Raw genomic sequence first — 56711 nt, 5'->3', positions numbered from 1 at the left:
TCGATTGAAAGTCGGCAGCAAGATTGCCCCAAGTGGTTTCGATGGGCTCAAGCTTGACGCCGAGCTGTGTCGCGATTTCCTCGAGAAACTCGTAGTAAAAGCCGCTCCACTTGCCAGTGGCTGGGTCCTTGATATAGCCAGGCTCTTCTCCGGTCATGACGGGAACTTTCAGAACGCCCGATGAGCGTATCTGATCGATCACAACGGAAGGGCCGTCGTCAGCATACGACGTCATGGGAGCAGTGAGCAAAGAAAGCCCCACAACTGCGGCGGTTATAATTGAACGAAGATTGAACGGTTTCATTTTCTATTCCCCTTTTTCTTGTTTGTTGGATAATCAGCTGCAGAGAAAACCGCCTGCGAGCGGGTCACCTGCTTCGAAGAAAATGTTCTGCTGCGAGGTAATGAAGGCGCTGCCTTCAATCTCGATCACAACTGCTTCACGACCGTTTGCCGTGGCAGTGCCAGCAAATCTGGCTTCGAACCTGTTGCCAAAAATATTCTTGGCGAAATATGTCTGGTCACGGCGGAGTGCGCCCGTGTGAAGAAGGTGCGTCAGCCTTGCCGATGTGCCGGTTCCGCAGGGCGAGCGGTCAAATTTATTCGATTCCAGAACAAGGAAGTGTGTTGCAGTGTCGGCACTCTCATCGGCATAGAACAGGACGCTCGGCGTCGCCGCATCCTGAAAGAGCGGCATATCCGATAGCGCAGTTTTCAGGGCGTTCTTGATTTTTGAGCCCGCAAGCATAAGCGTCGAGGCATTGGCCGGTGCGAGATCGTAGCCGAGGGCAGTGGCATCGACCAGGGCGTACCACATCCCTCCATAGACGATGTCCGTCGATAGGTCGCCGACACCGTCAACGCTGAATCTGAAGTTCTCGAGGCCAAGATATGTCGGAACGTTTTTTATGTTCACTTTTTGCAGCGAGCCGTCGATGCTCCAGGCAAGTCCGACTGTGACGACGCCTGCGGGAGTCTCGAGGGTAAAATTATCGCCGCTCTCTGCAGTCAACTGCCCTGTAAAAGCCAGCGTTTTTGCCAGCCCCATTGTCGCGTGTCCGCACATGTCGAGGTAGACATACGAGGAGATGAAAAAAGCGCCATAGTGGGCGACGGCGGATGGAACCGGCACGAGCCCGACCATTGCGGCATGACCTCTGGGTTCATGCAGGAGCCCTGAACGAAGCGCATCGAAGTTGGCTTGGAAGTAATCCCGCTTTTCGCGAACGGTGTCGCCTTTCAGTGCGGGAATGCCACTTAGTATCATCCTCGTCGGATGACCAGCAGTGTGTGAATCGATGACATTGAATGAGGAATTGAGCGCCGTTACCATGATGCCGCCTATTCCGCACCGAATGATCCGCGAATCCCTTCGCGCATTTTTTGCCAGATTTCGCGGATGAGATTCTCCGTGAGATCCTGGGCCTTGGCCGCGTCGCCGTCACGGATTGCATCGTAAATCCGCGCCGTGTCATCAAAGGAGAGCTGAAGGATATTCGGATTCTGCTGATACGCATGGAAGCGGTAGCGTAAAGCCTGCTTTTCCAATCCCCCGAGAAGGCGCGTAAGCGTCTTGTTGTCCGCTAGTGTGTAAGTCAGCAACGAGCCACGCACGTCAACGAGAAAAAACTGCTTTGCATCGTTACGCTTTATTGCGTCCGTAAGCTCATTCTGCAGGCCTGAAAACTCTCCTTTGCGCTCTGTGTCATTGGACAACGCGGCGTATTTGGCAGCAAGCCCTTCGAGTTCGATCCGGCAAGTATAGACCTCGTCGAAATCTTTGAGCGAAAGCGGCGCCACCCAAATCCCGCGACGGGCTTCGCGTATGACCAGACCATCCCGTTCTAGGAGGCGCAGCGCTTCACGTACGGGAGAACGGCTGACGCCGTAGCGCTCGGCGATCATTTCTTCCGTCAGACGCTCCCGCGATTTGAGACGCCCGTAGATGATTTCCTCTTCCAGAATCTCAGCGAGATTTTCGGGAATTGAAATCGACAATTTCTGGATGCGAACTAAATTCATGTCGACACCATAGTGTATACAATGTACGAGTCAAGTGGATATTCTCGGGTTGTGGCTCGCAATTAAGAGCGAGCGTCAATTTTAAAATCGAAAGGATCAACTGCAGATGTACGAAGAAAAGATCGAACTCTTGATTGATGGGGTGTGGTGTCAGGGGTCGACTGGCAAGTCCGAAGATCTGGTGAACCCGGCTACGGAAGAAGTCATTGCGAGTGTTCCCCATGCCTCTCAGCAGGACCTCGACAGAGCGCTTTCCGCTTCCTTGAAGGGCTTCAAGGTATGGAAAGCCATGACGGCCATGCAGCGATGGGCAATCATGGATAAAGCCGCATCATTGATTGAACAGCGCAAGGAAGCCATCGCCCGCATATTGACGATCGAGAATGGCAAGGCTCTTGCAGAATCGCTCGGCGAGGTCCAATTCGCCGCCGATGCTACCCGCTGGTACGGTGAAGAAGGCAAGCGCGCCTACGGGCGCATCGTGCCTGCTCGTATTCCCGGCGTGCGCCAGATGATCTTCAAAGAGCCCGTCGGACCTGTCGTAGCCTTTGCCGCATGGAATTTTCCTGCCAGCAATACAATTCGGAAAATTTCCGGAGCTCTCGGTGCAGGGTGTTCGATCATATTGAAGCCCGCCGAGGAGACGCCCGGAACCGCTGTTGCCCTCGCGCGGTGCTTTCAGGACGCAGGACTTCCCGCAGGGGTTCTCAATATCGTTTTCGGCGTTCCGGCCGACGTTTCATCCTATTTGATTGCATCGCCCATCCCGAAGAAAGTTTCGCTTACGGGTTCGACAGCCGTTGGCAAGCTCTTGCAAAAGCAGGCAGCAGACACACTGAAGCGCTGTACCATGGAACTCGGCGGACACGCGCCCGTCATTGTTTATGAAGACACGGACCTGGAAAAAACGCTCGACACAGTCGTGGCGTTCAAGTTTCGCAATGCGGGCCAGGTTTGCACCTCACCCACGCGCTTCTATGTCCAGGATTCCATTTATGAATGCTTCATTGAGGGCTTTGCGGCACGCACCGGCAAGATCAAAGTGGGCAATGGTCTTGAACATGGCGTTCAGATGGGCCCGATGATCGCACCACGTCGGCTTGATGCCATGGATGCGCTTGTAAGTAATGCCCGATCCGCCGGCGCGAAAGTCGTTACAGGTGGCGAACGCCTTGGCAATGAAGGTTACTTCTACGCCCCCACCCTTCTACGAGACGTGCCGGACAATGCGCGGATAATGTCGGAAGAACCATTCGGGCCGATAGCACCGACCACGACCTTTAACAATTTCGATGAAGTCATCGAACGTGCAAATTCGCTTCCCTATGGACTGGCTTCCTTTGTCTTCACTCGTAACGGCAGTCTGGCTCAAAAGACCGAGACTGAACTTGAAGCCGGCCTTGTTGGTGTCAATCACATGATGGTTTCAACACCCGAAACGCCGTTCGGTGGCGTCAATGAATCCGGTTATGGTTCGGAAAGCGGAACGGAAGGTCTCGACGCATTTCTGAGAACCAAATTCGTGACCGAGACGTAATCCAGCCGCTTGATTTCTACCCCACTCATGCCGCTGGAATAGTGAAGTCCTCCGCGGCGGTGGATATCAAGGTGCTTTTCCGCACTTCAAAAGCGCCACTGTCGTAGGGCGGTCTTGATTCAGTCGACTCAGATGCGGAGTCTCTGTTTTGCGTCCTATGGCGAAGAAATTGGCGCGGGCGCCACCACTTTTTTCTTACGCTCAAGAGCAGTTCGAGGCAATCGCCACCTGAAATATATCATGAGGTAGGGCACTCTCCAGCCAGTTTCAGAATTGGCAACACAACCAGCCGTCTTTGCTCTACTTAGGTCGGCGCTAACCCACCACATCGAAAAACATAATTTACAGCACTTTTCCGACCATCATATGGTCGTCATAACATTGGGGGCAAAAGCGCAGCCTGGATCTGAGCAGATGATAAGCGGAGCCAAGATATGACTGGTAAGACACAGATGGTGCTTGGGGGCTTGTTCGAAGCAAACGGCTATCATTCGGCGGCATGGCTGACAGCAGGAGCACAGGATAACGCCGCAATCGATATCGAGTATTTCCGCAACGTGGTTCAGACCGCCGAGCGCGGCAAGATGGATTTCTTTTTTCTGGCCGACACACCTGCAGCCCGAACCGATGATCTCGATTTTTGGAGCCGTTCCCCCCTTTATATGAACATGATGGAACCGATCACGCTTCTATCTGCCATTGCCGGCTCTACATCTCATATCGGACTTGGTGCGACGGCATCGACGAGCTTCTATGAGCCATACAATATCGCCCGGCTGTTCGCTTCACTGGACCACATCAGTCACGGTCGGGCAGCCTGGAATGTAGTTACCAGCGCCAACGACTATGCCGCACGCAATTTCGGCCTCGACCGCCTTCCGCCTCATGCCAAACGTTACGAGAAGGCGCGCGAATCTTTCCAGATCGTGCAAGCGCTGTGGGATACTTGGGAAGATGACGCCTTCATCTATGACAAGAAAAATGCGCGGATGTTCGATCCATCTAAGTTTCATGTGCTTGATCATGAAGGCGAGTTCTTCAAGGTCTATGGTGCTCTCAATATGGCGCGCGCACCACAGGGCAGACCGGTGATATTTCAGGCGGGTGCTTCGGCTGCCGGTAAGGAATTGGCTGCCGAAACCGCTGAAGTAGTGTTTGGTACGGGTGCCAACATTGAAGAAGCAACCTCTTTTTACGCCGACCTAAAGGGACGCATGGCAAAATTCGGCCGCCATGCGGATGAACTCAAAATATTATCAGGCGTCTCAATTGTTATTGGTGAAAGCGAAGAGCAGGCGCGCGAAAAATGGGCCGAATGGCAGGAGCTCGTGCCGATAGAAGTCAACCTGATGTATATGAAAACGGATCTCGAAACAGACCTCTCCGATCTTCCCTTGGACGAGCCTGTACCGGAAAATCGCGTTCCCAAATCCTCCAATTTCCATAAGGTCTACTTTGAGGAGATCGTCGGGCTGATCCAACAAGGATTGACACTGCGTCAGGTGTGCAAGCGTTACAACCGCAGCAAGGCCATCTTTTATGGTACTGGCAGACAGGTTGCCGATCAGATGGAGCATTGGGTGGGATCGGGCGCTAGTGATGGTTTCATGGCAGCGTTCCCCGTACTGCCGGAGAGTTTGACCGATTTCACTCAGAAGGTCATTCCCGAACTTCAGCGCCGCGGACTTTTCCGCACGGAATATTCCGGAAAAACCCTCCGGGAAAATCTCGGACTGCAACGTCCGGAAAATCGCTACGCAAGTGACCGTACGATCTCCGCGCGCCGCGCCTAAGTCAGCCATAATCCGGACAACGAACATATTGGGGATGTCTTCCCTATAAGATCATTGTGCGCCTTACCAGACGTGCTTAATCGTTCTATTGTTGCACTGCAACATATACGGAACACCGCCTTGCTTCATGTTTATAAAGAACCTGAGGTGAGGGGCTTTCCGGTGTAGCATTCGTATGGACAATTTTTATTTGGCTCGAGTCACCTCAGGAAACATGCGCTACACGATCAGACAGATTGAATATTTTATCGCCACAGCTGAAACCGGAAGTATCACTCTCGCTTCCGAACGACTCAGCATCTCCCAGCCATCGATTTCCACCGCGATCACCCATCTCGAGCAGGAGCTTGAAACCCAGCTCTTCGTACGGCATCACGCCAAGGGCCTGTCACTGACCCCTGCCGGGCGTACCCTTCTTGTCGAAGCAAAGCTTCTCGTCCAGCAGGCCGAGTATATGTACACGCTTGCCTCCGAGGTGAATGACAAGATCCGTGGACAATTGTCGCTTGGCTGTCTCGTGACGCTCGCATCTATGATCATGCCGGAGCTATCTCATTCCTTCACATCTGCTTTTCCCGCCACAAAAATCGCTCAGACTGTAAGCAATCATGAAGAATTGCTGGAGAAACTGGAACGTGTCGAGCTCGATACGGCCATCACTTACAATCTCTCGGTACCCGACGGCTTCGATTTCCTGCCGCTAGCCAGCCTGCCCCCGCATGTCCTTGTTGGGGAGGCAAGTCCCCTCGCCCGCCATTCCTCGATCAGCCTGACGGAACTGGTCAACGAGCCACTGATACTCCTGGATCTTCCCATAAGCCGGGAATATTTCCTTGATTTGTTTACGGCACTCGGCCTCAAACCGATGATCACTACGCGCTCACCGCATCAGGATGTCATCCGCACCATGGTTGCCAATGGTTACGGCTATACACTGATGAATGTACGACCCCGTTCAGACATGGCCATGGACGGACGCCGCGTCGTGCGCGTGCCTCTCTCGGGCGATCACAAGCCGATGGTGATCGGAGTCGTTTCGCTGAAGCAAAGCCGAAAATCCCGTCTCGTGGAAATGTTCGAGCGGCACTGTCAATCCTTCATCTCCGACGCCTATATACCTGGGATGGTGGCGCCGGTGATGGGGCGCCGCAAGATAACAAAATAGGGCTGCCAAGTTTTTTGCTAAGTCCAGTTTCGGTATTTTCTAATTTCGGAGCGACATGGCCGGTGAGATAATCTTACACCGCTCCATCCATAGTCTGATCTCGCAGGAAAATCGTGCAAACACTGGAAGTTCTTGATCGGCTCGTGGCATTCCCGACGGTCAGCGCCGACACAAACCTACCCCTTATCAACTTTATTCGATCATATTTGACCGGGTGTGGCTTCGAATGTCGCTTGCTTGCGGATGAGACTGGCAGAAAGGCAAGCCTATTTGCAACGATTGGTCCAAACACGGGAAATGGCATCATCCTGTCAGGCCACACGGACGTGGTTCCGGTGTCCGGACAGGATTGGTCGACGAACCCGTTTGCCCTGGTTCAGGATAACGACCGTGTGTTCGGGCGGGGAACGACAGATATGAAAGGTTTCCTCGCTGCAGCGCTGGCTGCAGCGGCAAAGGTGCGCCAGGCTTCGCTTTCCCGGCCACTTCATCTCGCTTTTTCCTATGACGAGGAGATCGGTTGCGTCGGTATCCGACCTTTGCTTGAAGATCTTGCGGGCAGAAAGTTCAAGGCTGCCTTGTGTATCGTAGGCGAACCGACGTCGATGCAGGTCGTCACGGGCCACAAAGGGAAGGTGAGCGCACGCGCCCATTGCCAAGGTGTGGGTGGTCATTCCTCGATGGCACCGAACTACCTCAATGCTATCCATCTGGCTTGTGATTTTGTCGGAAAGATGCGTGCTCGACAGTGGGACCTTGAAGAGTCGGGCGTGCGGGACAGTAACTATGATATTCCCTATACAACCATCCACGCCGGCATAATCAGCGGCGGCAAAACACTCAATATCGTGGCCGACAAGGCGTTTGTGGATTTCGAGATACGCAATGTCGCGCAGGACGATCCGGGCCGGATCCTTGACCAATTGCGAGAGGATGCCCAAACCACAGTAGATATCATGCAACCTTCGTTTCCCGCGGCGCATATTGAAATCGAAGTTCTGAATTCTTATCCTGGTCTCCTTGTCCAGGAAACCGATCCGGTGGTCTCGTCGGTGGCTCGGCTCGCGAAAGCTGGGGCGACTGCCAAGGTTTCCTTCGGAACTGAGGCTGGACTTTTTGCATCCATGCTTGAAATTCCGACTGTTGTCCTGGGTCCAGGCTCAATGGCTCAAGGGCATACCCCAAACGAATTCATCATGCTGGAACAACTTGCAAAATGCGATGCCATGATGGATCGCCTGATCGCAAGTCTCTGCGAAACCTGACGACACAAGGGGCACATTCACCTCAGATGCTCGACCCCTGTTTCCTTAGGGTCGAACTAAGCAGAGCTCTTGAATTTCATATTTTACAACGACCGGACGGAACTGATGTAGTCCTGCAGGACCAAGCCTAGAAGAGGGATGACATGGACCAGATTGCAAGAACACCAGACGAACAGCAGCTCCGGATCGATCTGGCCGCATTGTTTCGGATTGTCGCCAAGCTTGGCCTGCATGAAGCAGTGGCCAATCATTTCAGTGCAGCCGTTTCCGGCGACGGCAAGAAATTCCTGCTGAACCCCAAATGGCGCCATTTCTCGAGAATTAAGGCAAGCGATTTGCTCCTGCTCGACGCTGACGATGCGGATGCCAAATCCCGACCGGACATCGATCCGACCGCTTGGTCAATTCACGGCCAGATCCACAGGTTGATGCCGCAGGCGCGCGTTGCGATGCACCTGCACCCGCCTTTCACGACAACGATTGCGTCCCTCAAGGATCCAGAGATCAAGCCGATCGACCAGAACACTGCACGCTACTTTAACCGGATGGCCGTCGACACGATGTACGGCGGCATGGCGGATACCGAGGCTGAGGGCGCGCGCATCGCTGGTTTGTTAGGCAACCGGTCTCGGTTGATGATGGGCAATCACGGGGTTATGGTCGTCGCAAGCACGGTCGGTGAAGCGTTTGACGATATGTACACGATCGAACGCGCCTGTCAGATCCTTGTTCAGGCATATTCAACGGGCCAACCTCTCAACGTTCTGGACGACGATATCGCGGAGAGAACAGCTCAGGATTGGGAGGGTATTTCGGATTTCTCAATCGCCCATTTTGAGGAAATGAAACTAATCCTCGACAGCGAAGACCCTTCCTACAGAGACTGAGCTATTCAACCCGATACATCCATTTCCCGCTCCGCGACTGCGCATCGTCGCGGAGCGTTGTTTTTATGTTTGTCGGTTGAAAGACGATGGCGACAGCATGCACTGAATTGGAATCAACTAACCAAAGGCCCGGAAACTATTATTTTCCAAGGTCGGCAAGAACCGCAATAGTCCTGGCAATTGCTTCGGAGCGAAGCGACGAACATGACCAAGGATATGAGATGATCAGAACCGGTGAGGAATATAGGGCATCTATTCAGGATGGCCGCGAGGTCTACGTGAATGGTGAGCGCGTCAAGGACGTGACGTCCCATCCGATGTTCAAACCGCTGGTCGATATCCGGGCCCGGATCTATGACATGCAGCATGACGAGCAGACCCGTCATGTAATGGCCTATGAGGAAGACGGCGAATGGAATGCGGTTGCCAACAAGCTGCCGCTGACACAGGGCGATTGGTGGGACAAGCGACGCGCAACCGACACTGTTCTCGAGGATATCGGAGGTATCGTCACCCGCGTCGGCGACGAGACTGTTGGCGAAATGTGGTCACTGTTCGATGGTCAGGATCTGCTCAATGAGGTGGACCCTCAGTTCTCCGCCAATATCCGGACCCATATCGCCAAGGTACTCAGGGCCGACCCTTTCCATGTGTCGGCAAATACCGACCCAAAAGGCGACCGTTCGAAGCCGCCGCAGGAGCAAGACCCCGATATGCTCTTGCACGTCGTCAAGGAGGTCGATGCGGGGATTATCGTTCGTGGCGCGAAATATGAAACGGCTGCCGCCTATGCCAATCAGGCTTTCACCAAGCCGACAATCGCCAATTGGGGCAATGCCGCCTATTCGGATTACGCAGTTGGCTTTATTTGCGAACTTGGCTCGCCCGGTCTCAAGTATATTTGCCGCACCGGATTTGCGGGACGCGCACCCGCCGACGACTATCCGCTCTCCAACAAATTTGACGAAGTTGATACGCTGGTCATTTTCGACGACGTTCTGATCCCGTGGGAGAACGTGCTCTTCTATCGACACACCAAGGCCGCAGCTTTCATCCGCGCGACACTGCATCGCTATTCGGCTTTCGCCTTCGTTCAGCGAAATCTCAAGCTCGCGGACATGATGATAGGCGCCGCTCTATTCAATGCGCGTCAGACAGGACTCGATAAGCAGCAGGCTGTTCAGGAAAAGCTGTCCACGCTCGCCGTCTACCGCGAAGGGATCAACGCGCACCTGACGGCAGCGATATCACTTCCCGAGCGCAGCCCTGGTGGCTTGATGATGCCCAACCAGTCGCTGCTCTACACGGGCCGCGTTCTAGCCTGCTCCCAGCTCCATGAGATGATGCACATCACACGTGAATTGTGCGGCGGACAGATCTGCGTCACACCGGACAAGGCGTCGTTCGATGCACCGGAAACCGCACCATGGCTCAACAAATTCTATTCAGTGAATGAGAACTGGGTAGCGGACGACCGCCGCAGGCTGCTCGCTTTTGCGCGCGACATGCTGAACTCCGATTATGCCGGCCATCGCCTGACATTCCAGCTCTTTGCCCAATCCCCGCCTTTCGCCCATCTCGCAGCCGTTCATCGCAATTTCGATTGGGACGGCCCGCTCGATTTCGTCAGGAAGGCGGCAGGGCTGTCGGACAGGGTCCTTGGCAAAACCGACCACGCCTCCGGAGACAAAGCAGTCAGCCAGTGGTTCAGCAAGGATGCCGCCGTCCGTACAGCTGCGGAATAACCCTTCGATTTCGACCCCATCTTCAGGAGTTCAATCATGGAAAACGCATCGTTAGCTGCTCTGGACATCCGCAGCGCATTCCTTAACGGTATGACCCTGACGGCCTGCACCGTCAATATCGTCACCACGGATGGAGCGGCCGGTCGATTCGGTGCAACCGTATCATCCATGTCGTCGGTGTCGGCGGATGGCGAGCGCCCGACGCTTTTGATCTGCATGCATCACAAGGTTTCGGCGGCACCCGCCATCATTGAGAATCGTTACTTCTGCGTCAATGTTCTCAGAGATAGGCAGGCAATGATTTCCGACAGCTTTGCCGGACGCGTGGCACTGCCCAACGGTGACAAATTTGCCAGCACGCGCTGGAAAATCAGCAACAATGGCCAACCGCGGATAGAAGATGCTTTGGTCACCTTTGATTGCCGGCTTCAGAGCAGCCTGCAGGTTGGTACGCATTTCGTTTTCATCGGCGAGGTCATGGATGTCGAGGCTGCAGAAAGCGGCTCACCACTCATCTACTCCAACCGAGCGTATGGCACCCTTGGACGTCTGCCCGAAAGCGGATCTCCCGTAACAGCAAATCATCGTGTTTAGGAAAATCCCCTATGGTCGTTCATAAGAGAATCCGTTCGTTCAATACCAAGGATACCTATCCCGAACAGCAGCTCGACAATGATTTGTGCCAAACGGTGGTGGCGCGCGGAACCATGGTGTTCGTGAGGGGGCAGATCGGACAGAATCTCGATACCTCCGAAAGTGTCGCGATCGGTGATGCCGCCGGACAGGCCGAGCAGGCGATGTCCAACATCAAGATGCTGCTGGACGAAGCGGGCTCGAAACTCGAGCATATCGCCAAGATCACGATCTACATCATCGATCCTCGTTACCGCGAGGCGGTCTACAGAGTCGTCGGCAGATGGCTTAAAGGCGTCTTTCCAGTCTCGACCGGTATCGTTGTTTCCGCTCTTGCGCGGCCTGAATGGGTCGTCGAGATCGACGCCATCGCCGTTATTCCCGACGAGGTCAAGCGATGACTTTCTCGATTGCAGCGAGATGTCCCCACAGCGGAATGTTAGGAATTGCGATATCGTCGTCTTCGCCGGCCGTTGCCGCGCGTTGTGCCCATGCGAAGGCCGGCATCGGCGTTGTGGCAAGCCAGAACGTGACGGATCCAGCTCTCGGGCAGAGAGGGCTTGCACTAATGGAACGCGGGTTATCGGCTCGTGCAGCGCTGGCCGATTTGCTCTCTGGCTATCCAACGGCAGAATGGCGCCAGCTCGCCATCGTTGATCGCCACGGGAAAACGGCGGTCTTTTCCGGCGAGCGGACGCTTGGTGTCCACGCCGCCGTCGAGGGAGATAATGCAGTTGCTGCCGGCAATCTTCTTGCCTCCAAGCTTGTCCCCCAAAGGATGCTGGAGGCACTTCAGGCGTCATCGGGACATCTTGGTGACCGCCTGCTTGCCGCAATGGCTGCCGGGCTCGCCGCAGGAGGCGAAGCAGGACCAGTTCATTCCGCGGGTCTTTATCTGGTCCAGGATGTGTCTTGGCCCGTTGCAGATCTACGCGTTGACTGGACGGACGGATGTCCGATCGAAGAGCTCTCCGCACTTTGGGGAATCTACAAGCCGCAGATTGAAGATTACGTCCGGCGTGCGATCGATCCAACGGCAGCACCCAGCTATGGTGTGCCGGGCGACGAATGAGAGACTGCAGGCGTTTATAGCCGCCCCAACAGTTCCCATCATCCTGATGAAGAACAATTCTCTGTAATGACTTGATACGGCCGGGGGACTGGCATGACGCTTGCTTACGTATTTGTGCACACCGTGTTTCGGCGGCTGATTGGACAACCTTGATGCAAACGAAAATGTCCCTCCGCCGAATTGCTTAATTTATGGTCGCCGCCTCATGATTAGGCATCATCTAACCATTGGGCTCGAATTTGATAATTTACTAAGGGCGGCACAAGGGGCTTACTGACCGCAGCGATAGTTCTCGGATCGGTGCGCAGCTAGACGAGAGGGCATCAGATGCAAGCAATGCGGTCCGGAGACAGATAGATAATGCACATGCCTGGCAACATTGTCGCTACATCTTCTGCTACCGGGAAATCAGGTGCAGAAATCAAATTGCATGCCCAAGGCCTATCTAAAAGCTATGGCACCTCTGTGGCGCTGCACCCAATCGAATTAAAGATTCGATCGGGGGAGTTGCTGACCCTGCTTGGCCCGTCCGGCTCGGGAAAGACCACCCTCCTCCAGCTCATTTGTGGCCTTGTTGAGCCGACGAATGGACGCCTTGTCATCGATGGCAAAGATCACACCGAAACAACCGCTAACAAGCGAGATATCGGTGTAGTGTTCCAGAACTATGCGCTCTTTCCGCATCTGACGGTGCAGGAAAACGTCGCATTTCCACTGCAAATGCGGAAACTTGATGCCGCACTCATCCGAACCAAGGTGCAGAACGCACTTGCCATGGTCGGTCTCGTGGAGTTCGAGAAACGGTTTCCGCTTGAACTGTCCGGTGGCCAGCAGCAACGCGTCGCCTTGGCCCGATGTCTGGTTTATGAACCCTCGATCATCTTGATGGACGAGTCCCTGTCCGCTCTGGATCGCAAGTTACGCGAAACCATGCAGATCGAGATCAAGCGGATCCACCGCGAGACGAAATCAACGATCGTGTTCGTGACACATGACCAGGAGGAGGCGCTCGCGCTTTCGGACCGTATCTGCCTGATGAATGCCGGCCGGATCGAGCAGCTCGGAACGCCTGAGGAGATCTATGAGCGGCCGGCCAGTACATTTGCTGCAGAGTTCATCGGGATCACCAATCTCTTGCGCGGACATGTTGAGGGCATGACACTGGTCACTGCTGAGGGGGTCCTGCCTCTACCGCCCAGCTGTCGGGCAAGCAACGGTGAACGTGGCGCTCTCATCATACGCCCAGAACAGATGAGCCTCGTGGCGGCGGGCAACTGCTTTCTCTCCGGTTGTGTCACGGAATCGATCTATGCGGGATCTGAGACCCGGGTCCTGATTGCGCTTCGTAGCGGGGCTGTCTTCACCGTTCGGCGGCAGGCCGGTCAGCAGTTACTTCAACTTGGAAGCGAAGTCGGCCTGAATTGGGAACCGCGACAATCGCAATATCTCAAGAGCTAGCAGCGCCCACCGGCTAGTCCGGACTGAATGGGAACAATCAACGACAAAATCAATAGACCACAAGAAAAGGGGAATAGCTTCATGTCAAAAACGATCAAGATAACGCGGCGCAACGTTCTGCAGGCAGGTGTTGCTGTTGGCGCTCTCGCCGTCCCGGCAATCTTCACCCGCGGTGCCTTCGCGGCGGAGCAGATCACTGTATCTGATGTCGGCGGCGCGCCTGGAGAGGCCATCAAGAAAGCCTTCTACGAACCCTTTGAGAAGGAGACCGGGATCAAGGTGGTGGGAGTTGCCCACGATCCGGACCCGGTCACTCAATTCAAGCTGCTGGTTGATACAAAATCCTACATATGGGACGTATCGATGGTCACACCTGACCATGTCGTTCGGCTGACGAACGAAAAGAACTATCTCGCGCCACTCGGCATATCCGAAGCCGACGGCAAGGATATCCTTCCGGGCATGCTGACATCGAACTGGCTTGGGTTTTCTGTCTTCGCAATCGCGATGGCCTATCGCACGGATAAGTTCGACGGCAAGGACCCGCAAAGCTGGCCGGATTTCTGGGATGTCGAAAAATTCCCCGGCCGTCGTGCGCTCTACAAGGACCCTTGGGGTCTTCTTGAAGTCGCGCTGCTTGCTGATGGCGTCAAGCCCGCAGATATCTATCCGATCGATGTGGACCGCGCATTTGCCTCGCTTGAAAAGATCCGCGAACATGTGAATGTCTGGTGGACAAGCGGTGCCCAGAATACACAGATCCTCCAGAACGGCGAAGTTGACATGTCAGACACCTGGTCTGCACGTGCTTATGCGGCTATTGCCGGCGGCGCACCGTTGAAGATTCTCTTCCAAGGCTGCTACAGCGTCGACGGCTGGTCCATCCCCGAGGGCACACCTCGTCTCGCACTGGCGCAGCAGTTTGTAAAATTCTGCATGCAGCCAGAGCACCAGGCCGCGTATTCCACCATAGTTGCCAATGGGCCTTCCAACAGCAAAGCCTTCAACTTCCTCTCTGCAGAGCGCGCCGCGGTTCTGCCGACTGCACCCGACAACATCAAGAGCCTCTTCGAAATGAACACCGCTTGGTGGGGCAAGAATTATGACGCGATGGCTGAAAGGATGCAGGAATTCCTCCTGCAGTAGTCCCCGAATAGTCGGGCCGGAAGATCTGAACCCACGCTTCCCGCGGCACCAATCGACATGCGATCAGCCGGGTGGCACGAGTTACCGCCCGGCACCGCGTCCGAAAAGTGAGTGAACAACAAATGGCAGACCTCGCGATAGCGGCCCCAGCGTCAAATCATACGTCGCGGAGAGGCAGTGCATTCTGGCTGGTGGTACCCGGAATTGTCTTTCTGCTCGCATTTTTCCTTCTGCCCACTTTGCAGATGATGTCTATCAGCTTCGTTGAGAGAGCAACCGGCGACTTTGGAGTATCAGCCTATGTGAAGCTTTTCGGGTCGAAGGTTTATTCCCGCGTCTTGGGAACAACGTTCATGATCGCCTTCCAGGTGACGGTACTCTGCCTGCTCTTGGGATATCCCCTCGCCTACTGGCTTTCGCAGCAGCCGGCACGCCGCCAGCGGATAGCGCTGATGTTCATCCTGCTTCCCTTCTGGACAAGTCCGCTGGTCCTCAATTTCTCATGGCTGGTTCTGCTTGGCCGCAATGGTGTCGTCGCACTGGTCATGTCGAACCTCGGCTTACCTGGCGGCGATGATCTGCTCTTCAGCCGCACTACGGTTCTCTTCGCCATGATTCATACGATGCTGCCATTGACCGTCGTCACCATGCTGCCGGTAATGAACACCGTCGACAAGCGCCTCACCATGGCAGCCATGACGCTTGGCGCCAGCGCGCCACAGGCATTCTGGCAAATCTATCTGCCCCTGTGCATGCGTGGCGTTGCCACGGCCGGTCTACTGGTGTTCATCTCCGCCCTCGGCTTCTTCATCACGCCGGCCCTGGTTGGCGGCCGGCAGGAAACGATGATCAGCCAGTTGATCATCACGCAGATACAGCAGTTGCAGAACTGGCAGCTTGGAAGTGCGCTGGCGGTCGTGCTTATTGCCGCTGCACTACTCACCATTTTTCTTTATGATCGTATCTTTGGTCTTTCAACGATGTCCGGTGGACAAACGGCCGGATCGGCCGAGGGCAAATTGAGACTTTTCGGTATCGCTTTGACCAAGAGGGTCGGTGGGTTCTTCTCCAGGGTAGGAGAAGTATATGGCCGGACTATACGGGGATTGCCAGCAAGGAAGCTGCTTTCCGCCTATTGCACGCTGGTTATCGCCATCCTGCTCTTCCCGATCATCGCCTTTATCCCGATGGCGTTCACAGAAGGCTCATTCCTGTCTTTTCCGCCAAAAGGTCTTGGCATCCGCTGGTTCGAGGCCTACGCAGCCTCGCCGCTCTGGGTGTCAGCGACACTACGGTCGTTCGCGATCGGCATCGTCGCAGCAGCATTGACGCTGGTTATCGCCTCTTTTGCCGCTTTCGCGCTTGCCAAATCCAGCAGCAGACTTGCCGGCTTCGCTTTTCTGCTTTTCATGGCGCCGATGGTAGTCCCGCCCATCGTAATTGCAATTTCACTCTTTTATCTTTTTGCACAGCTGCAACTGATCGCGACGGATATCTCGATTGTCATTGGCCACACTGTTATTGCCATGCCAATCGTATTTGTTATTCTTTTGGCTACCTTCAAGGGTCATGACTGGCGATTGGATCAGGTCGCGTCGACGCTCGGGGCCAATCGGTTCCAGGTGGTGCGCCGTGTTACACTTCCGCTGGTACGGAGCGGTGTTGTCGTTGGATTTGTCACCGGTTTCCTGCAATCTTTTCAGGAACTCACAGTCGCGATCTTTCTGGGTGGTGGCCTGAAGACGACCCTTCCAAAGCAAATGTGGGATGACATTACACTGCAAGTGAACCCTACCCTCGCGGCCGCAGCGGTGGTCGTGCTTCTGATCGTTATCATCATGTTTGTCATCATCGAATGCATGCAGCCGCGCCGCACATGAGACCAGCTCCGTGTCGGAAATATTGGGTCTGGCCTGATCGGTCATTCACGCCCTGAGCCAGACGCGTTCGTCTACCCCGGTGGTCGCTACCATTCTGCGGGAGATCACACGCTCCGAACCATCCCGCCGTCGACACGCAAGGTCGTGCCGGTGATGTAACTGGCTCGCTCGCTGGCAAGAAACGCAACGGCATCTGCGAACTCCTCCGGTCTTCCGTACCGCCCGATTGGTATCGCTGCGCGGGACGACTCGGCGATCGCATCCTGCGTCGTTCCGGTTCTGTCCGCCGCCGCCTTGTCAAGCTGGTCAACCCGAGAGGTATGGATTCGGCCGGGGATGACGGAATTGACGGTAACCCCGTCTGATGCAACCTCGGCAGCCAGTGTTTTTGCCCAGCCAATAATCGAGAGACGGAGTGTGTTCGAGATGCCAAGATTCGCGATCGGCTGAACGACCCCGGATGAGACAATGTTGATGATACGCCCCCACGTTCTATCGCGCATGCCCGGCAGGATCGCGGTCGTGACGCGAAACGGGGCATTGACCATGGTATCGAATTGCTTGCGCCAGACATCGGCTGTAACTCCAGCAACCGGTCCGGGCGGTGGTCCGCCTCCGTTGTTGACAAGGATGTCGACCCTGTAATCAGTGATCCACGTCAACCACCTGTCGAGAGCATCAGAATCCGAAAAATCGACAACCTCGGTTCTCACCTCTTCACTGGTTTGAGCCCGGACGATTGCGGCAGCTGCCTCAAGGCGCTCGCCAGATCGCCCAACGAGAATGACCGACGCCCCCTCACCCGCGAGATTGCGTGCGACAGCGAGGCCCAGCCCCTGGCTGGAGCCGAGCACAAGCGCCGTGCGGCCCTTGATATTGAGATCCATGTCAAGATTTCCTTGTCTTCATTCCGTTCGTGGTTTGTGTTCTCGCGCTGCCACAAGAAATGCCGTCAACAGCGCGTGGGGCTTGCGATCGCTTGAACTCAGCTCTGGATGACCCTGCATACCGATGAAAAACGGGTGGTCGCGATCCTCGATCGCATCGACGATCGCCCCGCCGAAGCCCTCGGCTGACACCTGCATCCCCGCCAGCCGGAGGGCCGGAAGCAACTGCGGATCGAGCCGGAAGCGGTGGTTGTAACGAACCGGAGTTGTCATCGGCAGAATGAGCGACAGCTGCGTTCCGTCAACAACCCGTGTCATCCACTCCCCGGTTCTGTGGTCCGGAAGGGATTCGCCGTCTGGGCCACTTTGTCCCTCCAGCGGGACAAACGTCTTGATCGCCGCGTCGGGGTCGGCCTCAGCGAGGTTGGCGGTTCCCCTGCCAAAGGCGCGCCATGCGATCGCGGTCGCCATGGTCTGCATTCCAAGACAAAGACCGACTGTAGGTAGGCCGGAGGCGAGACTTGCAGCGGCGGCCTCGATCTGACCGGGAACGTTCTTCATCGCCGCCCCGCCGGGCAAAAGGATGCCGGAAAGGGTTTGCAATTCCGCACAATCGTTAGGCCCGGCAAGCGACATCGGATCGACGAACCGGATATCAAGATCCACCGAGAGTGCGTCGGCCGCATCGGCAAGACTGGCCAGGGCAGCGGGATAGACATCGCGGTGATCGCTCTCAGAGCCAATCAGTCCAATCTGCAGCGATGTCTGGCCGCCAACGGAGGAGCGATCGAAGGCCGTAATGCGCCCGAACGAATCCCGCCATGCGACTGGCAACCCCGTCCCGCGCTCGCGCAGAGCATTCCCGTCCCTTTCGATATGGATAGCCTCGACTCTGATTCCGGAATCGGCAGCCGATCGTGTGAGCAGACGGACAAGCACTGGAGTGTCGACAAATCGCGGATGAACTGGAACAACCACCTCTGCCTGCTTGGCGGCCGCCACGATGTCGTCGACGGTGGCCGCAGACGAAACGGGTTGCCCGTTCAGGCGTTCGAACCAGCAAAGACCGCTGGCCGCCAGCCCGCCTGCTGCGACAACGTGCTGGACCGCGTCGGCATGCTGACCGGTATCGAAACGTGCCGGCAGATGCATCATTCGGCACTGCCTCGCGGATGCCACAGCTGCGGCGGCGGCCCCGTAGAGAGCGGGCTCCGCAATATTGTGCTCGACCAGGAGAAGACCCATTCATCACTCCGAACCAGAATCGTCTTTGCTACATCAATATGAGCAATTACGAGATCTTCATGACCCCACTACACCATAAATTCCGCCAACGTTTGGTGATTTATAATTGCACAATATATATCAATTGATACAATGTAAAGAACGACGCAACACAGGAATTTGTCAATGCACCCACTGCTTGCCCCTCGAATGAGTCTCGTCGGCTCGTCGCCAACCGCGGAGATCTCCAATAAGGTACGTGCGCTTGCCGCCGCTGGACACAGCGTCATCAATCTCGGCGAAGGCGAACTCGATTTTGCAACGCCGGCTGCTGTCTGCGAGGCAGGCATCGCGGCAATCCGCAACGGTAACACGAAATATACCGCGGTAGCCGGTACGAGGGAACTTCGGGCAGCAATATGTAGAAAATTCACAACTGAAAACGGCCTGTCCTACGGGCCGTCGGAAGTCATTGCCGGAGCCGGAGCCAAGCAGCTCATCTTCAACGCTTTTCTCGCTACGCTCTCTGATGGCGATGAGGTTATCGTGCCAGCGCCCTATTGGGTCTCGTATCCCGACATGATCCGGCTCGCCGGCGGCGAACCTGTAGTCGTTTCCTGCCCAAGGGAAGACGGGTGGAAACTGACAGCGCAGGCGCTGCAGAACGCTCTCACGGAGCGGACCCGCTGGGTTGTTCTCAACTCTCCCAACAACCCGACCGGAGCGGTCTACAGTCCGGCAGAAATGAAAGCTCTGACGGATGTACTGCTACCTCATGATACCGTCCTCATTCTCGCCGACGACATTTACGAACACGTCCGGTACGACTGCGATTTCGCGACTCCAGCAGCCGTGGAGCCACAGCTGAGGCCACGCGTTCTAACGGTCAACGGATTGTCGAAAGGTTACTCGATGACGGGGTGGCGTGTCGGCTATGCCGGAGGCCCGGAATGGCTGATCGATGCCATGCAGATACTTCAATCCCAAAGTACGTCCAACCCAAGTTCGATCAGCCAGCAGGCGGCCATCGCGGCACTCGACGGTGGCACCAGCTTCATGACCGAATGGATGAAGGTACTGCGGGAACGCCGCGACATCGTCCTTGATTCGCTTCAGGGCCTGACTTGCCTTGATGCGGACGTTCCCGAAGGCGCGTTTTATGTCTTTGCCGATTGTTCGGGCCTCATCGGGAAATACCGCCCGGATGGCCGGATGATTTCCAGTGACCTGGATTTTGCGGCCTATCTGATCGAGGAAGTTCATGTGGGTGTGGTCCACGGCTCAGCCTTCGGCGCGCCCGGACACATTCGCATTGCCTACGCAATCGACACCGAAACATTGCGCACTGCCTGCGATCGTATTGTGGGGGCCTGCGGTAAACTTCGCGACCGCAGGGTCGCGTGAGCCAAGCACGCAGCAATAAAAAAGCGCCCCGCATGCGAATGCCGGGCGTTTTTCGTATGCGTTAGAAGAAAACGAACTTAGGCGGCGAGCGTCACCTTTGTCCGGGTATCACCGGCAAGGCTATCGAGAACAGCGGAAATCTCATTATGGACAGCTTCGTCGAGGTCCCGTAGCGGCTGCCTGACGGAGCCACCATCGAACCCGCGAAGGTTCATTGCAGCCTTCGTTGTCTGCGGCTGGCCGTGCTTGCGCGCGAGCGCACGGAATGGATACCAGAGCTGATGAAGGTCACGGGCCGCCGCAGCGTCGCCTTTCTCCAGTGCGCGGTACGTCGCGAGAATAAGTTCCGGCAATGCGCAGCTGTTCGTGGAGCTGATGCCATCAAACCCAGCCATAACCGGTCCGAGAAAAGCGAGATCCGAGGCGCAGAAAAGCCGAAGGCGACCACCAAGCCGATTGGCAATCTGATCTATCGCGGTCGGGTTCAAGTCACCCTGTTTGATACCGGCGACATTGCCGATGTCGGCGAGTTGTTCGAGCAGGGTTGGCGACAGGGTGATGCCGATGCCTGGTGCGTTGTAGACGAGAATACCCGTCTTCGACAGGGGCGCCATATCGCGGAAGAATGAGACGATCTGCCCGTCCGTGACTTCCGAAACGTAAGGCGGGGTCACCATAGGCAGGCCGCCGAGATCACCGGCGAGTTTCGTCAGATCGCGCACAACCCGGACATCGGAGTGGGCGCTGCACAGCATCACAGGGACGCGGTCGCCAACGACATCCATGACATGGCGGAAAACATCGGCCCGTTCCTCCGTCGACATCGCCGGAAACTCACCATACGTCCCACCAATGAGAACGCCGTCGAACCCCAGCCCGATGACTCGCTCGATGCTGCGGGAAAGCCCCGCGCGGTCGATCGCCCCGTCCTTGCTGAAGGGCGTAACGGTGATGTTGAAAATGCCCTTGAGCCGGGCCCGCGTTTCGCTGATGTCTTTCATTTTTCTTTCCCTTTCGTGTTCAGTGATCTGCAACTTCAAGCAGTTCGCGGCCGATGCTGCCGAGAGCGCGATATCCGGTTTCAGTGACGACGATGGTTTCGCTGACACCGACTGTGAAGCGCCCGTAGATGCGAAGCGCCGGAGGAAGGTGAAATGTCATTCCCGGCTGCAACTCGGTCTTCACGCCAGCGTTGAGGCTGAGGATGGCACCCTCGCCCCAGTCAGGTGCAAACGAGATTCCGACACTGTAGCCAAGGCGCTTGCGGAAATTGTCGGTATAGCCGGCCGCGTCGATCACCTTCTGGCAGGCGATATGCGGACCCTCGCACGGTACGCCCGGGCGAATAGCATCGAGTGCAACCTGCAGCGCCTCCTGGCAAGTCTTCATCATGTCGGCGGCTTCCTTTGGAGGAGAGCCGATCCAGGCGGAGCGCATGAGGGCAGCGTGATACCGGTCATGGCAAGCCGCCATCTCGAGGAAGGCGGGATCGCCCGCTTCGATCTCGCGCCGGCGCCATGTACCATGGGGGACTCCCGTGCGCGGGCCGACGGAAACGAGCGGCTCCATACCGAGATATTCAGAACCGGCACTGATTGCCGCCCCCATCATTGCCGCGACGAGATCGTTTTCGCTGGCTCCTATCCGGACTGCGGCAAGCCCCGCCCGCATTCCCTTATCGACATAGCTGGCGGCACGCTCGAGCTTTTCGACCTCGAGAGAAGACTTGACGGCGCGAAGGCTCTCGATCAACCCGGCACCGTCATGAATCGCTCCCAATCGGGCCTGCAGCGCTTCGTAGACGGCTATCGGAAGGAACCAGCCACGCTTATCGATCGCGACCCGCTTTGAGGCAAGACCGCGTTTTTCGATGACCGCCACCAGGAACGAGACGGGCTCGTCGCCATCCTGATAAACCTCCGCATCCGGAATGAAAGTGTTGGCGATGAAATTGAAATATTCGAGTTGGCGGATGACGAAGACCGGATCTCCGGCGGCAGGAAGCACCAGCGCCTGAAACGTGTAGTATCCGGGGGTCTGTTGACCTGTCAGATAGAAGATGTTCTCCGGACCCGTGACAACGAGCGCGTCGATACCTGCAGCGGCAAGGTTTTCGCGCGCCCGCGCCTGCCGGCGCTCATATTCCTCCTTGGGAAAGGCAGATTCCTGTCCCTGCACAACACCGCTGGATATGTTCATGCTGAAAACTCCCTGATGAGACGCGTCTTTGATGCTTCGAATGTCAATCCCAAGCCCGGCGCGGCACTACTGCCCACCCGGCCTTGCGCGTAGATGAGACCGCTCGCCGGATCGTTCTCCAGGCCGTCTGCGCCATAGAGTTCGGCAAAATGCGGACCAACGGCGCAGGCAAGATGCAAGGCAGCAGCCGTCGCTATGCCCCCTTCGTTCATCTGACCGATCATGAACGGAATGCCGGCCGCACGCAGCCGATCCGCAGCCGCCCGCGTGGGGGCTATCCCGCCCAGCTTTACAAGCTTGAGATGGGCCCAAAGTCTGCCTTTCGACCTGATTACGGTGTCAACATCAGCCTGGCCTGCAACGCTCTCGTCCAGCATCAGAGGGATGGGGCTCGTCTCGGCGAGCCTGTTCAGCACATCCCAGTCCCCGGCGGCCACCGGCTGCTCGACATAGGCCAGTTCGAATCCCGCCAGCGCTGACAGATTTTCCACAGCCTCGTCAGCGCTCCACGCTCCATTCGCATCGATCGCAAGCTTGATGTCCCCGCCGAACCGCTCGCGGAGTGCAACCAGCCGCGCAACGTCATCGTCAAATCCGGCAGAGCCGACACGCACCTTCAGATCGCGGAACCCGCGCGACACGTAGCTCTCTGCCTGCGACAGGAAGCGCCCGGCTGAAGAAATGAAGAGCGTCTGGTTGGTGGGATATGAGACCGATCGGATGCAATCAGCGCCGAGCCATGCCGCAAGCGGAATACGGTCCCGCCTTGCCAAGAAATCGTGGAGCGCGATATCAACAAGCATCCGCACCGGTGCACTCACGCCATCGGTCATCGCGAGGTCTGTTAGAAGGCGTTCGGCATCCTTCGTCCAGTCAACACACTCCAACAGCCCTACTGCCTCACACTCGACAGTTTCGGCCGCCATTCCGTTCAGGTAGGCGATGTTGATGCGAACCTCGCCCACCGCCGTGATTTCCTTGTCCTGCAATCGCAGGTGTAGGGTGTCCAAGCCGTCAACAGGACCCGACGAGGCCGTGTGAAGCATAAGACCGCCGCCGTAGCGAAGCGAGGTGCGATAAAGTGAGGCGCGCATCATCTAAGCCGAGAGCATTGACTTCGCGACGTCACGATAGATGAGGGCCGCCGTGACGAATTCATCAACCGGCACGAATTCATCCGGCTTGTGAGCGACAGATAGAGTGCCGGGCCCTATCACCGTTCCCTGTGCACCGAGTTCCCGGAAGTGGACGAGATCGCAGCCTCCCTGAAACCCGAACGGGCCTGGCGTCGAGATCCCATGGGCCCTGCACGCGGCGAGGCTTGCCTGCACTATTGTGGCATCGCCTGCCGTTTCGGTCGCGCTGCCAGTGGTCGCCCTGTATTCGACGATCTCGGCGCGCAAGCCAAATCGCCGATTGGCCGCCAGCAGCAGATCGGCGATCTCCTTTTTTACAGCCTCTTCGTCCTCGCCCGGGACCATCCGGCGGTCAAGCAGCAGATCGCAAGCGCCCGGCAGCACATTGTCTGCATGGCCGCCCCAAATGCGGGTTACTGTGAGACTGGCCTCCCCGACCAGTGGATGAGCGCGGAGACGCACTACTTTATCGTGGTGGGTCTCGATCATTCCGAGGAGCTGGGCCGCCCGGTAAATAGCGTTCTCTCCAAGATGAGGTGTGCCCGAATGAGCGGACACGCCGTACACGCGGACAACCGGGCGCAAACTTCCCTTGTGGGCGGAGAATGTCGTGTTTGACGTCGGCTCGCCGACAACAGTGAAGTCAATCTTCGGCTTGCCCGCTGCATAGAATTTTGCTCCCTCACTCGCGATCTCCTCGTCACCGACGAAGACGCCGAGCAGCGTGCCGGACCAGGACTGACGCTCGGAAGCCAGCATCCGCAGGGCTTCCACCATCGCGATCAGGGGTCCCTTGCAATCGCATGCGCCGCGGCCGAAGAGCTTGCCATCGGCCTCGCGAAGCTGGAAAGGGTCGGAACTCCACCCCTCTCCTGCCGGCACGGTATCCATGTGGGTATTAAAGGCGAAGACTGGGCCAAGACCGTTTTCAAGCCGCGCCTCGACGTTGAAACGGCCGGGTTTGTATTCCGTCAGCGAAACATCAAAGCCAGCCGCCACGAGGAGGTTCTGGACGTAGACCGCGGCATCGGCTTCCCGGCCTGGCGGGTTTTCCGTGCGGATACTGATGATTTCGGCGAGTTCGCGCTTCATGCGCGCGGTGTCGGGCATCTGGGACATGTATATTCTTCCGGTTAGTGCAGTATCTGATCGAGAAACCGCCGCGCGCGCTCGTTCACGGTGCCGCCGAAAAACTCTTCGCTGGACGCGTTCTCGATGACTTCGCCGTTCTCCATGAAGACGATTTGATCGGCAGCGCGTTTGGCAAAACCCATTTCATGTGTGACAACAATGCTCGTCATGCCCTCGCTGCTGAGTTCCGCCATTACGTCCAGAACTTCTCGGATCATTTCCGGGTCGAGGGCGGAGGTTGGCTCGTCGTAGAGCATGAGCTTGGGCTTCATGGCGAGCGCGCGGGCAATTGCAATGCGTTGCTGCTGGCCACCCGACAGCTCGTCAGGAAAGAAATCCGCTTTTTCGGGAATGTGGACCTTGCGCAGCAGATCGGTCGCGATGTCGTGGGCGTCCGCCCGGCTGATACCCGACACCTTCATCGGCGCAAGCATGATATTCTCGACTGCCGACAAATGCTGGAACAGTTCGAAATTTTGGAAAACCATCCCGATATGGCGGCGAATTTCAGTAGCGTTGCGCAAATCAGAGGTAATATCTGCGCCATCGAAGAAGATATTACCGCTATCCGGTGGCTCAAGAAGATTGACGCAGCGCAGGAGCGTGGACTTCCCGGATCCCGAAGGCCCGATTATGACGACGGTTTCCCGGCTCTTTACGTCGAGGCTGCATGCCTTGAGCACCGCGTAGTGCCCGAAGCTCTTATGGACGCCCATCAATTCGAGGAGTGGCGGCTGAACAGACGTTGTCATGGCTTTCTCCTTCACCGGGATTCGGTTTGCTGGGTGATGAGCGTCAGCCGATCAAGAAGGGGGACCGACTTTTGGCTTCGACGGGCTCGCTTGGGGTCAAGTGATCGTTCGAGGAAGTATTGAAACACCATGAACAGAGTGGTCAGCGCCAGATAGTAGATACCCGCCGCAGTCAATGCTTCGAAATAGCGGAAATTCGAGCTCGCCGTCTGGTTGGCAACGAGCAGCAGTTCCTCGACCGCGACGACAGAAACGAGAGCGCTCGTCTTCAGCATGCCGATCATCTGATTGCCAATTGGTGGAAGGATGATACGTGCAGCCTGCGGGATCACGATATAGCGCATGACGGCAGCCCGCGTCATACCGAGCGCCAGACCGGCTGTCCGCTGGCCTTTCTTCACGGCCTGTAACCCGGAGCGAATGATTTCGGCCATGTAGGCGCCTTCATTCAGCGACAGCGCGATGACGGCACTGACGAAAGCCGAAAGCCGGATTCCGAAGGTGGGCAGAACATTGTAAATGAATATGATCTGGAACAGGACGGGCGTGCCGCGGAAGAGCCAGAGATAGACCAGCGTCGACCCCTGCAGAAAGCGGAAGCGCGATTCCTGCAGGAGCGCCACGACGAGACCGACGATAATTCCGAATAGAAGCGATGTCGCTGTAATCAGGAGCGTAAGCATCGCACCGTGAAAGAAAGCGGGCGAAACCAGGTAGTCGAAGACGAGTTCGAGTGACATCCCGCTCTCCTTCTCTAATGCATGTCAGTTGAAGATCGATACGGAGGCCGGAAGTTTCCATTTTTCGATCAGTTGCTTGTACGTTCCGTCAGCAACGATCTCCTCGAGCGCCGCCTTTATTGCGCCCTGTACCGCTGTATCGCCCTTGCGTGTTGCCATGCCGATGCTGGTATCCGATTCGAACTCGGCTCCGACCGTTTCATAAACGCCCGGCACCTCGGTTTGCAGGACAACGGCACCGGGTGTGGAGTCGAAGGTGGCATCCGCCCGACCCTGCCGCAACGTCAGCGCGGAATCCTGCGCGGTCGGGAATGTCAGGACCTTGACGCCGTCGAGGCCCTTTGCCTTGCAGCGCTCATCGTCGGCGCGAGCCTGGTTCTCCTGAATCCCGCCGAGCGTCACCGAAATCGTCTTGCCACAGAGAGAGTCATCCCGCCCTGTTATTTTTGCCGGATTGCCCGCCTGAACAATGACCTGATTGCCGATTTTGAGATACGGAATGAAGTCGACCTGCTCGGCGCGCTTGGCATTCATATACATCGCCGAGTTGATGAGATCGATCCGGCCGCCGCTGAGCGCGGGTATCAGACCTTTGAACTCCATGTTCATCGCCTTGGCCTGGCCATTGAGTTTCTTGGCCAGCGCCTGGATCATATCGATGTCAAAACCCGTAAGCTGTCCGCCCTTCTGAAATTCGAACGGCGCAAAGGTAGCAGCAACGCCATATGTCAATGATCCATCCTCGACCAAACCGGTTGCAGGCAGTTCCGCAGCAGCCACGGGCGTGGCGGCGCACAACGTCAAGGCAAATGCAGCAATCGTTGTCTTGTTCATTAGCTTCCCTCATTTTTCTGCGTGACTAATATTGCACTTTATGTTACTAACAATACAATTCATTCAGGAGCTGTCAAGTCGGAAGTGCGTAAAATTGCGCATTCAATGGCTTTGCCTAATATTTGGGCAAGAATGTGCCTTTTTGCCTCAAAATGAGCATTTCCGCTTGATCATGTCAGGTTGTCGGGCGGAAATAACACATTTTTCCTATGCCAACTGGGACGGTCGACACGCGATCCGCTTGTGAATTCTATCAATACAATTGTATAAGCTCGGCACTACTCGTACTAAGTGGACCCTGAAATGGCGAACAATGCGCGTCAGAGCCGATATCGGCTCGCCAATCAAATTCTTGATGTTGCGCGCGAAGCGCGCTTCGAACCTGGCCATCACCTGCGCGAACAGCAGCTTGGTGACCTGCTCGGCGTCTCCAGGACACCGATACGGTCCGCACTCACCTTACTTGCCGAGCGTGGCGCGGTTGAGGCAATCAAGAATCAGGGATTTTTCCTCAAAGCCCCGCCCGAAGAGCTTCACCGGTTGGAAGTCGAAATTCCGTCTACGGCCGATCAAGATCTCTATACCCGCATAGTAGAAGACCGGCTTTCTGGCCAGCTCAACGAAACGATCACACAGACTGAAATCAGCCGCCGCTATGGTGTCGACAGGATTCTCTTGCAGCGTACGATTGCGCATCTAGTCAACGACGGGTTGATCGCCAGGAACAGCGGCCGGGGTTGGATCTTTCTTCCTACCCTTGATACGCAGGTGGCTCTGCGTAACAGCTATGACTTCCGTAAGACGATCGAGCCGGCAGGGATTTTGCTTAAAACGTTTCGCTTCGATGCTGCGGCCCTCGAACGATCGCGTCTTCAGCATCTTTACCTTGAAGCGCATCCTGATATCACGACCGTAGATCCCCGCCAGCTTTTTGAAACAGATGCGCAATTTCACGAAATGGTTGCTGAATTCAGCGGGAACATCTTCTTTCTGCAGGCGATACAGCAACAGAACCGGTTGCGCCGCCTATTGGAGTTTGGCGGGTACACCAACCGTCGACGCGTTCGGGATTGGTGCCACGAGCATGTCACCATTCTTGACGCAATATCCGTCGGCGACCAACAGAAAGCTGCCCTGTTGATGACGAGCCACCTTACAACTGCGTTGACAGCAGCACCACGCTATCAAACGGCATAGATAGCCGATGGGGTTCTACCCAGCCATAGCAGAAAGGCACCTGCGATTGCGGAAACGGCCTCGAAGGCTGGAGCGTATGCTTGCAGCAGAGACTCGAGTAGTCATACCATCCCGAGCGCATTCATATACAATTCAAGGATCGCTTCTTCTTCCTTGCGCTCGTTGGCGTCCTTCTTGCGCAGACGGACAATCGTGCGGATGATCTTGGTGTCGTAACCGCGGCCCTTGGCTTCGGCCATCACTTCCTTGATATCGTCCTGGAGCGTTGTCTTTTCCTCTTCCAGACGCTCGATGCGCTCGATGAACTGCCGAAGCTCTGCCGCAGCCACACCTTCGACGCCACCCTGTGCTGCCAAATCATCCATGCTCATCTCTCGCTCCGTAAAAGTTCATCTTGCGACTCAAGACCGGTCGCGCGAGGGGTTCCGATGCCCGACCAGTGCATGATGAGTCAAGACAATTGAGTCGGATCCGTCTGGTTATGCGTGGTTCGACAAGCTCACCATGAGGGAGGTCGTGTCAAAGCGGGACCGGGATTCTGCACCGTTGACGATGGGTATTGCAATCGCTACCACCCTCATGGTGAGCTTGTCGAACCACGCACAGCCCCCTCAATGTGCGGGCTTGTTCGTCTCAAAAGCTGCTTTCTGTGCATCGCTGGCCTCGCGCTGATGCTTGGCCTGCCATTCCGCATAGGGTTCGCCATAGATGATTTCGCGCGATTCATCCTTGGAAAGCTCTTCGCCAGACGCTTCAGCCGCTTCGCGGTACCAGTTCGACAGGCAGTTGCGGCAGAACCCCGCCAGATTCATCAGGTCGATATTCTGCACATCGCTGCGGGTTCGCAAATGCTCCACAAGCCGGCGAAAAACGGCGGCTTCGAGCGCAATGCGCTGGTCGTCAGTAAGATTGCTCATTTAAACGTCCTCGATCGGGTCTGGTTCGGGGCCAGATGCCTGGCTCCATACATATTGGAGTAGCGATTCATTGCGTCAAGAACAGCTGCTTGTGCTGATTGCCGTGGCGGAACCGGCAACGGGAAATTAGCAATCAACGAAGGTCTTTCAAACCGAACAAGGGTTGTTTTTTGTCTTTCACAGCATTGCTCTCACCACAGGCATCATTCTTTTGTCTTAGTGTTGCAGGAACTCTACGTGGTTGCGTTGACAATGCACAAGAAACTGCCGAAAAGGGTGACCACGATGTACGGAGGCAATATTGCGCAAGTGGTCTATATTCCACGCTGAACTGCATCAGCGGACGCGATTGGGCGGCTTTCTAAAGCAATTCCAGCAAAAGTGTGCAGCGGTTTTGCGTCCGGAATTGCGTAACAACAAACGGCTGGTGCAGTTCGGTATTTCGAAGAAAAACGGAAATGCTCTAGCGGCTTTTTTATTCATTTTCATTGCGGGCAGTTTTTTTGCGCCTGAGAAAGCCCATGCCGATTTTCGCGTCTGCAACACAACGCAAAATCTCGTCGGCGTCGCGCTCGGTTACCGGGCCAAATCCGGCTGGGTCACCGAGGGCTGGTGGCACGTCAATGCGTCCTCCTGCACAACGCTTGTGGTCGGACCGCTGACTTCGCGCTATTATTATCTCTACGCCGAAGACGCGCAGAGTGGCGGGCGCTGGGATGGCAGGGTGAACATGTGCGTCGCCGAAAACCAATTCAAGATTACCGGTATCAATGACTGTTTCGCGCGCGGCTTCCAGCGCTCCGGATTCCAGGAATACGATACCGGCGAGCAGACAAGCTGGATGGTCCAGCTTACGGAAGAAAATCCCCCCTCCTCTCCAATCGTAACGGATACCCCCGCTCCATGAGACGCCGCCGCAAGGTCAAAATTTTAGCCACACTGGGTCCCGCTTCCTCCGACGAAGCCATGATCCGCAAGCTGTTCGAAGCCGGCGCGGACGTGTTCCGCATCAACATGAGCCATGCCAGCCATGACCTGATGCGGGAACTTGTGCGCCGCCTGCGCAATGTCGAAAAGGAAGTGGGACGGCCGATCGGCATTCTCGCCGACCTGCAGGGGCCGAAGCTGCGCGTTGGCAAGTTCAAGGACGGCAAGGCCGACCTTGTTGCAGGGCAGACCTTCACGCTCGACGACAATGACACGCCGGGCGACAATACCCGCGTATTCCTGCCCCATCCGGAAATTCTCGAAGCTGTTGAGCCGGGTCACCGCCTTTTGATCGACGATGGCAAGCTCGCGCTGGTGGCGGAAGCTTCCGATGGCAAGCACATTCGCTGCCGTGTCGTTTCCGGAACGAAGATTTCCGACAAGAAGGGCGTCAGCCTGCCTGATACGACGCTCGGCGTCAGCGCCCTCACCGAAAAGGACCGGCGCGACCTCGATGCCGTCCTGCAGGAGGAAGTCGACTGGGTTGCCCTGTCGTTTATCCAGCGGCCGGAGGATCTTGCCGAAGTACGCAAGATCTCGCGCGGCCGCGTTGCCTTGCTGTCGAAGATCGAAAAGCCGCAGGCCGTCACCCGCCTCGAAGAGATCATCGAGCTCTCTGACGCGCTCATGGTTGCCCGCGGCGATCTCGGTGTTGAAATGCCGCTGGAGACGGTTCCCGGTATCCAGAAGCAGATCATCCGTGCCTGCCGCAGAGCAGGTAAGCCAGTCGTCGTCGCCACGCAGATGCTTGAGTCCATGATCACGGCAGCCGTTCCGACGAGAGCCGAGGTTTCGGACGTTGCGACAGCCGTATTCGAAGGCGCCGATGCAGTCATGCTTTCGGCCGAGTCCGCCGCTGGCGCCTATCCGGTCGAAGCCGTATCGACCATGGCGCGCATCGCCGAGGAGGTCGAGCGCGATCCGAACTACCCGGGCATCATTCACGCCCAGCGTCCCGAGCCGAACGCGACGGGCGCCGATGCGATTTCACTGGCGGCGCGCCAGATCGCAGAAACGCTCAACCTCTCGGCCATCGTTACCTACACCGCATCCGGCACGACCGGACTGCGCGCGGCACGCGAGCGGCCGCTCTTGCCGATCATCGCGCTTTCTCCGGTTGTCGAAACGGCGCGCAAGCTCTCTCTCGTCTGGGGATTGCACTGCGTTGTAACTGAGGATGCCAGCGACCTCGACGACATGGTCGATCGCGCCTGTCACATCGCCTACCAGGAAGAGTTCGGCAATCCAGGGGATCGCATCATCATCTCGGCCGGCGTGCCACTGCGTACGCCCGGTTCGACCAATATGTTGCGCATCGCCTACATCGGATCAGATGGGCTGACGGGTATCTGAGCTCCTCGCTCCGTCATCCTCGGGCTTGACCCGAGGACCCATTGGAACCTTCAAAATAGAAGCGCTGGGTTCTTGTTTCTTCAAAAGTGCGGGTCCTCGGGTCAAGCCCGAGGATGACGGAGAGGTGGAGGATGGTCATTGCGTTCGGGCCAAAAACCGGAACGCAATGACCGGATTCCTACATAAGAACCACCGATTCCGATGCAAGAATCATCGATTCTGGCGCACGTTTTTCTACTTATGCAGGAAAATTGGTTGTGGCGACGTGCGTTACGTCCGCTGGCCAGTCAATTCGTCGGCCAGTTCACCCGCCTGCTTCTGCGCCTCGCGCATCATCGGATAGACCGTCAGAACGCGCTCGAAAGCCTGTAAGGCGGCTTCCTTGCGGCCGGTATCCTTGAGGATCGCCGCCATGCCGGCCATTGCCCCGAAATGCCGCGGTTCAAGTGCCAGTGTCTTCTGGATATCCGCCATCGAACGCCCGTAGTCGTTCACCAGAAAATTGAGGGTTGCGCGTCTGTTCCAGCCTTCGGCATAGTCCGGCTTCATAACGACGACCTGGTCGAGAAAATCCAGCGCGACCGAATACTTCTTTTCTTCCATGGCCTTAGCGGCCCAGCCCATCATCAGGTCAATAGTGGGACTACCGGAATTCTGCCATTGCGCCTGTATCAATGAGGCGATGCGCGCCGCCTTGACTTCGTTGCTTTCGCGCTTCAACGAGGCAAACAGATCATCCAATCTTGCTGCGCGCTTTTCAGCCAGTGTCTGGTTGGGCAAGGCGGCCTGTTGCGGCGGCGGGAGTGGATCCTGCGCGGTGGCAATTGCCGGCAAGCCAAGTAAAAAAATAGCTGAAAATACAACAACGTTCCGCATGATACGAATGGTAATCCGTATCAGCGAAACGTCAAATGCAAATAACCGTGAGACGGGTAATATCAGCCCTGGCGCGCTTTGAAACGCGGAGCAGTCTTGTTGATGATATAGATGCGGCCCTTGCGACGGACCAGCTGATTATCACGATGACGGCCCTTCAGGGCTTTAAGGGAGTTCTTGATCTTCATTTCAGCACCGGTATCTTTCGCCCGAAACCGGGCACCAATAAAAAGCGCGCCTAAAAAGCGCGCCGTAAACACGTTGCGGGGAAATAGCCAAGGATTACCTGTATTGTCAACACCCGGCTCACGATTCATGGCATGATTCATCGGGGAATCACGCATTTATTTATCGCTAGAGGCGTTTCGTGATCCGCGTCACATGGCCCATCTTGCGGCCAGGACGTGCTTCCGCCTTGCCATAGAGTTGCAGGACAGCGCCGGTTTCCTTGAGGATTTCCGGAACTTTTGCGATATCGTCACCGATCAGGTTCTCCATGACACAATCGGAATGCCGCCTCGTATCACCGAGCGGCAGACCCGTGATTGCCCTGATATGCTGTTCGAATTGCGATACGGCGCAGGCCGCTTCAGTCCAGTGACCGGAATTGTGCACGCGCGGGGCAAACTCATTCGCCAGTACAGTCCCATTGGCAAGCACGAAGAATTCCATGCCGGCAACGCCCACATACTTCAAGCCTTCCAACAGCTTACGGGCTGCATCGGCGGCAAGGCCCGCAACGGTCGATGACACAGAGACCGGCACCGTCGAGGTCGCAAGAATTCCATTCTTGTGGACGTTCTCGGTGATGTCATAAGTCTTTATATTGCCAGCCTCATCCCGCGCCGCGATGACGGAAATTTCACAGACAAAATCGACCAGCGCTTCCAGTATGGAGGGAACGCTGCCAATGGCAGCGAATCCTTTTTTGGCGTCCTCACCTTTTTTACCGGAAAACTTGACCTGTCCCTTGCCGTCATAGCCGAAACGACGTGACTTGAGGATGCCTTTGCCGCCGAAGGCCAACAGAGCCGCTTCAAGATCGCCCTCGTTCTCGACACTGAGCCATTGTGTCGTCTGGATCCCCGCATTGTTAAGGAAGCGTTTTTCGCTGACGCGGTCCTGCGAGACTTTCAAGGCGAGGGGCGATGGAAACACAGGTTTGATTTCACTGAGTATTTCGGCCGAATCGACAGGAACATTTTCAAATTCATAGGTGATGACGTCGCTAAGTTCGGCAAGCTGTTCAAGCGCATTCGGATCGTCATAGGCCGCAACGATATGGTCGTTTGCGACTTGCGCCGCCGGACAATTCTCCTGCGGTTCGAGAATGATCGTTTTGTACCCGAGCCGAGCCGCTGCCATTGCAAGCATACGACCAAGCTGACCGCCACCGATAATACCGATCGTTGATCCTGGAGAAATCATGCTTACGCCTCGTCAGAAGGTCTCAACGCGACCTTGTCGCTTTGTGCCTTGCGGAAATCGTCCAGCCGCTTTGCCAGCGCGGCATCGTTCAGGCTAAGAACCGCAGCGGCCAGCAGAGCGGCATTGACCGCGCCGGCCCGGCCGATCGCCAATGTGCCAACAGGGATGCCGGCTGGCATCTGCACGATCGACAGGAGTGAATCCTGCCCGGAAAGCGCCTTGGATTCCACCGGCACGCCAAACACGGGCAACGCCGTCATCGATGCGGCCATCCCCGGCAAGTGAGCAGCCCCTCCTGCGCCCGCGATAATCACCTTGAAACCGGCGTCTCGCGCGCCTTTGGCGAAGCTTACGAGCCTGTCAGGCGTTCTGTGCGCGGAAACAATGCGGTCATCGTGAGAGATGCCGAGACTGTCGAGCGTTTCGGCAGTGTGACGCATGGTTGCCCAATCCGACTGGCTTCCCATGATGATTGCAACATCGGCGCGTTTGTCAGCCATTGAGCATCCTGTAAATCTGTCGGGAGGAATTAACGGAAAAGACGGACCGCCGCAAGCTGGCGACGGAACTGCAAAACAAGGTTTAAGGTCAGGCGATAATGTCGGGAGTGATCTTGTCTTCAAGCTCGATGAGCTTGTCTTTGATGATGAGCTTCTTCTTCTTCATTCGCTGGATACGAAGCTGGTCGCAGCCAACCTGGATCATTGCTTGTATGGCGGCATCGAAATCCAGATGCTCCTGTTTTAATCTTGCGACTGCCAATCGAATGTCAGCCTGATCCTGGTCGGACATGCAGTGATTCCCGGTATTTCGCTGTAAAAAGAATCGCGTCTCTGGTTGTGGACAACCTGTCCTCGCCAGCACGTCGCCATATCATATTTCAAGGAACAAGAAAATCCTACGAAACAAATTCGACAATTGCTTAAAGTGATGGCACAGTGTCACGGCTCTGTCATAAACTTGCTGCCTGGCAAGCAGAGCATGCATACGTGACGAAACCAACCAAGGGAGAAGCCGGATGGCCATTGAGTCTCATCTTGAAACGCTTGAACGTAAGCATGGAGCGCTCGAAAAGGAAATTTCCGACGCGCTGTTAAGTCCCGCCTCCGACGACCTGACGATCAGTAATATGAAACGACGCAAGCTGGTGCTCAAAGAGCAGATTGAAAGACTGAAAGCAGCCGTCACTCACCACTAACGACCCGGAAGGGCCGCAGAATTCCAGTCGATAGCTTGAAGAAGCGTTGTACTGGCAGCCAGAAAAAACCCGGTTCCCGCATAGGCGGTGAGCCGGGTTTTTGCTTTTCAGCGGATTACTCGTTCCAGAACTGGTCGAGCCACAGGTTCAGATGAAAGAACCCGTTGTCATCGACAGCATAGATCCGCCGCGTGCCTTCGGCTTTGACTGATACCAGCCGCGCGTCTAGCAGCGCCTTGAGGTGTTGTGAGACGGCGGGACGGGAAATCGGCAGGCCTGTCGCCAGTTCGTTCACAGTTTTTGGTCCGCGTCTGAGCTCCTCGAGCAGATAGCGGCGGTTTGGATCAGAAATTGCTGCAAAGGCATCCGTTTCGACCATCCAGAATAGTCATTTTAAACCAGCGGCAATGTCAACGGATTTCGTACCGGACCGAACTATTCGGGCAGCGTCTCGGCACGCGGATCCAGCCTCACCCCTTCGGGCGTTACGCGTTCGGAATGAACCGTCTGGAAGTTGTCGCGCAGTTCGATCGGCACGGGTGCGCGCATTCGTGACCTTATAATCGCGTGAGCCATGATCGAAATATGCGCCAGCGCCGTGATGGCAAATAGACCCTCAGGCGCAACGCTTTCCATGGCCCAGGCGCCGAGTATCGGCCCAATCATGGTGCCAAAACCATAGAGCAGCAACAGTCCGCTTGTGACCTTGATGAAGCTTTGCTGATCCGAAAAATCATTCGCATGGGCAACAGCCACCGGGTAGAGCGTATAGGCGAGGCCGCCATAGATCGCGGTCATGATCAGAATGGTCGTGGCATGCCTGGGTGCAATCAGGAAGATCAACAGGCCGATCAGCGCCGCAGCACCGCCGACGAAAGCCAGCACGTACCGCCTGTCGGTGCGATCCGACATGCGGCCAACCGGGATCTGCATCAGCGCACCGCCCATGACCGATGCGCTCATCATCAGAGCGATCTCAGTGGTCGATATGCCAGTCGCCGCGCCATAAACGGCGCCGAGTGTTCCGAACGCACCATTGGCAATGCCGATCAGAATACAGCCGAGGAACGCCACCGGGGAATTGCGATAAAGTGCCTTCAAATCGAGCTGCACTTCGGTCAGTGGCTTCGGGCTGCTGGCCGTGGAAATTGCGGTCGGGATAAGTGCCAGGCAAAAGAGAATGCCGGACATCATGAAGAATGTGCCCGTATGCACGTCGCCGAAGCCGATCATCATCTGCCCGACAGTGATCGAACCAAAATTCACCACCATATACAGCCCGAAAATTTGCCCGCGATTGGCATTGGTCGCGCGCTCGTTCAACCAGCTCTCGATCACCATGTAGGAACCTGCCATGGCAAAGCCGGTCAAAGCGCGAAGGACGATCCAGGCGGTCGAATCGACGAGAATTCCCGTAAGCAGCGCCACAATCGCGGCGATCGATGCAAAGGCGCTGAAGGCCCGGACGTGCCCGACACGGCGCACAAGCCGCGGCGCAAGCAGACAGGAAGCGATGAAACCACCCGCCCAGGCTGTTCCCAAAAGACCGAGAGACGTCGTTGAAAAACCTTCCGCGCCGCCGCGCAAAGGCAACAGCAATCCGTGGAGACCGGATGCCATAACGAGGAAGGAGGTGCCGCAGAGGAGCGCGAAGACCTGAATGAACGAACGGAACACGGCAAACCCTTCAAGCGAATGGGGAATGGAGCCAGCCTGGAGCAGGCTGGTGATGACTTCGTCTCAATCAGCAATGCGGAGATTTTAGGTCACCCGCAAAACTTAGAGCGGAGAACGTCCAAATGGAATCGTTCTGCTGGAGGGAATTTGGTTCAAGGTCGAGGGGTTTGGCGAGGCCGATGCCTTTCCATCGGACGAAGCCAAAGTCCGATGGATTTGAGCCAAATTCACCCGGCCCTTCGGGTTTCCGGCTGGCGGACACCCACTTTGTCAGGCGGCTTCGTCCGATGGATAAACATCGGCCTCGCCACCTTCCGCGTGGATTGTCTCGCCATCTGTGAAACAGAACTGGTTCCATTTGAATGTTCTCCGCTCTAGTCGGCTCAGCGGAACAGCGCCTCGGCAGCGACCTTGCTATCACCCTTGCGTGACCGCTCTTCCTCAAGACGTGTGGTCTCGGAACGCAGCAGAACAATCCGCTCGTCAAGTTCGGCAACCGATAACAGCGACAAGTCCTGCCCGATGTCGTGAACAATCTTGCGCCTTGGTTCTTCGTCGAAAAGTGACATTATTTCCTCCACTTGTCGTCCTAGTGTTCGAGGATACAGCCCAACTGCTTGGAATTGCAAACCATTCCGGCGAATCAATCCAGAGGGAGATCAACCATGGCCGAAACAATTCCGACGACGATGACGGCGATCGAAATCACCGCGCCGGGCGGTCCCCTGGTCCTCAAGCCGGGCGAGCGCGTCGTTCCGGAGCCGAAAGCCGGCGAGCTTCTCGTCAAGGTACGCGCAGCCGGCGTCAACCGGCCCGATGTGCTGCAACGGCAAGGTCACTATCCCCCGCCGGCCGGCGCGTCCGATATTCCTGGTCTGGAAATCGCCGGCGATGTCGTCGCGGTTGGCGAAGGCGTCACTCGTTTTCGCATGGGCGAGCGAGTAACGGCGCTCGTTGCCGGCGGGGGTTATGCCCAATATTGTGTGGTACATGAAACCAACGCATTGCCGATCCCTGCGGGCTACGGCTTCATTGAGGCCGCAGCAATTCCGGAAACCTATTTCACCGTCTGGCACAACGTGTTCGAGCGCGGCGGCTTGCAGAGCGGCGAAACCTTCCTCGTGCATGGCGGATCGTCCGGAATAGGTACCACGGCAATCCAGCTGGCCAAGGCATTTGGCGTCACGGTAATCACCACTGCAGGTTCGGATGAGAAATGCGAAGCCTGTCAGAAGCTCGGTGCTGACCGGGCTATCAATTATCGCAATGAAGACTTCGTCGAGGCGGTCAAGGAGGCGACTGGCGGCAAGGGTGTCAACCTCACTCTCGATATGGTGGGTGGCGATTATACGGAGCGCAATTATGAGGCCGCAGCGCTCGATGGCCGTATTGTGCAGATTGCCTTCCTGAACGGCGCCAAAGTCACAACGGACATATCGAAACTGATGGTAAAGCGTCTGACCCATACCGGGTCCACTCTTCGCAATCGTCCGGTCGAGTTCAAGGCGGGGATCGCACGCGAACTCGAGCTCAAAGTATGGCCCCTGCTGGTGGAGCGCCGTGTAGCGCCGGTGATCGACATGGTCTACCCGCTGCATGAGGCCTGGCGAGCCCATGAACGCATCGAAGACGGTCACCATATCGGCAAGATCGTGCTCGATGTTGATTGAAAAGAAGACGTCCACCCTCCTGTTCGGGAGGATGGACGCGAAAGCCCGGTAAAAGCGGCTCAGTTTGTTGCCTGAACCTTACCGATATTGAAGAACATGGTTTCGCCGGACGAACCGTCGACACCATCATTGTCGGTCACCGCATAACCATTGCCGTCGGAGTCGACGGTAAAGCCTTCAAGCTTCTCGGCGACATAGCCATTGCTGGCCTTGAGATCACCCATGAAGTCATGGGCCAGCGTCTTCTCGACCACTGGAAGCTTTTCGCCGATCTTGGCAGGCTTCAGCCCGTCAAGCGCCACGCGATACAAGCGCTTGTTGACGGCGTTTGCACCGACCTGATTGTCGCGTTCGATGATGTAAAGCTGGCCATCATGCGCAGTGATTTCGGACAGCCCCACCCAACCCTTTTCAGTCTTGTCGAGCGGATAGGAAACTGCGCTCCATTCCTTCTTCTTGATGTCATAGCGCAGGAGCTTGACGAAACCCTTTTCGTCGTCCTTCCATTCGCGCTGGATCGGCATCCAGAGCACAGCGTCATCGCCTTCGCCAACACGGGTGATGCCTTCGAGACCGTAGCGGATCTGGTTTGGCAGCAGGTCGTCCGGCAGCGCGATTTCTTTCTTGATTTCGCCCTTGTCGTTCACATTGAGGATCGCATGCGGGACAAGCTTCGCCTGATCGCCCTCGTTGGCAAGCCAGAAACCGCCGTCGCCATCGGTAGTGATACCTTCAAGATCGAGCTTCTGGGCTGCCTGGCCGCCACGTTTGACCACCAATGCGTTAGTGATTTTTGCCGGCGTCTGCTTGGCATCGATCGTATAAATTGTCGGCGCGGAATAATAAATCGAATCCGATACGGCATAGAGCTTGCCGGATTCCTTCAGGTCACCGACGAGACCAGATAGCGCGCCCCAGCCGACAGGCGTCCCATCATCTTTCGTTGACGAGACGATGAGCGGATAATTGGGCTTCTGATCCTTGAGCTCATAGATCATGACATGCGACCGGGCACCGCCATCTTCGACGAGGTCCGTTTCATTCGCCGTAATCAGAAGATTACGCGACGGGATCGCAAGAACGCCTTCCGGTCCAATGCCTGAGGGCAGAAGCTGAACGAATTCCGGATCAGCGCCCGTATCCTTGTAAACACCGACCATGGATCCGCGTTCGCTGGCAACGAAGAGATATGGAGTATCGCCAAACTTGGCGAATTCGGCTCCTTCGAGCTCAACACCCTTTTTGTTGCGCTTGTCCGGATAATGTCCAGCTTCCGCAATCTTGTATTCGAGCGACGGGCCGGACTCGTAGGCCACCTTGCCGTCCTTCGTGAAGATGGTGAAACTGCGCGAACCACCTTTGTAGTCGCCTTCATTGGCGACAACGAAGCGATCATTGTCGAGCCACTTGACGGTGTCCGGCTCGCGCAGCACACCCTTCATGCTGCCATCGAACTTGAAAGCTCCATCGTTCTTCACATCGATCTTGTCCAGATCGACGGTACCTGCGGAGAAATGGCTGACGATCTTACCGGTCGCGGCATCGACAACAGCGATATGATTGTTCTCCTGCAGGGTCACCGCAATCTGATTCTGACTGTTGATCGAAACGAATTCCGGTTCCGCGTCCGACGGTGCAATCTCTGAAAGGCCGGTCAAGTCCACCGTTTTCATCGTTACGCAATCCGGGGCGCCGTCTTTCAGCGAGAATATCTTGAGGTTGCCCGAGGGCATCTGCGGTATTTCGCCGTCATTCAATTCTTCGTCGCGCTCGTTCTCGATGACCACGGCGGCAAAAGTCTTGTCGGGGGAGATCGCTACCGAATCCGGCTGTCCGCCGAGGTCGCAGGTCGCGTTGACCTTGCGTGTGGCAATATCAATGACATCGAGTCGTCCCGATGGATTGGTTTTGCTTTCGGACGTATTGACAGCGGCCAGAACGTTTCCGCCAACGGTCGCAACCGACGTCGGCTCGCCCTCGACCTTGATGATTCCGCCCGCCAGCGGCTTGGCCGGATCGGTGATGTCAACGAAGCCGATGGCACCATAGGGGCTGTCGGAATAGATCAGCGTCTTGCCATCTTCCGATGCAGTGATGATTTCCGACGATGTCGGCTTCGACTTGTCCGCATCCTTCGGCAGATTGTCGGCGACAGGGAAACTTGCAATACGGTTGAAAACCGGTTCAGCAGCGGCTGGAAGGGCAACGGATGCTGCGAGGGCAGTCCAGAGCCCAATATAGAGCGATTTGCGCGACATGTTTTTGTAAACCTCCTGTTTTTGTTGGAGGATGGTTCGCCTAGCCGCATTGCAATGGAATGACGGTTTCGTGACAGTTTGATGAAACGCCCGGTTGTACCCGGTTGTGATCGAAACCGATTCTTGCTCATCGAACAAAATAACGCTATATAGGCGCCGAATTCCCGGAAATTGTGGTTGAACCCACGTCCCGCGCCCCCGGAGCGGACGAACGAGAGGACTATATCTATGGCCACCCAGCTTCTAATGCCAAAGGCAACGGCCGTCTGGCTTGTCGACAATACTGCGCTGTCCTTCGATCAGATCGCTGCATTCTGCAAGCTGCATCCGCTCGAAGTGAAGGCGATTGCCGATGGCGAATCCGCCCAGGGCATCAAGGGCCTTGATCCGTTGATCACTGGCCAGTTGTCGCGCGAGGAAATTGCCAAGGGCGAGGCTGATGCTAACTACAAGCTGAAAATTCTGGAGCCGAAGGTTCGCGTTCCGGAAACCAAGCGCAAGGGTCCGCGGTATACACCGCTATCGAAGCGCCAGGATCGCCCGAATGCCATTCTCTGGCTGGTTCGCAACCACCCGGAATTGAAGGATGCGCAGATCTCGCGCCTGATCGGCACGACGAAATCCACCATCGAACAGATCCGCAACCGTACGCACTGGAATTCAAACAACCTTCAGCCGATGGATCCGGTCACCCTCGGCCTGTCCTCGCAGATTGATCTGGACATCGAGGTGGAGCGCTCGTCCCGCGGCCGGCCGGTACAGCAGCCCGGCGAAGGCGGCGATACGCTGCTCCCCGCATCGGCAACCGAAAACCTCGACATTCAGCCAACGGTCCGCGAAGAGGACCAGGAGCTCGACGCCGACAAGGTATTCGCCAAGCTGTCGTCCCTCAAGGGCCATCAGGAAAACGAAGACGAAGAATAGACTTTACAAAAACCGAAAAAAAGCCCGGCAATGCCGGGCTTTTTTATGACGCACGAGCCTTGTTGTCCGGCGTCTCGCTCAGCTCTACACGCCGGTAGAAATCCGCCAGGGTTTTGCCGCGCTCCTGGCGGAAAATCCGGTCGATCTTCTCGACCTTGGCGATCCGGTCAATGCGGAACGTACGAAAATCATTGCGCAGCTCGCACCAGCTGATCAATGTCCACACTTTGCCCCAGAACCATAACCCGAGCGGCCGGATGTCACGGGCACTCTCATTACCGTCGAGATCAGTGTAAGTGATCGATAGAATGCGGCACTGTTCCGCAGCGTTTTCCGCAAGATCAATGAGTGCCCGGTCATTGTCACTGATGTTATAACTGGTCGAGTGAACATGGGTATTCGTAATGCGCGGGCGCTCTTCTTTGGGCAGAACGGCGCCGATCTTGATGATGGCTTCTTCCGCAGCGCGGGCCATGGATGCACCACCCCAAGCCGTAATCAGCCGCGCACCGGCGACAAGCGCCACAACTTCATCGCGCGTAAACATCAGTGGCGGCAGATCGAAACCCTCGCGCAGGATGTAGCCGACGCCGGCCTCACCATCAATCGGCACGCCGGTCGATTGCAGGTCAGCGATATCACGATAGATCGTGCGCTCGGAAACCTCGAGCTTTTCGGCAAGCTGACGCGCGGTTACCAGGCGCCCGCCACGCAGCTTCTGCACAATCTGGAAAAGGCGGTCAGCCCTGCGCATTGTCGGTCCTATACTCTCTGGCGATGAATTCGCGCATCTCCGCAACCTGTCCGGCCTTTTCGGGGTAGAGAGCTTCGAGGAAATTGGTCGTGAATGTACCGGGTGCAGACCCTGGAGCACTGACAATGTGCGCGTCCCGCACCGCATGGGGAACGTCCTGGTAGAGTGAAGATCCCGGGTAGTCGCTTATCTTTGACTGTATCCAGCCGGCGCCATTGCTCGTATGTTTTCGCCCTTCAAAAAGCCCGGCGCGAGCCAAAGCCAACGTCCCGCCGCAAATGCCGCCAACGATACCGCCGCGGGCCAGTGTGGCGCTCAATAAGGGCGCAATGTCAGGAGCATCCTCGCTCGGCCAGGTCTCGGCGCCGATGACTGCAACCGCATCGAGGTCGGCATTTTCCTCAGGCGCGACGCCGCGATCCGGCATCAGTCTGAGGCCGCCAATGGATTTGACCGGACCGGTCGACGGCGACAGCGCTACGGTACGTGCGCCAAACCAGTCGACCGCCGATCCCGAAAGCAATCCAAATTCCCAATCGGCGAATTTATCGACGAAAACGAACCCGATCGTCTTTTTCTGCTCCATATCTTTCGCTCCCATTTTTGCCGATTATCTCAGCATTCTAGTCCGAAATAACCCGATTTGCTGACTTTTCTCGGCCGGCGAGCCTTCGGCCATCCAAGCTGCCATGGAGCGAGGTCGGAGCTGGCACTTTCCGTGCCAGCCTCATTTTCTTTCATGGAGCCTCGACGTGCGAGGCGTTCGGCATAGGCATCCGGCCAGCCGATATCCTTCAGGATGTGCTCGGGAAGCGTACTGATATGACGCTCCGTACGCATTTCTTCACGGTACGCTGTGAAATCCGAAAGCAGACGCCTTACTGTGCGGGCAATGCCAAAATCAACGTAAGTCATATCCCTGTCTCCTTTTGACTACGGAGACACTATCGCACACCCCTACTGACAACCTTCTGTCAGGAGGGTGTCATGAGTAGGGATTAATTTTTGACACCGATCCCGCGCGCATTGAGCACCAACTTGATCTCGTCGAGGATCGCGGGATCATCGATCGTGGCCGGCATGTTCCACGGCTCCTGATCGGCAATCTTCTGCATCGTGCCCCGCAAAATCTTGCCGGAGCGCGTTTTGGGCAGCCGCTTTGCCGTCAGTGCCGTCTTGAAAGCCGCTATCGGACCGATCTTCTCGCGAATCAACGCGACGCAATCCTGTTCGATCTCGGTCTCGTCCCGCGTCACACCCGATTTGAGCACGATGAAGCCGCAAGGCACCTGCCCTTTCAAATGATCGGCAATGCCGATCACAGCACATTCGGCGACGTCCGGGTGGCTTGAAAGCACCTCCTCCATCGCGCCGGTGGAGAGGCGATGGCCGGCGACATTGATGATGTCGTCGGTGCGGCTCATGATGTAGACATAACCGTCTTCATCGATGATGCCGGCATCGGCAGTCTTGTAGTAACCCGGAAATTCGGTGGTGTAAGCCTCGCGAAAACGCTGGTCGGCATTCCATAGTGTCGGCAGGCATGCGGGCGGCAACGGCAGCTTGACGACGATATTGCCGAGTTCGCCTCGTTTCACCGGATGTCCCGCATCGTCCAACACCTGTACATCGTAGCCCGGCATCGGCACTGTCGGCGAACCGTATTTGACCGTTAACATACCAAGCCCAGCCGGATTGGCCGCCATAGGCCAACCACTCTCTGTCTGCCACCAATGATCGATCACCGGGACGCCGAGTTTTTCCTCCGCCCATTTGATCGTGTCGGTGTCGGCACGCTCCCCGGCAAGGAACAGGTATTTCAGCGACGAGATATCATGCTTGCCGATGAACTCGCCTCTTGGATCTTCCTTCTTGATGGCCCGAAACGCCGTCGGTGCCGTGAACAGCACCCTGACCTTGTGCTCGGAGACAACGCACCAGAATGTACCCGCATCCGGCGTTCCAACCGGCTTGCCCTCATAGACGATGCTCGTCGCACCGATGAACAGAGGCGCATAGGCAATATAGGAATGGCCCACGGCCCAGCCTATGTCCGAAGCCGCCCAGAACACATCGCCCGGCCTTGTGTCATAGATCGCGCCCATGGACCAGGCAAGCGCCACCAGATGCCCGCCATTGTCGCGCACGACGCCCTTGGGCTGGCCAGTCGTACCGGAAGTGTACAAAATATACAGCGGGTCCGTCGCCTTCAGCGTGGCGCACGGCACTTCACGTCCCGCCGCAGCGGCAACCGCCTCCGCATAGTCGAAATCACGCCCATCGACCATCTCGTGCGGCTGCTGGGGACGAACGAGGATCAGGCAGGCGCTGACCTTGTGCTTGGCCTGTTCGATCGCCTTGTCGAGCATGGGCTTGTAGGCGACGACCCGCCCAGGTTCGAGGCCACACGAGGTCGCAATGATCATAACCGGCCTGGCGTCATCGATGCGCGTGGCAAGCTCGTGCGCGGCAAAGCCACCAAAGACCACGGAATGCACGGCCCCGATGCGAGCGCAGGCAAGCATTGCCGTGACCGCCTCCGGCACCATGGCCATGTAAATGATCACGCGGTCGCCCTTTTTGACGCCCTTGTCTGTCAGAACTGCTGCCAGCGCATTGATATCGCTCAAAAGCTCCGCATAGGTGATCTTGCGCTGGGTCCCGGTTACCGCGCTGTCGTGGATGAGGGCAAGCTGATCGCCGCGCCCCTGCGCCACATGGCGATCAACGGCGTTGTAGCAAGTGTTGCACTCAGCCCCCACATACCAGCGGCCATAGGGGCCTCCGTCGGGATCGAAGACCTTTTCCCATGGCCGGATCCAATCGATCGCTACGGCGGCATGAGCCCAGAATGCCTCCGGGTCGGCCTGCCATTCCTGATAGATTTCATGATATCGCGATGTCATCCGTATCCTCCCGGCTCAGAGCATCCCTAATGTGCCACGCAGAGTCAAAGGTGGAATTGACAATCGCACATTGATCGACCACTGCTCGGCTTACCGATCATCCGCGCAGGTAGAATGCCTTCATGACCAAAATCCTGCCTCTGGTGCTGATCCTGATGATGGCGTTGCACATCATCAAGCCACTGGGCTGGCCGGGATTGAAAAAACGCGGTGATTTCTGGAAGATAGCCGCCGGTGCCATTCTTGCGATGTTCGCGCTCGTTCTGCTCGGGCATGCGGGCTATTAGGTATTCGCTGGATCGCTTTCCGCTTCTGCCAGGTTGAGAATATAAGGCACGAGATGTTTTGCCCAGGCATCATATCCAAGCGCCGAGGCATGGAAGCCGTCGCTGGAAAAGCCTTCCGGTCCCTCTATCGGCAGACGCGTCGCAGGTATTGCCATGCGCTCGCGGCATAGCCGCTCACCCAGTCTGTTGATTGCACTCGCCCTTGCTTCAAGGATCCGCCCGAGCAGCGGCGGCATGGCGGGCACATCGCGAAAGTCGATGACCTTCGACCAGACGATATGGGCTTCCGGCCACTTCGCCTTCAGCGCGTAGAGCAGCCCGCCAAACTCGCGCTTGAAGCGCGGCAGTGAATGGAAGTTCTTGGCGTCGTTGGTGCCGGTCGTCAGCACGATATGGGTCCACATACCGCGCTCTAGATTAGGCACGACGTGATCGCGCAATTGGCCGGACGTCGCCGAATTGAAGCCCGCGGTGCGCCAGATGATCTTGCGCCCGGTCCGCCCCTGCAGATGCACCGCAAGCCGCACGCAAAGGCCCTGCCATGCATCCGTGACGCCAACACCGGCAGCGGAAGAATCGCCAATCACCAGCAGCCTGATTGCCGGGTCCTTGCCGGCTATCTCACCTATGGGCAGGTTGCTTGGCGGCAGCATACGCTCTGTTTTCCGCCGCACGCTCGTGCCCTGCCACGCGTAAACAGGGTAGAGCAGCCAGCTGAGCAGCGGATGGAAGGGCGAAGGTTTCATTAGCAGGCAAATACCTCCCGTGCCATTTATGCATTCGCCTGAATGCATAAATGCTACAATAACACATTGGATTTCCACGCATAAATGTTTCCGTTACAAATCCCGGCGGGCAAATGGTGCGCAAAAAACCCGGGCTGATTGTCCAGCCCGGGCTCCATCAGATACGTTTTTGGATAAAAAACGCTTAAGCTGCTTTCTCGAGGTCTTTTTTCCAGCCGCCCATTGCGGCAAGACTGTTCATCTTCGCGCGGTGGGTAAAGGCTCTCTGGCCCGCTGCAACGTTCTCGGGTTTTCCATTCCAGGCGCTCAAGGCAGCCGCCTGCAGTGCACGGCCATAAGAGAACGAGAGCTTCCATGGCAGCGTGTAATTGGCATTCATCGCCGAAAGATGCGCAGTGGCTTCCTCGTCATTCTGGCCACCAGAAAGGAACGTGATGCCTGGAACTGCCGCCGGGACGGTTGATCTCAACAGCCGCACGGTTTGTTCGGCTACCTGCTCGACCGAAGCCTTGCGGGCATTCTTGCCGTCGATGACCATGTTGGGCTTGAGAATCATGCCTTCCAGCACAACGCGCGCATCATAGAGTTCATCGAAAACCGTCTTCAGAACCCATTCCGTGACTTCGTAGCAGCGTTCGATGGAATGCGTCGCAGGCTTGCCGTCCATCAGCACTTCCGGCTCGACGATCGGCACGATACCGGCCTCCTGGCACAGCGCGGCATAGCGTGCCAGCGCCTGCGCGTTCTGCTTGACAGCACCCCAGGTCGGGATACCGTCGGCAATACCGATCACGCCGCGCCATTTGGCAAAGCGCGCACCAAGCTTGTAATATTCGCCAAGCCGTTCGCGCAGTCCGTCGAGACCTTCAGTGATCGTCTCATCGGTGAAACCGGCAAGTGGCTTTGCACCCGCATCGACCTTGATGCCGGGAATGCAGCCATCAGCTTGGAGAAGTTTGACGAACGGCGTGCCATCCTTGGCACTTTGCCGAATGGTCTCGTCGTAAAGAATGACCCCGGAGATGTAATCCTTCATCGCTTCATCGGAGCGAAACAGCATTTCGCGATAGTCCCGCCGGCTATCGGCGGTCGATTCAAGTCCGATCGTGTCGAACCGCTTCTTGATTGTTCCTGTACTTTCATCAGCAGCAAGCAGACCCTTGCCGCCGGCAACCATTGCAATCGCGATATCTTCCAGGCGTTCGCTCATCAGTTATATCACTCCATTTTCCCACAGCGTGGGCCATAGCAGAAGCAAATGACAAACGGAACTATACACCAACTTATTGAAACGATTGAAATTTTTTCAACCGATTTAGAGAGATAACATTTTCTGTTGTTCGTTAACTGTAGCGGGCGACTTGTCCTCGATAGGGATAAATATCTATCGTTTCTTCAAAGCATCTACGCCGGGGAGAGGCTTGCCCTCCATCCATTCAAGAAATGCTCCTCCTGCAGTCGAAACATAGCTGAAATCGTCTGCAACACCAGCATGATTGAGAGCAGCGACGGTATCGCCTCCGCCGGCGACCGACACGAGGTGGCCCGCCTTCGTCCGCGCGGCCACATGACGCGCAGCGGCAACCGTGGCATGATCGAACGGATGCAATTCGAAGGCCCCGAGCGGCCCATTCCACACCAGTGTGGAAGCATCGTCGATGGCGCCCTTGATGCGCTCGATCGATTGCGGGCCGACATCGAGAATCATGCCGTCATCTGGAATGGCATCAAGACCGTAAGCATGGAACGGTGCGCTAGCCTCAAAATGCCAGGCAACGATGGCATCCACAGGCAGGATGATGGTGCAATTGGCGGCATTCGCCTTGGCCATGATTTCCCGCGCGGTCGCGGCAAGATCGTGCTCGCACAGGGATTTCCCCACATTCACGCCCTGCGCGGCGAGAAACGTATTGGCCATGCCGCCACCAATAACCAGCGCATCGACCTTTTGAACGAGGTTGCCGAGAAGGTCGAGCTTGGAAGACACCTTGGCGCCGCCGACAATGGCGACGACCGGGCGTTTTGGATTGCCCAAGCCCTTCTCCAGCGCCTGAAGTTCTGCCTCCATCGTGCGTCCCGCATAGGCGGGGAGCACGCGCGCAAGCCCCTCGGTTGACGCATGGGCACGGTGAGCAGCCGAGAATGCGTCATTCACGTAGACATCGCCAAGCGCGGCCAGCGCTTCCACATAAGCCTGATCGTTCTTTTCCTCGCCCTTGTGGAAGCGGGTGTTTTCCAGAAGCAGAATGTCGCCATTTTTCAGTCTGGCAACCGCTTCCGCAGCCTTGTCGCCAACACTGTCTTCGGCAAATTGAACGCTGTGACCTATAACCTTCGATACCGCCTGCGCTATCGGCTTCAGCGAGAATTCCGGTGTCGGACCATCCTTCGGGCGGCCGAAATGGGCGAGCAGAATGACTTTCGCACCCTTTTTCGACAGTTCAAGAATGGTCGGCGCAACCCGCTCAATGCGGGTAGCATCGGTTACTTCGCCATGTGCTACGGGAACATTCAGATCAACGCGCACGAGCACGCGTTTTCCAGAGACATCAGCATCATCTAGCGTCTTGAAAACAGTCATGGTTTTATCCTCGTCGCAGAAATGGCTGGTGCGGTGCATATCTCTCCCCTTGTGGGAGAGAAAGGATTTTCTTGAATTTAGCCGCTTTGCCAAATTCTTAGAAAATCCAAGTGAGGGGGTAGTTCAATTAAAAAATCCCCTCTCTGGCGATTTCTAGCACTTGAGCGAAGGGCTCAAGATGCTGAAATCGCTTTCTCTCCCACAAGGGGAGAGATAATCGGCATCTACTGTCGCACTATAAATTATATAACCTTGCCGAAAGCCACAGCAGTATCAGCCATCCGGTTCGAGAAGCCCCACTCGTTGTCGTACCAGGACAGAACGCGCACGAATGTGCCCTCCAGAACCTTGGTCTGGCTGATGTGGAACACAGAAGAATGCGGGTCGTGATTGAAGTCGATCGAAACATTCGGCTCGTCTGTATAGCCAAGGATACCCTTGAGCTTGCCGTTGGCAGCCGACTTGATGGCGTCATTGATCTCCGCAACCGTCGTTGGCTTCTTGGCGACGAACTTGAAATCCACAACCGAAACATTCGGGGTCGGAACGCGGATTGAAGTACCGTCCAGCTTGCCATTGAGTTCAGGAAGAACGAGGCCCACAGCCTTGGCCGCACCGGTCGAGGTCGGGATCATCGACAGGGCTGCAGCACGGCCGCGATAGAGATCCTTGTGCATCGTGTCGAGCGTTGGCTGGTCGCCGGTGTAGCTGTGGATCGTGGTCATGAATCCATGATCGATGCCGACGGCTTCGTTGAGAACGTAGGCGACCGGCGCAAGGCAATTCGTCGTGCAGGACGCATTCGAAATGACCATGTGGTCTTTCGTCAGTTTGTGGTCATTGACGCCGAAGACGACCGTCAGGTCGGCACCATCGGCAGGCGCCGAAACGATGACCCGCTTTGCACCGGCTTCAAGATGAGCAGCGGCCTTGTCACGCGCAGTGAAGATACCGGTGCACTCGAGCGCGATATCGACGTTGAGTTCTTTCCACGGCAATTCGACAGGGTTGCGCACGGCAGTGACCTTGATCGGTCCACGACCCACGTCAATCGTGTCGCCATCAACCGTCACGGTTCCGGGGAAACGGCCGTGGACGCTGTCATAGCGCATCAGATGGGCGTTGGTCTCGACCGGGCCGAGATCGTTGATCGCAACGACCTCGATGTCGGTGCGGCCGGATTCCACAATGGCGCGAAGAACGTTGCGGCCGATGCGGCCAAATCCGTTGATTGCAACGCGAACTGTCATTTGTATGTCTCCCTGGGTTTTGGGGCCCTTGAATGGATTATGCAGGAATGGTCTGGATTATTTCAACTTGGCTTCCGCCGCTGCGACGATATGATCCGCGGTGATACCGAAGTGCTCGTACAGTGCTTCGATCGGGCCGCTGGCACCAAAGCCGGTCATCCCGACAAAGATGCCATCGATACCGATGAACCTGTCCCAGCCCATGCGGATGGCAGCTTCGACCGCAATCTTCACCGGCGCGTCACCGAGGATGACGCGTTTGTACTCGTCGCTCGTCTGTTCAAAAAGTTCGAAGCAGGGAACGGAGACGACACGCGTCGGATGGCCGTCTTCTTCCAGTTTCGTGCGGGCATTGAGAGCGATTTCGACTTCCGAACCTGTCGCGAAGATGGTGACTTCGGCCTTGCCGCTCGCCGCTGCGAGCTCATAGGCACCATAGGCGCACATATTCTCCGCGATATATTCCGTGCGAACCGCCGGAAGATTCTGGCGGGTCAAAGCGATTGTCGACGGCGTTTTGCGTGACTTGAGTGCCAATTCCCAGCATTCCGCCGTTTCAACGACGTCGGCCGGGCGGAAAACGTAATTATTGGGGATGGCACGCAGAGCGGCAAGATGTTCGACCGGCTGATGTGTCGGCCCGTCTTCACCGAGACCAATCGAGTCATGTGTCATGACATAGACCACGCGAATGCCCATCAGGCTGGAAAGCCGCATGGCGCCGCGTGCGTAATCGGAGAACGTCAGGAACGTCCCCGAATAGGGAATGAGGCCGCCGTGCAGCGAGATACCGTTCATCGCTGCAGCCATCCCATGCTCGCGAATGCCATAATGCACGTAGCGCTGACCGTAATCCTCAGGAGTGATGTTGCTGGTCTGGCTGGTCTTGGTATTGTTGGAACCTGTCAGATCTGCGGAACCGCCAATCGTTTCCGGCACAATCCCGTTGATGACTTCGAGCGCCATCTCGGAAGCCTTGCGGGTCGCAACCTTGGGCTTGTCTTCGGAAAGCTTCTTTTTGTAGGCCGAAATAGTTGCTTCGAAATTATCCGGCAAATCACCACTCAAACGGCGATCCCACTCGGCACGGATAGTCGAATCGGCTTTGGCCAAGCGCTCGTCCCAGGCCTTGTGTTCCTTATTGGAACGCTGACCCGCGGCACGCCAGTCATTGAGAATGTCGGCAGGGACAACGAAAGGCTCCGCCGTCCAGCCCAGCGCCTTGCGCGCGCCGGCGAGTTCTTCGGCCCCAAGCGGCGACCCATGAACCTTGTTGGTACCAGCCTTCGTCGGCGCACCAAAGCCGATTGTCGTCTTGCATGCAATGAATGTCGGCTTATCGGACTTGTGTGCCTTCTCGATTGCAGCGGCAATCGCATCCTGATCGTGACCGTCGACGCTTATGGAATTCCAGCCTGAAGCTTCGACGCGGGCACATTGATCGGTGTTGTCGGCGAGGGTAACCGGACCGTCGATCGAAATATTGTTGTGATCCCAGAAAACGATCAACTTGTTCAGCTTGAGATGGCCGGCAAGCGCGATCGCCTCCTGGCTGATGCCTTCCATCAAACAGCCATCGCCAACGATGACATAGGTATGATGGTCGACCAGATCGTCGCCGAAATGCGCATTCATGATGCGCTCGGAAAGCGCCATGCCTACGGAATTGCCAAGACCCTGACCAAGAGGACCTGTCGTGGTTTCGATACCGGCGGCATGGCCATATTCCGGATGGCCGGCCGTACGCGAGCCAAGCTGCCGGAAATTCTCGATCTGCTCGATGGTGATGTCTTCGTAACCTGTGAGGTACAGAAGCGAATAGAGCAGCATCGAGCCATGGCCAGCCGAAAGCACGAAACGATCGCGGTCGGGCCAATGCGGCGCCTTCGGATCGAACTTGAGGAAGCGGGTGAAAAGCACGGTCGCAATATCGGCTGCGCCCATGGGAAGGCCGGGATGGCCCGAATTAGCTTTTTCCACCGCATCCGCCGAAAGGAAGCGGATTGCATTGGCCATTTGGTTGGATTTCTCAGAATTGGTCATGTTCACCGTCTTTCGAAGAGGAAAGGAGATGCCGTCTCTGGACGCCGGTCAGACAATATCCAAAAGGCACGCGACACATAGCAGGTGTCTTCAGGGAGTCAATAAAACCTAAGGCAAAATGGGCCCGTCGACAAACGGGTCATTCGTCGCACGAGATTATTATCGGTGCATGACTGGACCATGACGGCGCGGATTGATTGACGTGGCGTTGATGTAACCCTTAGACTCTCCAAGATAAGCTGTTCTTCTTTTTGCGATTCGTTTAAAAAGATTGACACATGGGGAAGCATTGAAATGGCATCGGAAGCCACCCTCAAACAGGTTCTTGAAAGACTGGGAAAAGCTTTGGCCTCGCTCGAGGACGCGGTCGACGCACGTCTGGAGCACGAAGGCGATTTTGCCGAGGCCGAAGAAGAAGTGCAGCGCATGAACATGGACCGGCGCAAGCTGGCCCAGGAACTCGATGCTTCGGAAGGACGGGCCGAGCGCCTGGAGGCGGCAAACAAGGAAGTTTCGCGCCGTCTCGTGGCTGCGATGGAATCCATCCGTACTGTCCTCGATCGCTAAGTATTTCCAGGAAAAGTGTGAGGCGGTTTTCCGTCGGGAAATGCGACAAAACAAAGAGTTAAACCGGGAAGAAACATACCATGGCCACGGTAACAGTTACGATCGACGGCAAAGCCTACAGAATGGCCTGCGACGAAGGCCAGGAACAGCACCTGACAGGCCTTGCCGAGCGCTTTGACCGCTATGTCACGCATCTCAAATCGTCTTTTGGCGAAATCGGAGATCTGCGCCTGACTGTCATGGCCGGCATCATGGTCATGGATGAGCTCAGCGAATTGCAGATGCGGGTCAAGGGTCTTGAAAACGAGGCGGAAGCTCTGCGCAAGAGCCGCGACGAGGCCTTGGCCAAGGCCGATAACAATGACGCTGCGATAACCGGCGTGCTGTCCGAGGTTACGACCCGTATCGAGACGCTTGCAACCAAGCTCGCGCCAAAGGCGAATTAGCCTTCGATTTCTTCCCGTAGCATTTCAAGTTCGAGCCATTCATGCTCGTAAGTTTCGAGGCTATGGCGCTTCTTGCTGATTTCATCGACCGTCTTGTTGAACTGCGCCGCGTCCTTGGCGAAGAGTTGCGGATCTGCCAGCTTTTTCTCCAGCGTTGCAATCTCAGCGTGCAGCGCTTCAATCTTTCCCGGTAAAGTTTCCAGCGCGAACTTCTGCTTATAGGAAAGCTTGCGCTTCTCTTCCCGCTGTACCGGTAGCGCCTTTTCCACCGAACCAGCGGCGGGCTTTGCAGCTTTCAATTCCTTGCGCGTCGCCAACGCAGCTTCCTTGCGCTGCGCCAGCATGTCCGTATAGCCGCCAGCATATTCGAGCCAGCGACCATTGCCTTCCGGAGCGATCACCGACGTCACCGTCCGGTCGAGAAAATCGCGGTCATGGCTGACAAGAAGGACGGTACCCGCGAAGCCGGCTACCAGTTCCTGCAACAGATCGAGCGTTTCCATGTCGAGATCGTTGGTCGGCTCATCGAGCACCAGAAGATTGGCCGGACGGGCAAGTACTCGCGCCAGCATGAGCCGCGCTCTCTCACCGCCGGAAAGCTCGCGGATGGGCGTGCGCAGTTGCTCTGGTTGGAACAAGAAGTCCTTCATATAGGATGCGACGTGGCGTTGCTCGCCATTGACGATGACATTCTCGCCGCGCCCGTCGGTCAGATAGTCAGACAGCGTCTGCTCGAGATTAAGACTGTCGCGCTTCTGGTCGAGGATGGCGATCTCAAGATTGGTGCCGAGCTTGACGAAGCCGCTATCCGGCGCGAGCACCCCGGTCAGCATCGACAGCAGTGTCGTCTTGCCTGCCCCGTTGGGGCCGACGAATCCCACACAATTTCCACGCTGTATCCGCGTTGAAAAATCATTGACCAGCACCCGCTCGCCATAGGCTTTGACGAGGTGTTCCGCCTCTATGACAAGCTTGCCGGACTCTCTCGCATCGCTGGCTTTCAGCACCGCCTTGCCTTGCGCGCCGCGATGATTGCGAAACTCGCTGCGCATGGATTGCAGATCGCCAAGCCGCCGCATATTGCGCTTGCGCCGGGCCGTCACGCCATAGCGCAGCCAATGCTCTTCCCGCACGATCTGTCGCCCGAGCTTATGCAAGTCGCGCTCTTCCTCTTCGAGAACCTTGTCACGCCATTCCTCAAAAGCGCCGAAGCCCTGCTCGAGCCGTTTGGTCACACCGCGATCCAGCCAGATGGTCGAACGGCTGACGTTTTCCAAAAAGCGCCTGTCATGGGAAATAACCACGATCGCGGAACGTATCTGGCGCAACTCGTCTTCCAGCCACTCGATGGTAGTGAGATCCAGATGGTTGGTCGGCTCGTCGAGCAACAGAATGTCGGGTTGCGGCGCCAGCACCTTGGCCAGCGCAGCACGGCGTGTTTCGCCACCGGAAAGATTGTCCGGCTCTTCCTCGCCAGTGAGGCCGAGATGTTCGAGCAGATAGCTGACCCGGTAGAGATCGTCAGCCGGCCCAAGGCCCGCTTCGACGTAGGCGCGTACGGTGGCAAAGCCTTCCATATCGGGAGCCTGCGCCAGATAGCGCACGGTGACACCCGGATGCTTGAACACTTCGCCGTCGGTCGGCGCGATAAATCCGGCGGCAATTTTCAGCAGCGTCGATTTACCCGATCCATTGCGGCCGACCAGCGCAATGCGATCGTTTTCGCTGACGGAGATGGCCGCGTCGCTCAACAGCGGCGTGCCACCAAAAGTCAGCGCTATCTGGTCAAGACGGAGAAGAGGGGGAGCCATACAAGTTTACAGTTCTGGAAATGAAGCCACGATCGAAGATTGCCGTGCTTGTCGGCGAGATTGTTGCCGCTGTCAAATGTCATAAAGCAAAACAGGCCGGAATTTCCGGCCTGCTGTACCTATACAAAAGCTCTAAATCGATCGGTTACGATTAGTAACCACCGCCGCCATTGCCTTCGCAACGAGCCTCGTAGATGGATCCGTCACGCCGCTGGTAACGGCAATAGTTGCCGCTTTGTCCTCTCGGGGTCGTTGCGGTTCCGATGGCTGCACCAAGAAGGGCGCCGCCTGCTGCACCAACGACGGTGCTCTTCGTATCATGTCCAAGAGCTTGGCCAGCCAGCGCACCAACGCCGCCGCCGATCAAAGCGCCCGTCCCGGCACGTTGATTTTGCTCACTCGTCGCGCAACCGGCTACAGATAGGGCCAGAAGTGCAGAAACCGCAATTGCAGTTAAACGAATTGTCATCTTAAAATCCTCTCACATCGAAATAATACGAGCCAAACTCTGCGTAGATAATGCGGCAGAAGAAAGATCGCTGGGAGTTGCCCGGAAGATTGGCAGCCGCGAAAAAAACGGGCCGGAAATTTCCGGCCCCATCTCTTTTCTAGCTTAATGCAATTAATAGCGGCGGCATGGCGCGCGGTAGCGTTCGCCATAGCGATTTTCGTAAGTGCAATAGCGGCGGCCATCGTTGTTGTTTGTTGCAGCGCCTACCAAGGCACCACCAGCACCACCGATTGCCGCACCTGCAAGTGCGCCACGACCTGAACCTGTGATTGCACCGCCGGCGAGCGCACCGAGTGCCGCACCACCAACGCCATAACCGGCTACGCGCTGATCACTGGTCGTGCAACCAGCAACCGAGAGCGCCAAAAGCCCTGCGACTGCAATCGTGGATAAACTTTTCAACATGGAAGACCTCTCCGTTTTAAAACCAAACTCATCAGCTTGCGTCCCCAATGCTGGCTGCCAACAACTACACTTTCCGCTTTTATTTGACAAGCGTCAGGCGATTTGCGGCGCAGCGATAAGGATCGCTTTACCCGAATGAACTGACACGTGGAGATTCCCACGCACGGCATTCGACACTGTAAGCGATGAACCGAAAGAAAGTTCCACATTTTCAAGCGGCCAGCGCGCGCCATGGATAAAAAGCCCGCTTAATTGCGAAAATGCAACAATGCTGAAAAGGGTTCCATCGACAAAATCGAAGTCATAGGCGCCTGCAACCAGAGGATGCGCCTCTTCATAACCGCTCGAGAGAACAAGCTTCCTCCCTTCGGCTGCATACCGCGTCGCCATGGTCAAATGCAGCAGTGCGTGATCGGTGCGCTCGCCGCCAAAAGCCCCGCAGAGAATAACTTCAGTCGCACCCAGCCTGTAGGCTTCGTTCAGGGCGAGTTCGCCGTCGGTCATGTCCTTCTCGGACGGAAATTCCATCCGCGGAACTTTGGCATACTGTGCTGCGAGCTCCGCCGAGGTCGAATCGAAATCGCCAAGCCAAAGTTCCGGTTCGAGCCCTAGCGGGGCTGCATGGGCGATTCCTCCATCGGCAGCGAGCACCCGCGCCCCGGCTACAAGACGCAGGAGACGATCGGTAACATGGATGACTCCACCAAGAAGGATAACGAATTTGCTCATGGATCGCCCATAGCATGCGTGAGGACGGGGGGATAGATGCGCCTGTGAGCCGTCCGGATGGCAATGCTGCTGTGCGTGGTTCGACAAGCTCACCATGAGGGAAGTGGGTGGGCTGCACGATAAGCGGACGCGTCGCGATAGGAACGTTGCTGTATCTGGGCTCCCTGCCATCAATCTACTTCCCTCATGGTGAGCCTCATCCTGAGCTTGTCGAAGGGCGAACCACGCACAGCAGCATTGCCATCCGGCAGATCAGCACTCTTGAAGCGTCCAATCTAAA

At 56.6% G+C, this 56711-nt stretch carries 58 protein-coding genes (1 of these 58 running past the window's edge); 22 read left to right on the top strand and 36 right to left on the bottom strand.

All coding sequences use genetic code 11. The annotated features are described in order from the left end of the window. The 3 genes in view from LB462_RS17415 to LB462_RS17405 are tightly spaced (at most 33 nt apart) and all read right to left on the bottom strand, a layout consistent with a single transcriptional unit that may run on beyond the window. Positions 1–304 carry the 5' portion of a transporter substrate-binding domain-containing protein gene (locus tag LB462_RS17415; RefSeq protein ID WP_224510654.1) on the bottom strand. Its footprint begins 539 nt before the window's first position, so only the first 304 of its 843 coding nucleotides appear in the window; it begins with the start codon at positions 302–304; its stop codon lies off the left edge, out of view. A 33-nt stretch (positions 305–337) separates the two neighbouring features. Next, positions 338–1333: a proline racemase family protein gene (locus tag LB462_RS17410; protein WP_224510652.1), complete on the bottom strand. Its 996-nt coding sequence runs from the start codon at positions 1331–1333 to the stop codon at positions 338–340. Between the two features lie 8 nt (positions 1334–1341). After that, positions 1342–2022: a GntR family transcriptional regulator gene (locus LB462_RS17405; protein WP_224510650.1), complete on the bottom strand. Its 681-nt coding sequence runs from the start codon at positions 2020–2022 to the stop codon at positions 1342–1344. Between the two features lie 106 nt (positions 2023–2128). Here LB462_RS17405 and LB462_RS17400 point away from each other — a divergent pair, with 106 nt between their 5' ends. The 12 genes from LB462_RS17400 to LB462_RS17345 all read left to right on the top strand — a co-directional run bounded on the left by LB462_RS17400 (position 2129) and on the right by LB462_RS17345 (position 16603). Beyond that, entirely contained in the window at positions 2129–3559 is a 1431-nt protein-coding gene (locus LB462_RS17400; protein WP_224510648.1) for an NAD-dependent succinate-semialdehyde dehydrogenase, read from the top strand. Positions 3560–3993: 434 nt separating this feature from the next. Further along, entirely contained in the window at positions 3994–5352 is a 1359-nt protein-coding gene (locus tag LB462_RS17395; protein WP_224510646.1) for an LLM class flavin-dependent oxidoreductase, read from the top strand. Between the two features lie 214 nt (positions 5353–5566). Next, positions 5567–6517, top strand: coding sequence for a LysR family transcriptional regulator (locus tag LB462_RS17390; RefSeq protein ID WP_224510644.1), 951 nt, complete (start codon positions 5567–5569; stop codon positions 6515–6517). Between the two features lie 113 nt (positions 6518–6630). Beyond that, positions 6631–7782 carry an acetylornithine deacetylase gene (gene argE / locus LB462_RS17385; RefSeq protein WP_224510642.1) on the top strand — a complete coding sequence of 384 codons (1152 nt, stop codon included), beginning with the start codon at positions 6631–6633 and terminating at the stop codon, positions 7780–7782. Positions 7783–7925: 143 nt separating this feature from the next. Continuing rightward, complete coding sequence (locus LB462_RS17380; RefSeq protein WP_224510640.1) at positions 7926–8669, top strand: class II aldolase and adducin N-terminal domain-containing protein; 744 nt, start codon at positions 7926–7928, stop codon at positions 8667–8669. A 221-nt stretch (positions 8670–8890) separates the two neighbouring features. Beyond that, the gene (locus LB462_RS17375; RefSeq protein ID WP_224510638.1) at positions 8891–10414 is read left to right on the top strand and encodes a 4-hydroxyphenylacetate 3-hydroxylase family protein; all 1524 of its coding nucleotides are present in this window, start codon (positions 8891–8893) and stop codon (positions 10412–10414) included. A gap of 36 nt (positions 10415–10450) precedes the next feature. Continuing rightward, a complete protein-coding gene (locus LB462_RS17370; protein ID WP_224510636.1) occupies positions 10451–11008 on the top strand; it encodes a flavin reductase family protein in 558 nt (185 codons plus the stop codon). Between the two features lie 11 nt (positions 11009–11019). Then, positions 11020–11448 carry a RidA family protein gene (locus tag LB462_RS17365; RefSeq protein WP_224510634.1) on the top strand — a complete coding sequence of 143 codons (429 nt, stop codon included), beginning with the start codon at positions 11020–11022 and terminating at the stop codon, positions 11446–11448. Beyond that, complete coding sequence (locus LB462_RS17360) at positions 11445–12119, top strand: DUF1028 domain-containing protein (RefSeq protein ID WP_224510633.1); 675 nt, start codon at positions 11445–11447, stop codon at positions 12117–12119. Before LB462_RS17365 ends, LB462_RS17360 begins: the two co-directional genes overlap by 4 nt. Positions 12120–12485: 366 nt before the next feature. Beyond that, positions 12486–13577, top strand: a complete 1092-nt coding sequence (locus tag LB462_RS17355; protein WP_224510631.1) for an ABC transporter ATP-binding protein — start codon at positions 12486–12488, stop codon at positions 13575–13577. Between the two features lie 81 nt (positions 13578–13658). Continuing rightward, positions 13659–14723 carry an ABC transporter substrate-binding protein gene (locus LB462_RS17350; RefSeq protein WP_224510629.1) on the top strand — a complete coding sequence of 355 codons (1065 nt, stop codon included), beginning with the start codon at positions 13659–13661 and terminating at the stop codon, positions 14721–14723. A 122-nt stretch (positions 14724–14845) separates the two neighbouring features. Beyond that, entirely contained in the window at positions 14846–16603 is a 1758-nt protein-coding gene (locus LB462_RS17345) for an ABC transporter permease subunit (RefSeq protein ID WP_224510627.1), read from the top strand. 104 nt (positions 16604–16707) lie between these two features. On the opposite strand, the gene LB462_RS17340 is transcribed toward LB462_RS17345, so the two are convergent. Together LB462_RS17340 and LB462_RS17335 are read right to left on the bottom strand one after the other, a co-directional pair. Next, complete coding sequence (locus tag LB462_RS17340) at positions 16708–17490, bottom strand: SDR family oxidoreductase (RefSeq protein WP_224510624.1); 783 nt, start codon at positions 17488–17490, stop codon at positions 16708–16710. A gap of 18 nt (positions 17491–17508) precedes the next feature. Continuing rightward, positions 17509–18735, bottom strand: a complete 1227-nt coding sequence (locus tag LB462_RS17335) for a glutamine amidotransferase-related protein (RefSeq protein ID WP_224510622.1) — start codon at positions 18733–18735, stop codon at positions 17509–17511. A gap of 165 nt (positions 18736–18900) precedes the next feature. On the opposite strand from LB462_RS17335, the gene LB462_RS17330 reads away from it, so the two are divergent. Continuing rightward, positions 18901–20118 carry a pyridoxal phosphate-dependent aminotransferase gene (locus LB462_RS17330; RefSeq protein ID WP_224510620.1) on the top strand — a complete coding sequence of 406 codons (1218 nt, stop codon included), beginning with the start codon at positions 18901–18903 and terminating at the stop codon, positions 20116–20118. A 77-nt stretch (positions 20119–20195) separates the two neighbouring features. Here LB462_RS17330 and LB462_RS17325 read toward each other — a convergent pair whose 3' ends face one another. The 7 genes from LB462_RS17325 to LB462_RS17295 are packed head-to-tail and all read right to left on the bottom strand — an operon-like array spanning position 20196 to position 26910. Next, positions 20196–21119 carry a dihydrodipicolinate synthase family protein gene (locus LB462_RS17325; RefSeq protein ID WP_224510617.1) on the bottom strand — a complete coding sequence of 308 codons (924 nt, stop codon included), beginning with the start codon at positions 21117–21119 and terminating at the stop codon, positions 20196–20198. A 19-nt stretch (positions 21120–21138) separates the two neighbouring features. Beyond that, positions 21139–22317: a M24 family metallopeptidase gene (locus LB462_RS17320; protein ID WP_224510606.1), complete on the bottom strand. Its 1179-nt coding sequence runs from the start codon at positions 22315–22317 to the stop codon at positions 21139–21141. Next, a complete protein-coding gene (locus tag LB462_RS17315; protein WP_224510604.1) occupies positions 22314–23414 on the bottom strand; it encodes a mandelate racemase/muconate lactonizing enzyme family protein in 1101 nt (366 codons plus the stop codon). Before LB462_RS17315 ends, LB462_RS17320 begins: the two co-directional genes overlap by 4 nt. Continuing rightward, on the bottom strand, positions 23415–24572 hold the full coding sequence (locus tag LB462_RS17310; RefSeq protein ID WP_224510602.1) for a M20 family metallopeptidase: 1158 nt from the start codon (positions 24570–24572) through the stop codon (positions 23415–23417). 14 nt (positions 24573–24586) lie between these two features. Next, on the bottom strand, positions 24587–25336 hold the full coding sequence (locus tag LB462_RS17305; RefSeq protein WP_224510600.1) for an amino acid ABC transporter ATP-binding protein: 750 nt from the start codon (positions 25334–25336) through the stop codon (positions 24587–24589). Between the two features lie 11 nt (positions 25337–25347). Continuing rightward, positions 25348–26076, bottom strand: coding sequence for an amino acid ABC transporter permease (locus LB462_RS17300; protein WP_224510598.1), 729 nt, complete (start codon positions 26074–26076; stop codon positions 25348–25350). A 24-nt stretch (positions 26077–26100) separates the two neighbouring features. Beyond that, a complete protein-coding gene (locus tag LB462_RS17295; RefSeq protein ID WP_224510596.1) occupies positions 26101–26910 on the bottom strand; it encodes an ABC transporter substrate-binding protein in 810 nt (269 codons plus the stop codon). 303 nt (positions 26911–27213) lie between these two features. Between LB462_RS17295 and LB462_RS17290 the strand changes: the two genes are divergently transcribed. Next, on the top strand, positions 27214–28107 hold the full coding sequence (locus tag LB462_RS17290; RefSeq protein WP_224510594.1) for a GntR family transcriptional regulator: 894 nt from the start codon (positions 27214–27216) through the stop codon (positions 28105–28107). A 101-nt stretch (positions 28108–28208) separates the two neighbouring features. On the opposite strand, the gene LB462_RS17285 is transcribed toward LB462_RS17290, so the two are convergent. Then, positions 28209–28478 (bottom strand): DUF2312 domain-containing protein, encoded by a 270-nt coding sequence (locus LB462_RS17285; RefSeq protein ID WP_370637210.1) that lies wholly within the window; start codon positions 28476–28478, stop codon positions 28209–28211. A gap of 240 nt (positions 28479–28718) precedes the next feature. Further along, positions 28719–29024, bottom strand: coding sequence for a DUF1244 domain-containing protein (locus tag LB462_RS17280; RefSeq protein WP_224510592.1), 306 nt, complete (start codon positions 29022–29024; stop codon positions 28719–28721). Between the two features lie 481 nt (positions 29025–29505). Here LB462_RS17280 and LB462_RS17275 point away from each other — a divergent pair, with 481 nt between their 5' ends. Both LB462_RS17275 and pyk read left to right on the top strand, forming a co-directional pair. Then, complete coding sequence (locus LB462_RS17275; RefSeq protein WP_112524623.1) at positions 29506–29931, top strand: DUF1036 domain-containing protein; 426 nt, start codon at positions 29506–29508, stop codon at positions 29929–29931. Continuing rightward, positions 29928–31364, top strand: a complete 1437-nt coding sequence (gene pyk, locus LB462_RS17270; RefSeq protein WP_224510590.1) for a pyruvate kinase — start codon at positions 29928–29930, stop codon at positions 31362–31364. The genes LB462_RS17275 and pyk overlap by 4 nt, the downstream gene beginning before the upstream one ends. 270 nt (positions 31365–31634) lie before the next feature. Here pyk and LB462_RS17265 read toward each other — a convergent pair whose 3' ends face one another. The 5 genes from LB462_RS17265 to LB462_RS17245 form a co-directional block, all read right to left on the bottom strand. Continuing rightward, a complete protein-coding gene (locus LB462_RS17265; RefSeq protein WP_224510589.1) occupies positions 31635–32240 on the bottom strand; it encodes a tetratricopeptide repeat protein in 606 nt (201 codons plus the stop codon). Positions 32241–32302: 62 nt separating this feature from the next. Beyond that, positions 32303–32428, bottom strand: a complete 126-nt coding sequence (gene ykgO, locus LB462_RS17260) for a type B 50S ribosomal protein L36 (RefSeq protein WP_091880250.1) — start codon at positions 32426–32428, stop codon at positions 32303–32305. A gap of 166 nt (positions 32429–32594) precedes the next feature. Next, the gene (locus LB462_RS17255; RefSeq protein ID WP_224510587.1) at positions 32595–33668 is read right to left on the bottom strand and encodes a 5-(carboxyamino)imidazole ribonucleotide synthase; all 1074 of its coding nucleotides are present in this window, start codon (positions 33666–33668) and stop codon (positions 32595–32597) included. Positions 33669–33670: 2 nt separating this feature from the next. Next, complete coding sequence (gene purE / locus LB462_RS17250) at positions 33671–34168, bottom strand: 5-(carboxyamino)imidazole ribonucleotide mutase (protein WP_209999185.1); 498 nt, start codon at positions 34166–34168, stop codon at positions 33671–33673. An 88-nt stretch (positions 34169–34256) separates the two neighbouring features. Next, the gene (locus tag LB462_RS17245; RefSeq protein WP_099997693.1) at positions 34257–34460 is read right to left on the bottom strand and encodes a YdcH family protein; all 204 of its coding nucleotides are present in this window, start codon (positions 34458–34460) and stop codon (positions 34257–34259) included. Between the two features lie 226 nt (positions 34461–34686). Here LB462_RS17245 and LB462_RS17240 point away from each other — a divergent pair, with 226 nt between their 5' ends. Next, entirely contained in the window at positions 34687–34866 is a 180-nt protein-coding gene (locus LB462_RS17240; protein ID WP_114431205.1) for a YdcH family protein, read from the top strand. Between the two features lie 115 nt (positions 34867–34981). Here the strand turns inward: LB462_RS17240 and LB462_RS17235 are convergent, their stop codons facing one another. The 3 genes from LB462_RS17235 to LB462_RS17225 all read right to left on the bottom strand — a co-directional run bounded on the left by LB462_RS17235 (position 34982) and on the right by LB462_RS17225 (position 37112). Further along, positions 34982–35245: an ArsR/SmtB family transcription factor gene (locus LB462_RS17235; protein WP_224510585.1), complete on the bottom strand. Its 264-nt coding sequence runs from the start codon at positions 35243–35245 to the stop codon at positions 34982–34984. A gap of 56 nt (positions 35246–35301) precedes the next feature. Next, entirely contained in the window at positions 35302–36543 is a 1242-nt protein-coding gene (locus LB462_RS17230; protein ID WP_224510583.1) for an MFS transporter, read from the bottom strand. A gap of 383 nt (positions 36544–36926) precedes the next feature. Then, on the bottom strand, positions 36927–37112 hold the full coding sequence (locus LB462_RS17225; RefSeq protein WP_224510580.1) for a DUF1192 domain-containing protein: 186 nt from the start codon (positions 37110–37112) through the stop codon (positions 36927–36929). A 96-nt stretch (positions 37113–37208) separates the two neighbouring features. Between LB462_RS17225 and LB462_RS17220 the strand changes: the two genes are divergently transcribed. Then, a complete protein-coding gene (locus LB462_RS17220; protein WP_224510578.1) occupies positions 37209–38213 on the top strand; it encodes an NAD(P)H-quinone oxidoreductase in 1005 nt (334 codons plus the stop codon). Positions 38214–38272: 59 nt separating this feature from the next. On the opposite strand, the gene LB462_RS17215 is transcribed toward LB462_RS17220, so the two are convergent. Continuing rightward, the gene (locus tag LB462_RS17215) at positions 38273–40471 is read right to left on the bottom strand and encodes an esterase-like activity of phytase family protein (protein WP_224510576.1); all 2199 of its coding nucleotides are present in this window, start codon (positions 40469–40471) and stop codon (positions 38273–38275) included. Positions 40472–40699: 228 nt separating this feature from the next. On the opposite strand from LB462_RS17215, the gene LB462_RS17210 reads away from it, so the two are divergent. Next, complete coding sequence (locus LB462_RS17210) at positions 40700–41395, top strand: DUF1013 domain-containing protein (RefSeq protein WP_112524581.1); 696 nt, start codon at positions 40700–40702, stop codon at positions 41393–41395. Between the two features lie 43 nt (positions 41396–41438). Here LB462_RS17210 and LB462_RS17205 read toward each other — a convergent pair whose 3' ends face one another. From LB462_RS17205 to LB462_RS17190, 4 genes are all read right to left on the bottom strand, one after another. Next, positions 41439–42149: a helix-turn-helix transcriptional regulator gene (locus LB462_RS17205; protein WP_112524584.1), complete on the bottom strand. Its 711-nt coding sequence runs from the start codon at positions 42147–42149 to the stop codon at positions 41439–41441. Then, positions 42136–42735 carry a DJ-1/PfpI family protein gene (locus LB462_RS17200; protein ID WP_224510574.1) on the bottom strand — a complete coding sequence of 200 codons (600 nt, stop codon included), beginning with the start codon at positions 42733–42735 and terminating at the stop codon, positions 42136–42138. The genes LB462_RS17205 and LB462_RS17200 overlap by 14 nt, the downstream gene beginning before the upstream one ends. A gap of 29 nt (positions 42736–42764) precedes the next feature. Then, positions 42765–43064, bottom strand: coding sequence for a DUF1127 domain-containing protein (locus tag LB462_RS17195; protein WP_224510893.1), 300 nt, complete (start codon positions 43062–43064; stop codon positions 42765–42767). An 83-nt stretch (positions 43065–43147) separates the two neighbouring features. Then, on the bottom strand, positions 43148–45055 hold the full coding sequence (locus tag LB462_RS17190) for a propionyl-CoA synthetase (protein WP_224510572.1): 1908 nt from the start codon (positions 45053–45055) through the stop codon (positions 43148–43150). 122 nt (positions 45056–45177) lie between these two features. On the opposite strand from LB462_RS17190, the gene LB462_RS17185 reads away from it, so the two are divergent. Further along, a complete protein-coding gene (locus tag LB462_RS17185; RefSeq protein ID WP_183665176.1) occupies positions 45178–45342 on the top strand; it encodes a hypothetical protein in 165 nt (54 codons plus the stop codon). On the opposite strand, the gene LB462_RS17180 is transcribed toward LB462_RS17185, so the two are convergent. The 5 genes from LB462_RS17180 to tkt all read right to left on the bottom strand — a co-directional run bounded on the left by LB462_RS17180 (position 45339) and on the right by tkt (position 51962). Next, positions 45339–46088: an SGNH/GDSL hydrolase family protein gene (locus LB462_RS17180; protein ID WP_224510570.1), complete on the bottom strand. Its 750-nt coding sequence runs from the start codon at positions 46086–46088 to the stop codon at positions 45339–45341. The genes LB462_RS17185 and LB462_RS17180 overlap by 4 nt on opposite strands. 184 nt (positions 46089–46272) lie before the next feature. Next, on the bottom strand, positions 46273–47298 hold the full coding sequence (locus LB462_RS17175) for a class I fructose-bisphosphate aldolase (protein WP_224510568.1): 1026 nt from the start codon (positions 47296–47298) through the stop codon (positions 46273–46275). A gap of 174 nt (positions 47299–47472) precedes the next feature. Continuing rightward, positions 47473–48669, bottom strand: coding sequence for a phosphoglycerate kinase (locus LB462_RS17170; RefSeq protein ID WP_224510566.1), 1197 nt, complete (start codon positions 48667–48669; stop codon positions 47473–47475). A 242-nt stretch (positions 48670–48911) separates the two neighbouring features. Further along, positions 48912–49919 (bottom strand): type I glyceraldehyde-3-phosphate dehydrogenase, encoded by a 1008-nt coding sequence (gene gap, locus LB462_RS17165; protein ID WP_224510564.1) that lies wholly within the window; start codon positions 49917–49919, stop codon positions 48912–48914. Positions 49920–49976: 57 nt separating this feature from the next. Beyond that, entirely contained in the window at positions 49977–51962 is a 1986-nt protein-coding gene (gene tkt / locus LB462_RS17160; RefSeq protein ID WP_224510562.1) for a transketolase, read from the bottom strand. 294 nt (positions 51963–52256) lie between these two features. Between tkt and LB462_RS17155 the strand changes: the two genes are divergently transcribed. Next, positions 52257–52529: a DUF4164 domain-containing protein gene (locus LB462_RS17155; protein ID WP_209999170.1), complete on the top strand. Its 273-nt coding sequence runs from the start codon at positions 52257–52259 to the stop codon at positions 52527–52529. Between the two features lie 80 nt (positions 52530–52609). Then, a complete protein-coding gene (locus LB462_RS17150; protein WP_114431216.1) occupies positions 52610–52975 on the top strand; it encodes a cell division protein ZapA in 366 nt (121 codons plus the stop codon). Here LB462_RS17150 and LB462_RS17145 read toward each other — a convergent pair. The 4 genes from LB462_RS17145 to LB462_RS17130 form a co-directional block, all read right to left on the bottom strand. Next, positions 52972–54786 (bottom strand): ABC-F family ATP-binding cassette domain-containing protein, encoded by a 1815-nt coding sequence (locus LB462_RS17145; protein ID WP_224510560.1) that lies wholly within the window; start codon positions 54784–54786, stop codon positions 52972–52974. The two genes, LB462_RS17150 and LB462_RS17145, sit on opposite strands and share 4 nt — an antisense overlap. Before the next feature lie 151 nt (positions 54787–54937). Continuing rightward, the gene (locus tag LB462_RS17140; protein ID WP_224510558.1) at positions 54938–55255 is read right to left on the bottom strand and encodes a YMGG-like glycine zipper-containing protein; all 318 of its coding nucleotides are present in this window, start codon (positions 55253–55255) and stop codon (positions 54938–54940) included. A 153-nt stretch (positions 55256–55408) separates the two neighbouring features. Beyond that, positions 55409–55702 carry a YMGG-like glycine zipper-containing protein gene (locus LB462_RS17135; protein ID WP_112524617.1) on the bottom strand — a complete coding sequence of 98 codons (294 nt, stop codon included), beginning with the start codon at positions 55700–55702 and terminating at the stop codon, positions 55409–55411. A 93-nt stretch (positions 55703–55795) separates the two neighbouring features. Continuing rightward, positions 55796–56431 (bottom strand): thiamine diphosphokinase, encoded by a 636-nt coding sequence (locus tag LB462_RS17130; RefSeq protein ID WP_224510556.1) that lies wholly within the window; start codon positions 56429–56431, stop codon positions 55796–55798. Positions 56432–56711: the final 280 nt, after the last annotated feature.

This window comes from Phyllobacterium chamaecytisi (assembly GCF_020164455.1).
Taxonomy (GTDB): Bacteria; Pseudomonadota; Alphaproteobacteria; order Rhizobiales; family Rhizobiaceae; genus Phyllobacterium; species Phyllobacterium chamaecytisi.
This window is presented reverse-complemented; position numbering and strand designations above follow the sequence as displayed.

Coding starts and splice junctions, on each gene's coding strand:
- LB462_RS17410 (WP_224510652.1), bottom strand. CDS start 1,333: ATGGTAACGGCGCTCAATTCCTCATTCAATGTCATCGATTCACACACT.
- LB462_RS17405 (WP_224510650.1), bottom strand. CDS start 2,022: ATGAATTTAGTTCGCATCCAGAAATTGTCGATTTCAATTCCCGAAAAT.
- LB462_RS17400 (WP_224510648.1), top strand. CDS start 2,129: ATGTACGAAGAAAAGATCGAACTCTTGATTGATGGGGTGTGGTGTCAG.
- LB462_RS17395 (WP_224510646.1), top strand. CDS start 3,994: ATGACTGGTAAGACACAGATGGTGCTTGGGGGCTTGTTCGAAGCAAAC.
- LB462_RS17390 (WP_224510644.1), top strand. CDS start 5,567: ATGCGCTACACGATCAGACAGATTGAATATTTTATCGCCACAGCTGAA.
- LB462_RS17380 (WP_224510640.1), top strand. CDS start 7,926: ATGGACCAGATTGCAAGAACACCAGACGAACAGCAGCTCCGGATCGAT.
- LB462_RS17375 (WP_224510638.1), top strand. CDS start 8,891: ATGATCAGAACCGGTGAGGAATATAGGGCATCTATTCAGGATGGCCGC.
- LB462_RS17370 (WP_224510636.1), top strand. CDS start 10,451: ATGGAAAACGCATCGTTAGCTGCTCTGGACATCCGCAGCGCATTCCTT.
- LB462_RS17365 (WP_224510634.1), top strand. CDS start 11,020: ATGGTCGTTCATAAGAGAATCCGTTCGTTCAATACCAAGGATACCTAT.
- LB462_RS17360 (WP_224510633.1), top strand. CDS start 11,445: ATGACTTTCTCGATTGCAGCGAGATGTCCCCACAGCGGAATGTTAGGA.
- LB462_RS17355 (WP_224510631.1), top strand. CDS start 12,486: ATGCCTGGCAACATTGTCGCTACATCTTCTGCTACCGGGAAATCAGGT.
- LB462_RS17350 (WP_224510629.1), top strand. CDS start 13,659: ATGTCAAAAACGATCAAGATAACGCGGCGCAACGTTCTGCAGGCAGGT.
- LB462_RS17345 (WP_224510627.1), top strand. CDS start 14,846: ATGGCAGACCTCGCGATAGCGGCCCCAGCGTCAAATCATACGTCGCGG.
- LB462_RS17340 (WP_224510624.1), bottom strand. CDS start 17,490: ATGGATCTCAATATCAAGGGCCGCACGGCGCTTGTGCTCGGCTCCAGC.
- LB462_RS17335 (WP_224510622.1), bottom strand. CDS start 18,735: ATGGGTCTTCTCCTGGTCGAGCACAATATTGCGGAGCCCGCTCTCTAC.
- LB462_RS17330 (WP_224510620.1), top strand. CDS start 18,901: ATGCACCCACTGCTTGCCCCTCGAATGAGTCTCGTCGGCTCGTCGCCA.
- LB462_RS17325 (WP_224510617.1), bottom strand. CDS start 21,119: ATGAAAGACATCAGCGAAACGCGGGCCCGGCTCAAGGGCATTTTCAAC.
- LB462_RS17320 (WP_224510606.1), bottom strand. CDS start 22,317: ATGAACATATCCAGCGGTGTTGTGCAGGGACAGGAATCTGCCTTTCCC.
- LB462_RS17315 (WP_224510604.1), bottom strand. CDS start 23,414: ATGATGCGCGCCTCACTTTATCGCACCTCGCTTCGCTACGGCGGCGGT.
- LB462_RS17310 (WP_224510602.1), bottom strand. CDS start 24,572: ATGTCCCAGATGCCCGACACCGCGCGCATGAAGCGCGAACTCGCCGAA.
- LB462_RS17305 (WP_224510600.1), bottom strand. CDS start 25,336: ATGACAACGTCTGTTCAGCCGCCACTCCTCGAATTGATGGGCGTCCAT.
- LB462_RS17300 (WP_224510598.1), bottom strand. CDS start 26,076: ATGTCACTCGAACTCGTCTTCGACTACCTGGTTTCGCCCGCTTTCTTT.
- LB462_RS17295 (WP_224510596.1), bottom strand. CDS start 26,910: ATGAACAAGACAACGATTGCTGCATTTGCCTTGACGTTGTGCGCCGCC.
- LB462_RS17290 (WP_224510594.1), top strand. CDS start 27,214: ATGGCGAACAATGCGCGTCAGAGCCGATATCGGCTCGCCAATCAAATT.
- LB462_RS17285 (WP_370637210.1), bottom strand. CDS start 28,478: ATGAGCATGGATGATTTGGCAGCACAGGGTGGCGTCGAAGGTGTGGCT.
- LB462_RS17280 (WP_224510592.1), bottom strand. CDS start 29,024: ATGAGCAATCTTACTGACGACCAGCGCATTGCGCTCGAAGCCGCCGTT.
- pyk (WP_224510590.1), top strand. CDS start 29,928: ATGAGACGCCGCCGCAAGGTCAAAATTTTAGCCACACTGGGTCCCGCT.
- LB462_RS17265 (WP_224510589.1), bottom strand. CDS start 32,240: ATGCGGAACGTTGTTGTATTTTCAGCTATTTTTTTACTTGGCTTGCCG.
- ykgO (WP_091880250.1), bottom strand. CDS start 32,428: ATGAAGATCAAGAACTCCCTTAAAGCCCTGAAGGGCCGTCATCGTGAT.
- LB462_RS17255 (WP_224510587.1), bottom strand. CDS start 33,668: ATGATTTCTCCAGGATCAACGATCGGTATTATCGGTGGCGGTCAGCTT.
- purE (WP_209999185.1), bottom strand. CDS start 34,168: ATGGCTGACAAACGCGCCGATGTTGCAATCATCATGGGAAGCCAGTCG.
- LB462_RS17245 (WP_099997693.1), bottom strand. CDS start 34,460: ATGTCCGACCAGGATCAGGCTGACATTCGATTGGCAGTCGCAAGATTA.
- LB462_RS17240 (WP_114431205.1), top strand. CDS start 34,687: ATGGCCATTGAGTCTCATCTTGAAACGCTTGAACGTAAGCATGGAGCG.
- LB462_RS17235 (WP_224510585.1), bottom strand. CDS start 35,245: ATGGTCGAAACGGATGCCTTTGCAGCAATTTCTGATCCAAACCGCCGC.
- LB462_RS17225 (WP_224510580.1), bottom strand. CDS start 37,112: ATGTCACTTTTCGACGAAGAACCAAGGCGCAAGATTGTTCACGACATC.
- LB462_RS17220 (WP_224510578.1), top strand. CDS start 37,209: ATGGCCGAAACAATTCCGACGACGATGACGGCGATCGAAATCACCGCG.
- LB462_RS17215 (WP_224510576.1), bottom strand. CDS start 40,471: ATGTCGCGCAAATCGCTCTATATTGGGCTCTGGACTGCCCTCGCAGCA.
- LB462_RS17210 (WP_112524581.1), top strand. CDS start 40,700: ATGGCCACCCAGCTTCTAATGCCAAAGGCAACGGCCGTCTGGCTTGTC.
- LB462_RS17205 (WP_112524584.1), bottom strand. CDS start 42,149: ATGCGCAGGGCTGACCGCCTTTTCCAGATTGTGCAGAAGCTGCGTGGC.
- LB462_RS17200 (WP_224510574.1), bottom strand. CDS start 42,735: ATGGAGCAGAAAAAGACGATCGGGTTCGTTTTCGTCGATAAATTCGCC.
- LB462_RS17195 (WP_224510893.1), bottom strand. CDS start 43,064: ATGACTTACGTTGATTTTGGCATTGCCCGCACAGTAAGGCGTCTGCTT.
- LB462_RS17190 (WP_224510572.1), bottom strand. CDS start 45,055: ATGACATCGCGATATCATGAAATCTATCAGGAATGGCAGGCCGACCCG.
- LB462_RS17185 (WP_183665176.1), top strand. CDS start 45,178: ATGACCAAAATCCTGCCTCTGGTGCTGATCCTGATGATGGCGTTGCAC.
- LB462_RS17180 (WP_224510570.1), bottom strand. CDS start 46,088: ATGAAACCTTCGCCCTTCCATCCGCTGCTCAGCTGGCTGCTCTACCCT.
- LB462_RS17175 (WP_224510568.1), bottom strand. CDS start 47,298: ATGAGCGAACGCCTGGAAGATATCGCGATTGCAATGGTTGCCGGCGGC.
- LB462_RS17170 (WP_224510566.1), bottom strand. CDS start 48,669: ATGACTGTTTTCAAGACGCTAGATGATGCTGATGTCTCTGGAAAACGC.
- gap (WP_224510564.1), bottom strand. CDS start 49,919: ATGACAGTTCGCGTTGCAATCAACGGATTTGGCCGCATCGGCCGCAAC.
- tkt (WP_224510562.1), bottom strand. CDS start 51,962: ATGACCAATTCTGAGAAATCCAACCAAATGGCCAATGCAATCCGCTTC.
- LB462_RS17155 (WP_209999170.1), top strand. CDS start 52,257: ATGGCATCGGAAGCCACCCTCAAACAGGTTCTTGAAAGACTGGGAAAA.
- LB462_RS17150 (WP_114431216.1), top strand. CDS start 52,610: ATGGCCACGGTAACAGTTACGATCGACGGCAAAGCCTACAGAATGGCC.
- LB462_RS17145 (WP_224510560.1), bottom strand. CDS start 54,786: ATGGCTCCCCCTCTTCTCCGTCTTGACCAGATAGCGCTGACTTTTGGT.
- LB462_RS17140 (WP_224510558.1), bottom strand. CDS start 55,255: ATGACAATTCGTTTAACTGCAATTGCGGTTTCTGCACTTCTGGCCCTA.
- LB462_RS17135 (WP_112524617.1), bottom strand. CDS start 55,702: ATGTTGAAAAGTTTATCCACGATTGCAGTCGCAGGGCTTTTGGCGCTC.
- LB462_RS17130 (WP_224510556.1), bottom strand. CDS start 56,431: ATGAGCAAATTCGTTATCCTTCTTGGTGGAGTCATCCATGTTACCGAT.